Consider the following 57,671-nt stretch of genomic DNA (forward strand, 5'->3'; position numbering starts at 1 on the left):
CCCAGCTGCGCCATCGCACCCAAGTCTGACCCCTGCTCCCGTATGCCTTGATGCTGTTCTAACATCTGAATCTTTTGATCCAGCTCTGCCAGTTGCCGTTCATAATCCCGCTGACGTTCTTGCAGCCGTTCTAAAAAATTGCGTCGTTCTGACCCTTTCTCACGAACTTTTTGTTGATAAAGGCGGCGTTGTTCTAAATACTCGACTTGTTGGGCAATGTCTAAGACGGCTTGCTGAAGTTTGGGTTGTCGTTGCTGTTGGGTTTCTAACTGCGCCGAGAGCGATCGCAACTCATCCAACCGGGCACTAAGTCGGGTTTGCACCCGATCTAACCCAGCCTGCAATTGTTGTTTGCGATGGAGCAGAGGCGTTGCTTGCACCTGGAGGTGATCTAATGCCGTTAACCGGGCACGCGATTGCTGAAGATGATGCAGCGCCGTTTCCAGCGTTTCTGCTTTGTTTAAAGTTTGCTGGAGTTCTTGCTCTTGCTGGTGCAGGGTGTCTAATTGCGTTTCTACCTGTTGAATACGCTGGGTTACGTCGGCGATCGCCTGTTGCCGTTGCTGATGCAGGTGTTGCCGCTGGGCAATTGCTGCTTGATGGGCATGAAACTTAGCAGTTTGCTGCTCTTCTTCAAGTTGCAGCTGTTGAAACTGGGCATAACCATTGGCGATCGCCCCGGCTTCTCTCAAACGATCTGCCAGGGTGTGCTGTTGGTGTTGGGTGGCAGTGAATTCCTGCTGCAACCGTTGAATGTCTTGACTCAGGTGTTGATATTGTTGCCGTTGCAAGCTCAACTGCTGGTTCCAGGTTTGCCGTTGCTGTTGTCTGGCTTGAAGCTGTTTGAGCTGAGCAGACGCCTCATCTTGCTGCCGTTGCAATTCGGCAAGACGCGTATTGAGATGGGCTTGTTCGCTCAGTAAGGCATCTTCTTGTTGAAGTTGGCTGGCGATCGCCTCTTGATTGCGTTCTAGTAAGGTTAACTCGGCTTTGAGCTGGCGCGATCGCTCTCTGGCTCGTTCTGCCAGGTTGTCATATTGATCGAGCTTGAGCAAATCTGCCAAAATTTGTTTGCGATCGCCCGGACGCTTGAGCATAAACTCATCGGCTCGCCCCTGGCGTAAGTAAGCAGAGTTGATGAATGTTTCATAATCGAGCCGCAAATGTTGCAAAATCAAGTGCTGCGTTGCCCGCATTCCGCGTTCTGTCAGCGATCGAAAGCCTTGAGGCGTTTTGGCTTGAAACTCTAACGAACTGGTTTGCCCCCGATAGCGGGTGCGAATGACGCGATAGGTATGGTGATGATAGTCAAAACAAAAATCGACCCGTGCTTCGGTTTCACCTTGATGAATGACATCATCTTCTGCAACTGCCCGACTTTCACCCCAAATCACCCAGGCGATCGCCTCTAATAGAGAGGATTTCCCTGCCCCATTGGCACCGGAAATACAAGCTACATGCAAGCCACTAAAATCTAACGTGACATCGCGGTAGCTCAAGAAGTTTTTTAAAGTCAGTTGCAGTGGAATCATGCAAAACCAGGCGCAAGCACTTGATCCTACATTATCAGTACAATCGCACTTTAATACACCTGCACTTGAAATTATTTTGGGTTTATCGCCATTTTCAAGGGGGTAACGTACGCAAGGTTGAGAGAGAGCCGCGCGGTGCGCGGCTCTCTCTCAACCCCCGCCATCTATTCAGGTGCGAGGCACTATACCTTATGAGGTACATATGAAATTGCCTGTGAAACTGAAAGTTTCACAGGCAATTTCATACCCAAAATCAGCACCACTGATGGAAACCCGTGGGGTTAATCGGGTGTCGATTTTTGATTTTTTCGGCGAGAGGATGTTGTTTTTTTGACCACAGGAATCGTTACAGGGGTTTCCATGGGCAATAGGCGACTTGAAGGTAACGTTAGCCCTTTAATATATCCCCGAATTAACGTGGGCATGGGAAAGGGAGAATTGCCCACACGGGCGATCGCCTCGATTTGGTATACCTGATCGGCAGTTAAACCCAGGCTTGCCAACCCTTTTTCTAATCTCAACTTGGGAGAATAATTGAAAACATCTGCCATTGTTTTCAGGGTGACATCGCCCAATTGAATCTCTGGCTCGGGGCTATAAGGCTTGGCATAAAACGAGATCCAAATGTTCAGCCCCAATGGCATCAGCATATGAACAAAGTGGTCATTGGCATTATCGCTAAACGACAATTTGAGGCTTAACTCAACGGGGTCGGCGAACTCAACCTCTGCTTTCCATGGCTGGTCAATGGCGCAAATGGCTAAGTCAGAAACTTGACAGTTGAGTTGAGTGGTTACTATTTCAGAATGATTCATGACAGTATCCTCATCTCTGCTAAGGGTTGATGGTCTTGCTACGCAAACTGGCAGGCACTTGAGGGTACCTGCCAGTTGCGTGTCTTATCCTAAGTGCTCAGTCTCATACGTTGCACTTGCAGATCAGGGAGCCAGGGATTAAGGCATCCCTGATCTGTAAGATGCGGTTTACGGATTGTAGACTTGAACAGCCAACCCTTCAGTGAAACCATTCACCAGTGCAGGGAATGCGATCGCACCCACACGCAATACAGCTGCTAGTTTATAAACGCGCTCAGCATCAAGCGTTGCGGATTTTGCTGCTGGGATGTTTGCAATCAAGTCATACGACAAAACGGCACCAGAGGTGGAAGCGGTAGCGACACCCAATTCGATTTCATCGCCAGGACCATAGGACTCTGCAAAGTAGGTCACTTTGATCGGCAAATTCAGAGGCATCAACGCAGCGGCACCAGGACCCCCGAAGGTGACTTTCACACGCAGGCTGAATGGTTCGCCTGTGCGGATGATTTCATCGGGGTTAGGACCAGGAGCGGAAATGCTGATGTCACTGAGTGTGCAGCTTAAAGGGGCGATGTTTACTTGAGTTTGCATTGAAGTAGTCTCCTTTCATATAGTGTGTTGGGTTGATAAAGCGGTGAAGCGTTGAGGTATCGCTTGGTTGAGCTTGCTTGCCCTGGGCTTCATCGCTCTGGGCTTATCAACATGTCCTTATGATGGCAACACTACCCCCTGAGAAACATTCCCCTCGGCGGGTACTCTTTTTTCAATCAAAATTAGCTATCTTATACAGCGTCACTGATCCCTATAGCGATTTTCGATTGAGTGGAGTACAGATTATTGTTTGCAAGCCATGCAGAGCATGGCTTGCAAACAATAATCGGGTTCTAGCCGAGCGCGAAGCGCTATAGTTTTTCTACGATCACAGAGATCCATTGCTTTTTCTCAGGGTGGAGTTTTAAAGACTTGATTTCATAGCCTTCTTGATCTACTACTTGTTGAATGGCATCGAGGTTTTCGACTTTTACCCATTCTTCAACCCGTTCGGGTTGGGCATACCGCAGTAACCCTGCCAAACATCCAGTCGCCCAGCCGTCCATGAAGCGATCGCCTTTGCCAAATGCTTGAATGATATTGGGGTTGGTGCCGTCTGCCGTTTTTTCTGCCACAACCAAAATTTGCTCCGGGTCGGATGGATGCACCGTTATGCCCGTAATGCTGTAGTTGTATTTCTGCAAAACACCCCGAAAATCTTTGAGTTTGGCAAGAGTAATCCAGTCTTTGAACTGCCGGGGCGCTTCGTATTTCAGCCGACCGGTGAGTTCTCCGACAGCAAAACCATCGACAAAACGTTGTGACTGGGTGTCCTGAGGCATGGTTAACTTCTCCGTAAAGGGAACGCGACGATAAAACGGTAGTGACTTCATAGCGGTACGCATTAGGGTCAGGAGGGGGTGCAGGGGTGAAACCCCTGCGTGGGGGCACCGCCCCCACCCCCCCTGATGTCCTGACTGAATTGCGTAGAACTATAGAACGATTTTGGCTGGTGCGGACTTTGTCCGCACCAGCCAAAATCATTATTTTAAGGACGACCGATTAAGGAAATAGTATGCCCCTTTTGCCATGCAGAATAAAGCAACGGTCGCTAATTTTCTTAACAGTTAATGGGCGGATCTGAGTCCGGAGCCGTTGAAACGTAGTAGCACAGCCATCATTTGGATCGAGAGGATCGAGTTTGTGGCTGACTTGAGAGTGGCGCGTCGTGCTGCTCCACCCATTTTTGACCCACAGGGATTGCGATCGCTGAGGATCGTGAATTTAATACAACCGAAGATTTGTGTTGGGCAGCGTGGCGTTGCCGATCTGCCCAACATAGACGTCCGGGTTTGAGTTAAGTTGCGATCGCCTGGAACCCATCTAACCAAGGCTTAGATCATGTTTGCCAGGATCCTGAGTCTTGCAGCTATTCTACGAAACGCCCATTCCAGAAAAGACCTTCCAGTTCTTCAACTGGTCAGTCTAGGACTTGAGAATTGGGCTGTCGTAACTCTCATGTGCCGAAATTTACGGATCAATCATTGTAGTGGCATAGAGCTAGTGGCTGTTATCGTTTCTGTGACTTTCGATAGAGTCAAGCTTCTACCAATGAAATAACTGAGTAACGGATCAACCTGTGTTGCCAACCCCAAATTGTGCAACAGCCGAGTTGGGAGGCAAAGCCTCCCAGAGGAATCTCACCCTCTCTCTGTCTTTCAAACGGTGTGATCGTGTTACTCGTCAATTTAGTGGACTGTCAATTTTGATCGGTAGGATGCAGGGATCAAATTCTTGTAGGGGAGTAAAACCTCCTTTTCCTGCCTTCATTGATGGGACAGACCATTAGTTTTAGCCATTGACAAGAAGTCATGTAGAGTTCATTCAAAGCCCCCAATAATGAACACTGTAATTGACACACCCAACCAATCAACTAAACTCTCTGAACCGATTCAGAGTTCTCGATCTGAACCTGCCGTTACACTCGGTGATCAACCGTCTGTTTTTGTAAAGGAGGTGATAGAAAGTCAAATTGATGGCGTTTTAATTCTGACAGAGCAAGGAAAGGTGATTTATGCCAACGCCCTGGCTCATCACTTATGCCATCAACTCATTCACACCGATCAAGATTTAGACACTGTTCCTCAACAGGTCTGGCATATTTGTGAGGCATTGATCGAAAGTCGCCATCTGTTTCCAGACTATCTCTGGATTATTGACGACAAAATTGAGACAGACCGTACTACATTACGAATTCGCGCTCGCTGGATGAAGGTTTCCGGTAGTCCGTCTCCGTGCCTGTTGGTCACGTTGGAAGACCGTAAACAAGCTCTGAAAAATTTAGCGATGGCGGAGGCTCATCGCTATCGGTTGACCAGCCGTGAGGCAGAAGTTTGGCTTTTGCGTCGCTCTAATCTGACGTACAAGGCGATCGCTGCCGAATTGCACATTGCGTTAGATACGGTCAAAAAGCACCTGAAAAGCGTTCATGCCAAGCGGGATGCCTTTGAATGGGCAAATGAATAACGCGATCGCTGTACAGATTGATTCAGTCTGATGGTGTGGGGCGCTCCGCGCCCCACAACACCGTTTCTTTACTTAACAAACTTGCATACCGCCATAATCGCGTCAGCCTATCGTTTTGGCAGTATTTTGGCAGCGTAACGTCACCAATACACATCAATGTCTTGCTATTTGAGAGAGCGACGGCAGAGCCGTCGCTCTCTCAAATAGCAAGATAGATTAATTTACATGTGCTCCTGAGCACTTGCTCATCCCACGTTGAAGGAGATATAGAATTCATGCAAGATGGACTTGAAATGCAATAAGTAAAATAAGGGTGTGATACTGTTTCTACCAGATGTGTTTGATGAGCAGTTTTGCATGTAGTTTCCCAGCCTGTCTTACATGACTCCATCCCCACCCTCTCCTCAACCCCCTAATCCCACCAAAACCCTGCTGAACAGCATCACTCAGGCGGTTCAAACGGTTGCCAAAGTCAATTTTTCTAAACTCAGACTCAAGCCAGATGCCAGAGTGCCAGAGTTATGGGTGCAAGATGCCGAGGAAGAAAAAGCGCAGGTTTATCCGCTTTTAGGCGATCGCTATCTCCTGGGTCGCAGTTCTCGGTCATGCGATATTGTGGTGCGCAATACCGTTGTGAGTCAGGTTCATCTTTCGATTAATCGAGAAAGTGGCAAAGACAATCCTCATTTTTTCCTTCAGGATGAAAATTCTACAAACGGCATTTATAAAGGCAAACGCCGCATTACTTACATTTCCCTGCGAAACAAAGATGTTTTAACCCTGGGTCCCCCGGAGTTAGCGGCGGCTGTCAGACTGCAATACGTCGATCCACCCCCGTGGTATATCAAAGCACTGCAATACGGATTCTATGGGGTCAGTGGGATAACGGCTCTGGTGATATTGGGAATCGTTGTCCAGTGGCAGCGCTTTAGTGTCTATCCCCTGCCCACCTCCATCCAGGGGCCTGTGATTGTTTATGCTCGCGATCAGGAGACTCCGCTGCGGGTGCCGCGCAATCAGACCCATGCGGAGATGAAACAGTTATCCGAGTTTTCTCCGTACCTACCGGATGCCTTATTGGCATCGGAAGACTCGCGCTTTTATTGGCATATGGGCATCGACCCGATCGGCATTTTGCGCGCCCTGTTGACCAACCTGCGAGGCGGTGAAATTCGAGAAGGGGGCAGTACGCTATCCCAACAGCTGGCGCGGAGTATTTTTCGAGATTATGTCGGCACCGAAGACTCTGCCTCGCGCAAAGTGCGTGAAGCGATTGTGGCGCTGAAGTTAGAAACCTATTACAGCAAAGATTTTGTGTTGCTGACCTATATGAATCGGGTCTACATGGGCAGCGGCACCTATGGGTTTGAAGATGCAGCGCAGTTTTACTTTGGTAAGTCGGCAAAAGATTTAGATGTTTCTGAAGCGGCAACGCTGGTGGGAATTTTGCCTGCTCCGAATATTTACAATCCTGTGCAAGATTATGGTACTGCCGTAGAATTGCGCGATCGCATTATCAATCGTATGGCAGCTCAAGGCAAAATCAGCCTGGAAGAAGCCCAACGGGCACGGCGATCGCGTATTGACATTAATCCAGCCGCGATTGAAGAATTGCGCAGTACGATCGGACCCTATTTCTACAGTCAAGTTTTTTTAGAACTCGAAGATCTGTTGGGGCAGCAACTGGCTCAAGAAGGCAACTTTATTGTTGAAAGCACCCTCGATCGGCGGATGCAGTCGTTTGCCGATAGCAGTTTGCCCAGCTTTATTGAATCCACCGGCGATGCTTCGGGCTATACCCAGGGAGCTCTGGTAACGCTTGATGCCAAAACTGGAGGAGTGTTGGCAATGGTGGGTGGGGTTGATTTTCAAGAAAGCCAGTTTAATCGTGCCACCCAAGCCATTCGGCAACCCGGTTCAACCTTCAAAGTGTTTGCCTACACGGCGGCTATTGAAAAGGGCATCTCTCCCCGAACCAGTTATTCATGTGCTGACTTCTCTTGGGGTGGGCAGGTGTTTTCGGGTTGCTCATCCGGCAGTTTAGATATGTATTCAGGCACCGCCCAGTCTGCCAACGTGATTGCGCTACGGGTGGCACAAGATGTGGGGCTGAACACGGTCGTCGATCTGGCGCATCGCATGGGCATTAAATCTGAACTCAACCCTGTACCCGGTTTGGTGCTGGGGCAAAGTGAAGTCACGCTGCTGGAGCTGACCGGAGCCTATGGCGTATTAGCTAATAGCGGAGTAAGAAATCGTCCCCATACCATTCAGCGAATTTTGGATAGTAGTGATTGCAGCGATCGCAATGACATTACCACCTGCCGCGTGATTTATGACTATGCTCAAGACGCTGAAGCCAACGTGACCATATTAGATGCCAATGTTGCCGAGACGATGACAGGTGTCCTTCAGGGCGTCGTTCGATCGGGGACGGGGCGCAATGCTTATTTGGGGTTGGGTGAAGCGGGTAAAACAGGGACGACCAATGACAATACCGATCTCTGGTTTGTCGGATATTTGCCCCAGCAAGATCTGGTGACGGGCATCTGGTTTGGCAACGACGACAACACCCCCACCGGGGGAGCCAGTTCTCAAGCTGCACTCTTGTGGGGTGAGTATATGAAGCAAGTGGTTCGGTAAAGGCAGACGCCTGAAACAACATATACAGGTTTTGCTGACATACTGCTGCCATTTAGATTTATATGGGCTATTATTACAGCGAGACACAGTTCAGCAACAGGTTACAAGGATTTGCGGCTAGCACTCCTTCACCGTTTTCTGAACTCACCCTCATTTGATTTGGATTGGAGAGGATCGTGACTATTTACATTGGCAACCTGTCTTTTCAGGCTACCGAAGAAGATCTGATTGAAGTATTTGCTGAGTACGGCAAAGTCAGCCGGGTCAGCTTACCCACAGATCGAGAAACTGGTAGGAAGCGAGGTTTCGCTTTCGTTGAAATGGAAGATGATGCAAAAGAGGATGCGGCGATCGCTGAGCTTGACGGAGCGGAATGGCTCGGTCGAGAAATCAGAGTCAACAAAGCCAAACCTCGCCAAGGTGGCAATGAGCGCGGTTCTAGAAGCGGTAGCATGTCTGCCTGACAAGCAGCTTTATTCAGCGCCAAAACCAAATAGCATTCGGGAGACGAGCATTCTTAATCAAGGCTTCTCTCCTGAATCAGGCTTTCTTCTCGTCCTTTAAGGATAGCACTGAGAAGTAGTTTCTGATTAATTCCCGGCAATGTTCAGTCGAGTTCTTGCCGGGAACAGAAACTTCGTTTTTTGAAAATATGGATGAAGTATGGGAGTGAGGTTGCCTGACTCCTAATTTTTTTGCGTCATTTTTTGACGCTATCGTTTGCCAATGGGTTGAGTCATGGCTTTTGTCTATCAACGAACGGTTCACTTTTCCGATACTGACGCCGCTGGGGTGGTCTATTTTGCCAACGTCTTGTCGATGTGTCATGAAGCCTATGAAGCAGCCTTAGCGGCTTCCGAGATAAATTTGCGCCATTTTTTTTCGGGTGTAGAGGGAGCCGTTCCCATTGTTCATGCCAGCGTAGATTTCTTTAAACCCATGCGATGTGGCGATCGCCTGCTGATCCATCTGACACCCCAAGCCCTATCTGAAGACACATTTGAAATTCGTTATCAGCTTTATTTTGTTGATCATCCCGATCAACCGATCAGCCAGGCTCTAACCCGACACATCTCGATCGATCCCGTGCAACGCATCAGATTGCCATTACCGATGCATCTGGTTGAGTGGATTGGGCGGTGGGGTAACGATGAAGGATGAAGGGAATCATTCCAAAAATAGTATTGATTGTGGCGCGGGCAAAGCCCGCGCCACGCCCCGGCGTCGCTGATTTGGTCTATAAAATTTAGAGTGAGTGCCGCCCGAAACGCGGTACTCACCCTAAATTTGGTTGCGGGATTAAGCAATGCCTCACGTCCCCTCATCGTTGGGTGCTTGAACCGGATTTGATATAAGATTTCGATCTAAGGGGTTATTGATATCCGCTAGCGTGTGAGATGCCGATGAAAGGTGATAGCAAATATCAATCGTTGCTGGACTATTTACGTCGGAGTAGCGATCGCGAAGTGATCCTACCGTTTGCCAAAATCGAAGAGATAATGGCGGAAAAATTGCCAGAGTCAGCCAGGGCAAAACGAGCCTGGTGGAGCAATCGCAGTAAAGGAGCCTTACAAGCCAAAGCCTGGATGGATGCTGGCTATTTAGTAGAAGATGTCGATTTTGAAGCGGGAATTGTTACATTTCTCAAACCCCAGGACGTATATACAGTCGAACGAGTGGGCGACACAATCAAATGGACAGGAGAATTGGTCAAGGGGCTGCGACGTCACATGGGCATGACTCAAACAGAGTTTGCCGAAACGCTCGGTGTTCGCCAGCAAACCGTCAGCGACTGGGAAACCAATGCCTACGATCCCCGACGAGCCATGTCTAAATATCTGACCATGGTGGCAGACCAGGCAGACTTTGCTTATAAAGAGGAACGTTGACAATCTAATCCTGAAAGATTCGACGCTACGGATTTGGGATATGAACTTTGGTGTGAGTGCGGCGCAGCACTCACACCAGAGTTCATAGCTGGGTGAAGCAAGGGCAACGATTCGATATCTGTTGTTGACATTTTACAGTTTAATTTGTATTCTGTCAGATATTGGTTGACAGAATACAAATTAATGTTATGAATCATGCTGCTGATCCAACCCTGAATGTTGACGTAAAGATCCCTCTGCTACACCGTCATTTTTCCCTGTGCCTCACCTCTGATTTGACAGCCTTAAACGCAGAAGGTGACGTAGAAGAGATCGCGACTGAGTCGCTTTCCGACCTGCCTGACCGAGAAGCCGTCAAAGTATTGGTCATTGGCTCGCGTCATGGTGTGACGAATATTCTGCAAACGCTCTATCGCTTGGGCTTCGCGGAGATGAGCGAATGGAGTCCGTTTTTGCCGGGACCTAATCCCGGAGAAGTCATGACCATTTTGACGCGCTATCTTCTGACGATGCTGTAGGTTAGAGCCAGTTGCCAATCAAAACAACCGGACTCCAGTAATAAGGTTGGTTATATTGCGGGTCTTGCAACAGTGAAAGTTGTGCCTGACGCAACGCTTCTGCCTTCGTTACATTTTCATGCACCAGCTCTTGATAAAACTTACCCATGAGCAATGCAGTTGCTGCGTCATTCACACTCCATAAGGTAGCAACCGTGCTACGAGCGCCAGCCCGAACGGCTACCCCGGCTAAACCTAACGCTGCCCGATCGTCTCCGGCTGCGGTTTGACACGCACTTAACACCAAGAGCTCAATGGGGCGACGACGGCTAATATCACTGGCTTGTAGCAAACTGCTTAAGTCGTTGACATTAATCCGGTCATCCCACGTCAAGATAAAGGTATCTTCGGCTTGAGAGCTGAAAACACCGTGGGTGGCTAAGTGGACGACTGGAAAGGGAACTGCATTGATGGCATCTTGAAGCGTTATGTGAGTAAATTGCTGATCCAACAATGTCCGACTGGTCACTTCCGGTTGAATCGTCGCAAATTCTAAGCTGACATTGGGTAAGGGAGGAAAATCTTGACGGGCTTCGGTTAGCCCTGCCATCAAAACGTTGATTTGCTGGGATTGCAGAGATTGTGATTCTAACAGTTGCAAACTGGGGGTCAGCGCCAAACTATACTTTTCAATCAGATAGCGATCGCCATCATGCAGAACGGCCATCGGGATATTGCGCAAGACCCCATCTAAAACAAACACCAAAGTTCTGACCTGGCTAGTTTCTAAGTCAGATTCAATCGGTCGAATTAGCCAATCATAAACTTGGGTGGCAACCGCTTTAACGCGATGGTTAGCAGGTTTTCTCTCAACAAATCCGCGAAGCTCTTTGACGACTTGTTCGATGTCTGATTTAGATCGAACCGTGGTGTAGTGCTTCAATATTTCTGGGTTAGATTCCGAGTCTACTTGCTTTTCTGTAGAAAGATTGGAGAGGTTGGCAATGGGGGTGTCTATGGGTTGAGGCAAGCTCACAATCACCTCCAAGCGATCGCTCAAAATGATCGGGTAAATGACCGCTGCTCGCCGATCGACGTCATCAATTTGGACTTCACGAGCATTCAAACAGGCTTCCCGAAAGAAGTTATCCAACTCTGCCAATTGCAACGACTCAATAGTTTTCCGTGCCTGTTCTAAATCTGCCTGAGTCGGTTCTATACCGGGATCCAGTAAGAGCGAAACCAATTCTCGATGAATCGGTTCGATGCTATCTCGGAATGAAAACTGCACGTCTTGATTGACGGCAACCAGGTCGCTGCGCAGCGATCGCAAGGTTGTAACCGCATCACTATACGCAGCGATCGCCATTTCTCGTTGGTTTTGAGCTTTGAAAATCCGTCCCAATTGCCATTGCCAAAGATAGGTAATATCAGCGGCATAGATCTGTTGCGACAAATCCAGAGCTTGTTCGGTCAAGGCTTGTGCATCTTGCCATTGCTGCATCTGTTCATACACCTTGCCCAAATTACCCAGCGCGAACGACTCTGCCCGTAAATCTTGCAGTGCATGGGCAGACTGAATGGCAGTCGTTAATAATTGAGCTGATTCTAGAATGGATGCATTGGCAGCTTCATTCGCGGCTGCATCAGTAGCATTGGGCATTGCTTGATGTAGTGCTAACAGGTTTTTAGCAAAATTGACTTGAGCATAGACCGCTGTGCGACCGGGGGGTAGTTGATTAATCCGAGTTGAGATTTGAGGAATCAGGGCGATCGCCTCTGCGGTTTGATTCGTGTCAGAATTTGATGGCTGGTCGATGAGCAGACTCAGGTGATTCAATAACGCATGAATTTGAGTCACTAACGAACCATCAATCACCGCTTGCCGATAAGCATTCAAAGCTTGAGCACGCCATGCAGCTGCTTCATCGGGGGTTGCAATCTCTTTTTTGATACTGCTTTGGGCATAGAATGTATTCCCCAAACTGAGCTGGGTCGCGGCGATTGCCTGGGTGTATTGCAATCGCTGGGCGATCGCCAAACTTTTTTGTAAAACTTTAGCAGATTGGGTAAATTCTCCCGTTACCCGCAAGGCATCTCCCAAACTCCGCAGTGCCACCACCTGGGCAAGGGAATCTGGCTGATCTTGAAGTAGGGTTTGGACATCGTTCAACAGAATAATAGCTCGACGATAAAGCCCTAAGGCTTGCAATGCTTCGGCTTGATTGATCTGAGTCCGAACGATGCCATCTTGATCGGCTAACACCTGGTAAATGGCAGTCGCTTGTTCCCACGAATGTAGTGCCGCTTCTGCTTGCCCCTGGGATAATTGCAGCCGTCCGGAGACATCAAACGCTTGTGCTAATACGGCTTGCTGGTCTAAATCAGGGATGCTGTGCAGACGATCGAGTGCTGTTGTAATTGCTGTTGTCGCCGCCTGCCACTGTCCCAATTGTTGATAGACCAGGGATAGGTTACTCAAGGCGATCGCTTCTCCTACCCCATCTGCCTGTGCCTGGTATTGCTGCACTGCCCGTTCTAACGGCTCTACGGCGGCGGCAAATTGTCCAGCGTCATATAGCGATCGCCCCTGGTCTAGCAACCGCTCTGGGGCAGGTGTTTGAGCCATGGTTGGGGTCATGGGTACGATGCTGTCACCCGCAGGATGAGTCGGCGTCGTAGATATCGAAGACCCAGGCGTTGCCCATACACACACGATGACCGTCGATACAACTACCCCTAAAAACCACTGCGATCGCTGCCATCGGGGTCGCTGCCATCGAAGACCTGAATAGAGATGAGCCTGGTATAAATCCCTTGTGAACCAGACAGAGGCGATCGCACGGCAACGATCCAAAATGTGGGTTAAAACAGTCCGTTGCCCGGTTTGTTTCGCTGGTTTTCTGCTCATATGCCACTTTTTCAACCCAGGGACTTGAGGATCGGAGACAGTCTATCCAGACGTCATCCTACTGACCTGAATTTTATCTCGGATGACTCGATTGGCAAGCATTTGCAGCAAACCGTTAAAAAAACTGATCAGGAGCAGAATACAGCTGCATCCTTGCATACGTTAATCTTTACTAGAGGTAAATTACGATAGCACTCGCCTATTTAGCCTTTTTGTAGGGAATTTCATCTTCAATACATCCACGTTTTTCAGTCATTCACCCACCCTTGGCACCGCCCATATGAAGACGTCTTGTTCCTCTAGTTCAACCATGGCGATCGCCCTGATTACCGCCATTTTGTCCATTCCAGCCCATGCCTTAGCCTTGACTCCGCCTTCCGCCCCCTTATTAGAATCCTCCGCTTCATCTAGACAAACCTTGCCTCTGACGGGCGATCGTCGGACTCCTGTGCTTTTCTACGCTCAGACAACTCCTACGACCGTGCTACAACAACAGGGTACTCTTGCGTCTGGCGATGCCGTGCTTGCATCCGATGGTAGTTTTTACGACGCTTATACGTTTCAGGGGCAGGCAGGGCAACAAGTGACGATCACCTTAGATAGCCAAGAGTTTGACACCTACTTGATTCTCAATGGCGCAGATGGTGGTGCGATCGCCCAAAATGATGATATTACTGCCCACAATCGCAACTCGTCTCTAACCCTAACGTTACCCAGCAACGGCACCTACACTGTCCTTGCCAACTCCTATGACAGTAGTGGGCGTGGTCGATATACACTCACCATCACGTCACTATCGGCAACCACTCATTCAACGTCCCCTTCCAATGCCGCAACAGGCACAAACCTGCCGGGTCCCGGTTCTTTGCCCGACAATACTCGGTTCGCCCAGCAAAACTTTAGCCAAACCCTATTTCAACAAATTCATCGAGATGCTCAAGTCTGCGCCGATAATGGATTAGACGAGTGGTGCTCTTACACCCAGCGATATATTTTTCGTGATGCAATCCTGTTACTGCAAAAAGAGGAAACAGCATCTGTAGGATACACGCTGGCATTGATTGAACCTGTATCTCAACAACAGGGCTTAGCCTATGCCAGGATTTTAGATGATCAGGATAGTTTCTCCTTTACAACGCCTGCGTCTCAATCAAATGCAGTTATTACCTATGAAGACTGCTATTTCGAGGATGACATTTTTCTCTGCACGTCTCAGTTGCATTTGGCAGCAGACGGCAGAGTGTCGAGCATAGACGTTTACTATTCAAGTCCCTAACGATCGTGAATGCACACCATCTAATTGTGGCTGAGTGCGCGACAGCTCTGCTGTCGCGCACTCAGCCACAATGATTAAGGGGTGGTAGATGGCTCCAACGCGGGTGCATTCGACGTGGAAGGTTGAACCACCGCAGGGGCACCGCTGGCAGAATTCGCCGGGGGTTGTTTGAGGTAGTCGTAGACCGTTCGACAGATTTGCCGGATTAACTCTTGTGCCCGACCATCATCAGAGGAGCGTTGCATCAAGACGGTAATGATAAAGCGCTTGCCGTTGGGCATATCTACAATGCCTGTATCGCCTACCATACTGTCGATGGTGCCCGTTTTGTGGGCAATGATCGCTTCACTATCAGACACGCCTTCGGGGATCAGAGTGCTGGTCACAGTGCCCTGCATAATTTCCATCAGGCGATCGCGCGATCGCAACGACAGCAAATCTCCCTGGCTAACCTTCACCAGCAGCTCCGACAAATCTTTGGGGCTGGTCGTGTTAGTGCCGCTTAAATCTGCCAGAGGATTACGAATCACCGTATTTTCCAGGCCCCAAGACTGAAACTGTTGGTTAAGCAATTGTGCCCCACCCAATCGCCGGATCAGCATATTAGTTGCCGTATTGTCGCTAATGACAATCATCATTTCCGCCGTTTCCAATACCGTGTATTGGGTTCCCACGGGTTGATATTGCATGTCGCCCGATCCTTCAGCGACATCCTGAGATTCCATCGTCAAGACTTCATTCAGCTCTATCTTGCCTTGATCGACTGCTTGCAGTAACGATACCAAAACAGGCACTTTAATGGTGCTAGCCGCCGGGAATGATGTAGACGCATTCACATCCACATAGGCATTGCTGTCTAGATCAACCAAAAAGACACCAGGGGTCATATCGGGATACTGAGTTGCCAAACTTTGTAACGATCCCTTCAGATCGGTCAACTCTCGCCCCAATTGTAAGAAAGCCGTACTTCCCGGTTGACTGGATCCCGCGATCGCCTGACTGGAGCTAGATGCACCCGTGCTAGGTGCTGCTTGAGAGACCCCATCGGACTGATGAATGGCAGGGCTGAATAAAGACAGAATGGTACCGGCGATCGCCCCGACCCCGACCCCAAGAATCAACAACCGCAGCGCATAGATCAGAGGTGATGGTTTGCGTCCCCGTCCCTGGCTCTGGCGCTTACGTTGGGCGGCAGCCGATGGTGCCGTTGAGGCACTCCCCAACACCCCATGCCCAGTACGGCTGCGGTTGGCTTCAGCTGGCGAAACGGGACGCGGCTTGATGCGAGTGACGGGTTGATTGGGTTTGGCAACGGGTTGCAGGGGAGCTTGCGAATGTTTGCGCCAGTCGGGAACGGCTTGAATACCAGAATTGGGCGATCGCGTTGCCCCACCGCGTTTGAACTGGGTGGATGGGTTTGGCTCGTTGGCTAGCAAATTCCGCAAGTTAAAGCTATCGTTCCGGTTGGTTGCATCTGCCCGACTGCGACGGGTTGGCTTCCCGGATTGCGCCAGACTACCCGAGCGATCGTTTTGTGGCGAATAGCGATCGACCGGGCGGATACGAGCATCGGTATCATTGACAGAATTAGGATTGCCCCACGGATTTGGACGACGGAGAGGGATCGGCTGCTGGGATGGGTACTGCTCTTGGGCAGAAACCTGCCGACGACGTGATCTTCTTGAGCGATTACGGGGCTCCAGCACTAGTTAAACCTCCACGACACCTGGGAAACGCAATTGGACTATCGCCTGGGAAACAGACTTTAGTCTACAGCACCGACTTAGAAAGTAGTTGCTTGAATGGTTGAATTTTAGCGCTAGATTTCTCGAAAACAATACATTTTTGTTTCAAAATATATAATTTCTCACGCTGACGCGATCGCGAAGGATTGGGGTTCTCATAAAACCTGACTCGTTTTGAGAGAGCGACGGCTCTGCCGTCGCTCTCTCAAAACGGTTTACGCCTCTGGGTAACTCTCTGTTGCATCGGCTTCAGCGGCTAGAGATTTGGGGTGGAATTGCCCCCGTTGCAACGCCCACTCGACTTGACTAATAATTCCCTGCACCATCCGCAGTTCCTTCTCTGACGGGTACGCCCGATTCAACAACCGCCTAAACTTTTTCATGCGACTGCTAGCCGTATGGGGAAACAGATATCCTACGTCTAACAACAACGCTTCTAACGTCTGATAAAACCGTTCCATTGCTTCGCGGGTTGCCAGATCCGTTGCCAGCGCCGACTGGGAATAGGCTACAGCATGAGTCACCAAAGGTTCGCCAGGATGATTTACCCCGTCAGCCGATGGTGGCACTGCCGACGGTGATGGACTGGTTTGTGAACCGCTGGCTTGAGTCAGGCAACTGGCGGCAAACAACTCATAACAGCAAATTGCCACAGCCTGCGCCAGGTTGAGCGACGGATAGACCTCACTCGACGGAATTCGCACATGCCGTTGGGCGTAGTTCAACTCAAGGTTGCTTAATCCCCGGTCTTCGCGCCCAAAAATCAATGCCGCATCCCCAAGAGGTTCGGGTGTCAATAACCAGGGCAGAGCCGTTCTGGGAGCCTCGACCTCAATTGCCAAATTCCCGCAATCTCGACCGACAGTGGCGATCGCCCGCTGACATCCCTGTAACGCATCCAGCAACGTGTCAACCTGCACCGCCGCATCCAGCACATCGGCAGCACGAACAGCCATTAACCGCGCCTCTTCGCCCCGCACATCGCATTGAGGATTGACCAACACCAACTGGCTCAATCCCATATTTTTCATCACCCGTGCGATCGAGCCGACATTCAACGCCCCCGCAGGCTCAACCAGGATAATTTTAATGCGATCGAGAGGAGACATGGAAAGACGAATAAAGGCTAACGGAAGACGAGCTAATAGCTAATAGCTAACAGCTAATAGCTAACAGCTAATAGCTAACAGCTAAGGATCGTGGATTGAATAAGATCGACTATTAAATCTTTTGAAGGGGCGAACGGCCGTTCGCCCGTACAGCAAATCATCGATGTTATTTAATTCCTATTCCTAAGGAGATTGCTGAAAAAGATGTTACCCCTGTGAGGCGAAGCATTCGTTAGATAGTCTTTGAGCTAACAGCTAACAGCTATTAGCCAACAGCTATTAGCTAACAACCTACCCCTTACTCATCAATCTGCCACAGTTCTTTGTTGTAATCTTCATCCAAAACCTTACGAGGACGCATGACTAGAACTACTTTGCCAAACAGAGGGCGATCAGGTTGCTCCTCAAACCAACGAATTTGTAACTCTTGCGCCTGCTCTACCAAAAAATAGCTGAGCACATCCCACTGCCGCTGTGCCCGATCGACCACGATCAAGACCTCCTCCTTAGACTCTTCCGCTTCCATGGGCAGTTGATGGTTGTCTGCCAACAAAACCACCGCATCTTCTGCGGCTAACACCACTTGCCAACCCGGAATCGTCACCCAGGCTCCAGTGCCAGAAAAACGCACAATGCTAAAGGGACCCTCTTCTTCCAGCAGCGGCACTGCCTGCAAATCGGCAACGGTCAGCGGCAATTTGCCCACCACCGGCAATATTTTAGGAACCTCTCCATCCGTTTCCAGACGGTACAGAGGCAAACGGGGTGCCGGGATCGACTTCGTAACCGTGAAATCTGTGAGTAATCGTTCAATTTGCTTGCGTGCCAGATCACTGCTGGCAAACCGTAGACCCAAGGCAATCAGCCGCGATCGCGCTTGCAGATCTGCTTGTTGCCGAGCCAATCGCCAATAGTAATGCGCAACCGCATCACCGGGGTAAGCCGAAAAATCTGCGGGCGGTTTAGACAGCCGGGAGAAATCCTTTAAAGCTTTGACCACCTCATGGCTACCTTCGGAGTCAATCCCCTTTTCCACAATCAACGTTGCCGCTGCTGCTCGCTCTTCTTGTTTCAACACCCGCAGTTCATATAACGTATCGCTGCCCGTGCGTTCAAACCGCGATCGCACCGCATCAGATATACCCACCGCCACGATCGAGGCATAAACCTGAGCTGCCACAATAATTTGATTTTGCTGAATCGGCTCAAACCCAGTGGCTTCAAAAATTTGCTGCGGACTGTAGCCTGCTTTTTGCAGCTGCTGACATGCCTGCCCCCACTCTGCCCAAATTCCTTCCTTGCGACGTAGCGATCGCAACAATTCTTCGGCATTAATTTCGGGCGATTGAGCAGAACCCTGAGAGTCTGGTTGATTGGGTGACATATTGACCATGTACGACAAAAGAAAGACAGATTAATGAGGTGACAGCAACAGCTCAGCGAGTTAGGACATGCAAACCCTGGTTCAGAACTGCGCCCTTTCCCCTGTCCTAAGCTTAATGGCGATCGCTCTCAACCCACTTGAAAAAATAGAGGTTTTCCGATGAACCTTTGCCATCTTAACAAGAGCACGAGCCGCAATGTACCGTCAAATGGGTCTTATAGTAATTTTCAATGGCGTGAATACAAGGTGTTGTGAGAGAGCCGCGCGGAGCGCGGCTCTCTCACAACACCCGTAACCTATCCAGGCGCAAAGCGCTCCATGGAAATAAAACGACCCAGAATTTATGTTGCACCAGCTTGACGAATCACCCTGCTTCAAGAGATGATGTAAAACGCATCCAGGGGCTATAGCGCAGTTGGTAGCGCACCTCAATGGCATTGAGGGGGTCAGCGGTTCGAATCCGCTTAGCTCCATTTGTTAGAAGTATTGATTTTCTCGGGTTTTGACCGTTCTAGGCGGGTTGTATTAGGATTTTCCTATTCTCAATAAAGAGTGTCTGGAAGCTTCAGAAAGCGTCTGGGTATGTCTAAAATTGGTTCGGAATTGGTATGACCCCCTCAGTAACTATCTGATAATCTCAACAATTTCAGCCAGATCTGTCAAGTTACAATCGCTAGGGTCGATGCTATGCTGGTTTGCGCGCTGCTTCATGCTCTAGTGTCATATCAAAAGCGATCGCGCCTCATCTGACTACTTCATTGAGGTGCTTCAGGCTTTATCCCCAATTCTTCGCAATCGTGATTGGGCTTGAGAGTACATCCCTCTGGTAGTCGGGTATTGCAGAGCTTTGCCGCACTCAATTGTTCTTCTGTCCAAAATTGGACATGGCTGAGGTCAGCATAGCTGAGGTTGGCGTTGTTGAGATTTGCATTCGTGAGATTGGCATAGCTGAGGTTAGCGTCGCTGAGGTTAGCGTCGCTGAGATTCGCATTCGCGAGCTTGGCATAGCTGAGATTGGCATAGCTGAGGTTGCTATTCCTCAAATCGACGCTGTTGAGTAGCGTATTGTTGAGATTTGCATTTCTCAAGTCGGCACTATTGAGGTTGACAGTATTGAGATTTGCATTTCTCAAGTCAGCACTACTCAGATCAGCATCTTTGAGTTTGGCACCTTCAAGAATGGCACCGCTAAGGTTAGCACGGCTTAAGTAAGAATTTCTGAGCCTAGCCCGCTTGAGATTCGCGTGACTGAGGTCAGCGTCACCTAGAGTAGCTTCATCGAGCCAAGCATCGCTGAGATCAGCCTTGTTGAGGTGGGAGTAGCTGAGTTGGGCACCTCTAAGAAGGGCACCTCTGAGTTCGGCATCTCTAAGATCGGCAGCAGCTAAAGGAATATCACGAATTGCCTCAGATTCAATCAAAAACCTGATCAATGATCCTTTTCGCGCTCCATCTAGTTCACAGAGAACTGCTAGAGTTTTAGCACGGGCAACCGCCTTAATTCTTGTCGTACTCCCAACTTCTTTTTCTCCATCTTCAGATGGATTTGGAGTTCGATCCCAAGCTGGATCAAGTAGTAGCTTTGTCATTTGATCCAAATAGTCTTTCAGAATAGCTTGGCGATTGCGATCGTCTGCAATTGCCTCTTCCTGACGGTTGCGATCGGCTGCGAGATCTTTCTCTTTCTTTTCACGGGTTGCTTCTTGCCTTTTTAAGACTCCTTGAATCACAAAGCTAGCTATTGCGAATAGAGTGGGTACAATTAACAACCCAATCCATTCCCATGCCGATTTTCCCCAGAAAAGGGCTGTTTCTAAATTGATCCATGTGGGTAGCCATGTCCAAGATAGAGCGATCCATATAGTTGCTATAAGTGCCACGAGGAATATGGCAGTGAGCTTCTTGTCAATTTGCCAGGGACGCTTGGGAAACGCTAGATTTTTGAGGAGATTAATCCACTTCTGCTTAGGCATCTTTTGAAAGATAAAAATTATCTCATTTGCATGATTATGGCAAAGGTTAATGAGATTGAGCGATTTAAGAAGACAGGGCAGGATATAGGATAGGGTCAGTAAACCCTTTATCTAATCGGTTTACAGCCTTGTCCTATGCAGGACAAGACACAGGACAGGACAATGAATGTAGAACTTGACCTGATTGCGGTAAGTCAGTTGAGCGATCGCTATGGGGTGGCTCGCTCGAATATTTATAACCGTCTCTCTGGTCTGCATATCGAACCGGAGAAACAGGGGAATAAGGCGTATATCAATGCGGATCAACTGGCGCTGATGGATGCGTTGGATCTACATCTCAAGGGCGGGGGTGCGATCGCTGATTTTCGCTCAGATACTCAATTGTCTTATCGTCCTACAGGACACCTAGAATCGTCTTATAGGACACAGGACAACACTCGCCATGAAAGCTTAGCAGTTAGCCATCAAGCCTCTGCGATCGCCCTGGCAGGGTTAGGATCGTGAAGTAAATAAGATCGAATATTGGATCGTTTGGAGGGGCGAACGGCCGTTCGCCCGTACAACAAATCATCGGAGTTATTTAATTCCCATTCCTTAGTGGATGCGATCGCCAGTAAGTTGCAAGACTTGAAGCTGATGGGATAAAGGGATGGTGGGAAAGATGAGGGATATGGGGGTGGGATGAAGGTGTCTATATAGTGGGCGATCGCGCTACTCAAAATTTATGGGCAGTGAGGTGTGGTATTTCTAATTTTGTTTTAAGGATGGTGTTAATAGATAACGTGAAGGTTTAACAACAGGTAAGTATCAAAACATCACTCTAAGCCTATAAAAGAATTAGAGCTGCTTTTTGTGGGGTTCTCCGCTTCACATTCCAAATAGAACTTAAGGCAGATGAAATAGGTTGAGAACGGCACTTCAACCAGAGATGGAAATCCCTGCATCTGCGTCTACAACCCGTCAAAAAGCCAGTATCAGTAGCCCCTCTACAAGTGGAGGCATTATGGTTATTCAATTGAATCCTTTGCCTTTCCCAACGGGTCAACAGGTGTGGCTAAGTTTATTGGGTACAGGCGACTTTAATGAGGATGGCATTCTTGATTTAGTCTCTAACTACAGTTCAAGTAGTAGCAGTGCAGCGGATAGTTCAGGCATCACTCTTGCTTTGGGTAATGGCACAGGCGAATTTACGCTCGCAGGATCAACGGAAGTTGTGAAAAAGAATATCCTGTCGGCGATCGCGGTAGATGATGTCAACGCCGATAGTCACTTAGATATCATTGCTGGACATTACTTTCCTTTAGGGCAAGAGACTATATTTTCAATATCATTTGGGGATGGAGCTGGAAACTTTAGCCCATCTATTGCAACAACTGTATTCAATCAGAGAAGTGATATTGAGGCAATTGTCCCGGCAGATTTTAACAATGATGGATCGCTCGATCTCTTTGTTAGTACATGGCAAAGTGAGAACAGAAGTGCGTTGATGTTGGGGGACGGAACAGGGCAATTTACCCTCTCAACACCTCTTCAGAGGTCATTTGCTCCTATGCAGGGTGCAGACTTTAACGGCGACGGCAATCTGGATATTGCAACACGAGATGGATTGTTACTAAGCGATGGTGCAGGAGCATTTCAATCAGTGCCCTATTCTTCTGGGTCGTATATGAAAGATCTAGCCACTGGCGATATTGATGAAGATGGCGATACTGATCTCGTTATCTTAAGTTCCTGGCAAACGGGGTGGTATAGCTTTGAAAATCGTCTTGCGGTGTTGCTGAATCAAGGAACAGGACACTTTAAGAGTGTGACTGGAATGTTGACTGGAAGCAGCTCTGCGGAATTTGAGTTTAATCAGAAAGTCGAATTGGCTGATCTCAACAATGATGGGCATCTGGATCTGATCACCCAGACTTTCTTTGAAGATAACGCTAACAAACTTGAAACGATGGCTTTGTTGGGGAATGGTAAAGGAGGTTTTAGTAATCCGATCACATTGCCATTTCAACTCAGTCATGCCGTTTTGACTCAAGACTTTAACGGAGATGGCAAAACAGATGTAGCAGTAGGGGCTTCTGAAGAAGGAACGCTTTGGCTCAACGCTTCTTTTGGCACAGACTCCATTACGCAATCGGGTCAATGGGTGGATGCCTCAAGCGAGCAGGATGGGTTTCTGAATGTGAATCTTCTCAAACATTGGCTCGTTTTTAATGGAACGTCCAGAGTTCAAAAAGATATCCCTGGTGCTCGCCATGTAGTGGGTACAATTCAATCCGATCGCCTGCGGGGTAATCGCTTTGCCAACAGGTTCTATGGATTGGGTGGGAGCGATCGCCTGATTGGTAATCGTGGCGATGATATGCTGGTTGGTGGGCAAGGTAACGATAGTCTCACAGGCGGTGGGGGTAGAGACAGCTTTGTGTTTTCTAACCAGCTCATCTACCCGTCAGGCTTAGAAATTGCTCTATCCGTCCGTCTGGGCGTCGATCAAATCACCGACTTCACACCAGGGCAAGACACTTTAATCCTGAAACATAGTGGCATTTTTTGGGAATTGCCCACGGGAACACCTGATAGTTTTCAAGTAGTGAGGTCTAGAGCTGAGGCGAAAATCAGCAAAGCAATCATTACCTATCTCGAACGCACAGGAACGTTGTTCTATAACCCCAACAAGCGGAGTGAAGGCTTTGGTAAGACTGGAGGAGCATTTGCAGATCTACAAGATGGATTGGTGATCAGTGCAAGTGATATTCAAGTTATCTTGTAAGTGTTTCACCCAATATTTGAGCAATGATTTGGTTGCGATCGCCTGTCACAGTTTGGTGAGGGGTTAAGGAATTGGGTGAAGTGGGGGACGGATCGTTCATGACGGGGGCGACTGACGGTGCGGGGGCTAGTCGAATTCAGGTGCCCAGATGCTGGACACTTCCATTTCCCATCCGGGTAGAAGGTCGGGGACGGTGAAGCGATCGCCATTTTGCAACATCACGGATTCGGCTTGATCGTGATAAACCTCGATGGTCTGGGTGCGGTAGTCTACCAGTGCGCCGACGGTGGTGCCGAGGTCGAGAAACTGCCGAATTTTGGCTCTCAGGGCATCCAGGTCGTCGGTTTTGGAGCGAACCTCAAAGATCAGGTCGGGAACGAGGTTGGCATAGTCTTCGGTGGTGCGTTTTAGCCGTTCGGCTTTAACAAAGGAGGCATCGGGGGCGCGGATATCGCCATCGGCATTGGGCAGCTTGAAGCCTGCACTAGAAGCGGTGACGCGCCCTAGCTTGCGCGGTCTGACCCAGTTTCGCAATTGGGCAACAATCTCGGCGGCGATTTCATCGGATTCAAACCCAGATGGACTCATAACAATGATGGCTCCATCGACGAGTTCGAGGCGGTAGTCGGGGTGTTGGTGCTGGAAGCGTTTGAGGTCTTCGGCGGTGAGAGTCATGGTGTCCTCCGATCGGCTAGCCTAGTTGCCCAAATGACGCACGTTACCAACAATAGAACCCAATACAATACCGCCGCTCACTTGCTCAATCACTTGATTCTGGTTGCCTGTTACGTTTGTCCTTATGCCAGGGGCAACGTTGGGAGCATCGGTTTGGAGAATTTGGGCGATCGCTTCTGCCAGGGCAGCATCACTTTCTAATAGTTTTTTCAACTGCACGCGTAGGACAGTTTGCAGGTCTTCATCGTCTGGAGTGGTTGCCAGGTCGGTAGCCGCTTCTTTGGCAGCCGCTTTGGCTTCTACTTTGGGATGCAATTTTTCCCAAACGGCTTTAGCTTTCGTCCAGGCATCTTCGCCAAACTTTCCGGCAGCAGTTTCAGCCGCTTTTTCGGCAGTAATATTGCCCAATTTCAGGAGAAAGGGCAGGAAGGGGGTGAGGAATGCCGTGAGGGTAACTGGATCCATAAGACAATGTCAGGGGACTACATATGTATAAGCTATTCCATATCTGACCCACAGCGTAACTGATCCTTCGTTTCCGATGCCAGGTTTGACGAAAAATACAGACCATCTCAACGTGCGGCTGAGATGCAGCTTTTGCGGCGCTATTGAGAACAAACGCAGCGATCGCAGTCGGCAGGCAGTTCGTCAAGATAGATGCGATACAGGCGGGTGCTGTTGTCGAAGTCCTGGTAGTGGTTGGGTAAGCCAGGATCGAAGCGGCGTTTGGTAAAGATCAGGACAGCTCGCCAATCATTATTAGGACGGTAGTCATTGAGGTAGAGAAAGATTTCGCTAAAGAAGCTGGGGTAGAGGTCACCTTTTGGGTCGCCCAGCAACGCCCTACGCCCACACTCATAAGGGTTGCCGTGTCTGTGATTTGGTTAACTGGGCGATCGCTTTTGCCAGATCGGATGGGTCAACAGGTTTAGATAAAAACAGTTGGAAGCCAGCTGCTAACGCTCGAATCTCGTCTTCTTGTTTGGCATAGGCAGTCAGGGCGATCGCCGGAATGGTCACACCTTTTTCCTGCTCAAATGCTCGAATGCGCCGCAGTAGACTATAGCCATCTTCACCAGGCATGGCAATATCGCTGATCAATACATCAGGTTGTTGCTGCTGGAGATATGCCATCACTTCATCTCCAGTAGTGACAGCTTGAACGTCCGCACCCATTTGCTCTAGCACGGTTTTGATGAACTCACGATTGTCGGCATTATCATCTACTACAAGTACCGTAATGGCATTCAAAGACAGCGCATTTGTATGATGCTCTGAGTCAAACTCTGGATGAGTGCTAAAGGCAGCGTCAGACACCCGCATCATGGGCAGATGAATGGTAAAGGTGGTGCCCATGCCACTGCCTTCACTAGCGGCGTAGATGTTGCCACCATGCAAGTCTACCAATTGTCGTACGATCGCCAGCCCCAGCCCCAGTCCGTTATGGGAACGGGTAGATGAAGAATCTGCTTGACGAAAGTACTCAAAGATATGGGGCAAAAACTTAGAGTCGATGCCTACTCCCGTATCTCTGACTGTGATTTGAACGATCTGCTCAATCGGATCTTGTTCCGGATCGGGGCTGAGTAAGGCAGCTGTATTGGGATTGGGCTGATTGGCAATCACCGTTAGGGCAACGTCAACTTCTCCGCCTTCGGGCGTAAATTTGATGGCATTGGAGAGCAAGTTACGGATCACTTGTTGCAACCGCTCTGAATCGCCCAAAACAAGGCATGGAGAAGACGAGAGTTGTCTATTGAGATGAATCTTTTTAACATCTGCAATAGGGCGCATCGATTCTAGCTCAGCCCCAATCAAGTTGAGCAAATTGACGGGTCTGCGGTTAATCACCATTTTGCCGCGCATCAGGCGCGCGACATCTAAAATATCATCAATCAGCTGTGCTTGTGATTGGGCATTGCGGCTAATGACGTTGAGGGCATGACGTGTAGCTTCAGCATCTAGATTTTTGCTTTCTAGTAGCTTTGACCAGCCCAATATGGAGTTGAGGGGGGTGCGTAACTCATGGGAAACGATCGCCAAGAACTCATCTTTCATGCGGCTGGCGGCTTCTGCTTGCTGGCGAGCCAGTTGTTCGCGGATGATGGCGACTTTTTGGCTTGCCAGTTCGGCAGCTTGTTGCTGAATCTCTGCGGTCTTTCTAAACAAGTCCACAAAGACGGTGACTTTGGACACCAGAATGGTTGAATCAATCGGCTTCATCAAATAATCCACCGCACCCAGAGAGTATCCCTTCATCCGCCACATGTCGTTGCTGCTAAACCCCGTCACAAAAATGATGGGGGTATGCTGCGATCGCGGTCGTTGCCGAATCAGACTGGCGGTTTCAAAGCCATCCATCCCTGGCATTTGTACGTCTAGTAAAATCACGGCGAAATCTTGGTTAAGTAAACAGCGCAGTGCTTCTTCACCCGAATACGCCTTGACGATATTTTGCTCCATCCTGGACAGAACCGCTTCTAGGGCAACCAAATTTTCATTGCGGTCGTCCACCAACAAAATGTTGACTTTGGAATCAGAGTGCATGGGGATAAACGGCTAGGGGGTAAGACGGTCGCGGAAATGAAAGCGAGAAGCACCACATAGGTTTCTTACATAGTTTTCCTATAACGTTCGCTCTTCTGACTGACATAGCCATATCCTTAGCATGGAAAGTAGTTGCTCGATGGCAACAGGTTTTGTAATGTAATCGCTGGCACCTGCATCCAGGCACTTTTCGCAATCCCCTTTCATCGCCTTTGCTGTGAGTGCAATCATCGGCAGGGTGGCAAATGGATGCATCTGCCGAATTGACCGCATCGTTTCGTATCCATCCATTTCTGGCATCATAATATCCATCAACACCAGGTCGATCCCTGGATTGGTTTGCAGCATGGTAATTCCATCTCTGCCATTCTCCGCATAAATGACCTGCATTTGGAATTGCTCTAACACACTGGTAAGGGCAAAAATATTGCGTACGTCGTCATCCACGATCAACACCTTTTTGCCCGTGAGGATCGGGTCATTCCGCCGGATTTGTTCGAGAATGTGCCGCTGGGGTTCTGGCAAATTCGCATGGACTCGATGTAAGAAGAGGGTTGTTTCATCGAGCAGGCGTTCGGGCGATCGCACACCTTTAATGATCAGTGTATCGGAAAGGCGGCGTAGTTCAGCCTCCTCTTGGGTGGTCAACTCTTTGCCCGTATAAATAATGATGGGCAGGCGTTCCAGGTTTGGCTCTCGCTTAATTTGTTCAATCAGCTCAAACCCATCCATATCCGGCAATAGCAGATCGATGACGAGGCAATCAAACCGATGAGAACGAATCGCTGAGAGGGCTTCAGCACCCGTCCCTACGCCAACGATGGTGACATCGCCGTTGCCAATCAGATCCATAATGCTTTGCCGCTGACCGGAATCGTCTTCTACAATCAGCAAGGTTTTGACCGACCGTTCTACAAAGTCTCGAATACTGACCAGGGCATTCATCAAGAATTCACTGCTAATCGGTTTTTGCAGATAGGCGATCGCACCCTGCCGTAGACTCCGATCTCTGCCATCCTCAATGGTCATAATATGTACCGGGATATGGCGCGTATTGGAATCGTGCTTGAGATAGTTGAGCACCGTCCAACCATCGAGAATGGGCAGGCGGATATCTAGCATGATGGCAGCGGGCTGAAATTGTCGCGCCATATCCATGCCAATGTCGCCACGGGTGGCAACCAGCCCTTTAAACCCGTGTTGCCGGGTTAGATCCAGCAAAATTCGGGCAAAGTTGATGTCATCTTCAATAATCAGTAAAGCCCGATCGTCTGACGCAATGGATGTGCGATCGTCTTCAATAATGGAATCGGCATTCAATGGGGTGAACGCGGAGGTGGTTAATGGCGGTTCTGGATTGACAAGAGGCGCAATCGTGCCACTGGCACGCACCAGTGTGGAATCCTGCAAGGGGGTCGTCAGGGTTCTCCGCGAATCTTCTTCCAACCGTTTGCGAAACAAGCCATCGACTCGACGCTTGGTGTCTTCCTGCCCCCCGGAATAAATCAGGGGTAAGTAGAGTGTAAATGTGCTGCCGCTGCCCAACTGACTGACTAGACGAATTTCGCCACCCAGCAGGTGAGCAATTTCTCGGCTAATCGATAGCCCCAATCCCGTACCGCCATACCGACGGCTGGTGGTGCCATCTTCTTGTTGGAATGCTTCAAAAATAATCTGATGTTTTTCAGATGCAATGCCAATTCCGGTATCGGTGACGGAGAAGGCAATCACCTGTTCTGCCTGGTTGAGGGTGTGATTTTCTGGACTCCAGCCGCTGGTGGCAACGCTGACATCCAGCAAAACATGCCCTCGCTCTGTAAATTTGAAGGCGTTTGCCAGTAAATTTTTCAACACTTGCTGGAGCCGCTTGGCATCGGTGTAAATGCTGCGCGGCAGATACTCATTAAAGCGCAGGTAGAAGTCGAGCTTGCGATCGATCGCCACTTGATGGAAGGTACGCTCTAAATGAACCTGGAGATCGGTAAACAGCATTTGTTCGGCTTCCACCGAGATGGTGCCAGATTCGATCTTGGCTAAATCTAAGATGTCATTAATCAGCCCCAACAGGTCATTGCCTGCCGAGTGGATGGTTTGGGAGTATTCCACCTGTCGCTGAGTGAGGTTGCCGTCGCTATTGTCTGCCAGGAGTCGCGCCAGAATCAGCAAGCTATTAAGCGGTGTGCGCAGCTCGTGAGACATATTTGCCAGAAACTCAGACTTGTACTTGGAGGTGAGTGCCAACTGCTCGGCTTTTTCTTCGAGCGATCGCCGTGCCTGTTCGATCTCGTTGTTCTTCCGTTCCACTTCGCGGTTCTGGAGAGCCAGCAGTTCGGCTTTTTCTTGCAACTCTTCGTTGGTTTGTTGCAGTTGCTCTTGCTGGTTCTTCAGCAATTCTTCTGACGCTTTTAGAGATTGGGCTTGTTGCTCCAGTCGCTTGTTGGTTTCGGTTAACTCTGACTGCTGGCTCTGAAGTTCTTCGGCTAGAGATTGCGATTGCTTCAGTAACTCCTCCGTTCGCATACTGGCGGCGATCGTATTGAGGACAATGGCAATACTTTCCGTCAGTTGATCGAAGAAGGTCAGATGAATTTCGTTGAACCGATTGAACGATGCCAGCTCAATCACCGCTGTCACCTGCCCCTCAAACAGAACGGGCAGGACGACCACATTCATCGGTGGCGCTTCCCCCAGACCTGAACTGATCTTGATGTAGTCGTGGGGCACCTCTGTGATCAAAATCCGCTCTTTCTCCAGGGCGCACTGTCCCACCAGTCCTTCACCCAGATAAAAGCGGTTGGCTAAATGCTTGCGTTCGCGATAAGCATAGGTGCTGAGTAGCTTCAAATGGGGCAGATGGGTTTCGCTGGTTTCCAGCAAGTAGAAGACGCCATGCTGGGCTGAAACCAGGGGAGCCAGTTCCGACAAGATCAGCTTCGATACCGTTTCCAGGTCGCGCTGCCCTTGCAACATGCGGGTGAACTTCGCTAGGTTGGTTTTCAGCCAGTCTTGCTCGGTGTTTTTCTGAGTCGTTTCGCGCAGGTTGGCAATCATCAGGTTGACGTTGTCTTTGAGGATTGCCACCTCGCCCTGGGCTTCGACCGAAATCGATCGCGTCAGGTCGCCCTTGGTTACAGCCGTTGCCACCTCTGCGATCGCACGTACCTGGGTCGTCAGATTGGCTGCCAGTTCGTTGACGTTGTCGGTCAAGGCTCGCCAGGTGCCTGATGCACCGGGTACCTTCGCCTGACCCCCCAGTTTTCCTTCAATTCCCACTTCACGGGCGACTGTCGTCACCTGATCGGCGAAGGTTGCCAGCGTATCAATCATCTCGTTGATCGTATCTGCCAGGGTTTCAATTTCACCCTTAGCATCGAGCATCAGCTTCCGCTTCAGGTCGCCATTCGCCACCGCTGTGACCACTTTGGCGATACCGCGCACCTGGGCAGTGAGGTTGCCTGCCATCGAGTTAACGTTATCGGTCAGATCTTTCCAAATTCCGGCAACGCCTGTGACCTGAGCTTGACCGCCCAGCTTGCCTTCCGTGCCGACTTCCCGCGCCACCCGCGTAACTTCCGAGGCAAAGGAGCTGAGCTGATCGACCATGATGTTGATCGTGTTCTTTAGCTCGTAAATCTCACCCCGCACGTCCACCGTGATTTTCTTGGAGAGATCCCCGTTGGCGATCGCCGTTGCCACCTCGGCAATATTCCGCACCTGGGCGGTGAGGTTGCCTGCCATCGAGTTCACCGAGTCAGTCAGGTCTTTCCAGGTACCAGCCACTCCCGGTACCTGCGCTTGTACCCCCAATTTACCCTCTGTTCCCACTTCCCGCGCCACCCGCGTCACTTCCGAGGCAAAGGAGTTGAGCTGATCCACCATGATGTTGATGGTGTTCTTTAGCTCTAAAATCTCACCTTTGACATCCACGGTAATTTTCTTGGACAGGTCGCCATTCGCTACCGCCGTCGTCACTTCCGCAATGTTTCGTACCTGGGCGGTAAGGGAGCCTGCCATGAAGTTCACCGAGTCGGTTAAATCTTTCCAGGTTCCGGCAACGCCGCGCACCTCCGCCTGTACCCCCAGCTTGCCCTCGGCACCGACCTCCCGCGCTACCCGCGTCACCTCCGAGGCGAAGGAGTTGAGCTGATCCACCATCGTATTGACGGTGTTTTTCAGCTCTAGAATTTCACCTTTGACATCGACGGTAATTTTCTTAGATAGGTCACCATTCGCCACCGCTGTCGTTACGGCGGCAATGTTCCGTACCTGGGCGGTGAGTGAACCTGCCATGAAGTTGACGGAGTCCGTTAAATCTTTCCAGGTGCCAGCAACCCCCCGAACATCGGCTTGCACCCCCAGTTTTCCTTCCGCGCCCACTTCCCGCGCTACCCGCGTTACTTCAGAAGCAAAGGAACTGAGCTGATCCACCATGATGTTGATGGTATTTTTTAGCTCAAAGATTTCGCCTTTGACCTGCACCGTAATTTTTTTAGACAGGTCACCATTGGCGATCGCCGTTGCTACCTCAGCAATATTTCGCACCTGGGCGGTGAGGTTACCTGCCATCGAGTTGACATTATCGGTCAGGTCTTTCCAGGTTCCGGCAACCCCCCGGACTTCTGCCTGCACCCCCAGTTTGCCTTCCGTCCCCACCTCGCGCGCCACCCGTGTCACTTCCGAGGCAAAGGAACTGAGTTGATCCACCATCGTATTGATCGTGTTTTTCAGCTCCAGAATTTCGCCTTTGACATCCACGGTAATTTTCTTAGACAGATCGCCGTTCGCCACCGCTGTGGTGACTTCGGCAATGTTCCGCACCTGCGCCGTCAGGTTACCTGCCATCGAGTTCACCGAGTCAGTCAGGTCTTTCCAGGTACCCGCAACTCCGCGGACTTCCGCCTGTACGCCCAATTTGCCTTCCGTGCCGACCTCGCGCGCCACCCGTGTCACTTCCGAGGCAAACGAATTAAGCTGATCCACCATGACGTTGATGGTGTTTTTTAGCTCTAAAATTTCGCCTTTAACATCCACCGTAATTTTCTTAGACAAATCGCCATTGGCTACCGCTGTGGTGACTTCGGCAATGTTCCGCACCTGTGCCGTCAGCGAACCTGCCATAAAGTTCACCGAGTCGGTCAAGTCTTTCCAGGTACCCGCTACCCCTCGGACTTCTGCCTGGCCGCCCAGCTTACCTTCTGCCCCGACTTCTCGCGCCACCCGTGTCACTTCCGAAGCAAAGGAGTTGAGCTGATCCACCATGATGTTGATGGTGTTTTTCAGTTCAAAGATTTCACCCCGGACATCGACGGTAATTTTCTTAGACAGGTCACCATTGGCGATCGCCGTTGCTACTTCAGCAATATTGCGCACCTGCCCCGTGAGATTGCCTGCCATCAGATTGACGTTGTCGGTCAAATCTTTCCAGGTACCGGCTACGCCGGGGACTTCTGCCTGCACCCCCAACTTGCCTTCGGTGCCCACTTCCCGTGCCACCCGCGTTACTTCCGAGGCAAAGGAGTTGAGCTGATCCACCATGGTATTGATCGTGTTTTTCAGCTCTAAAATTTCGCCCTTAACATCAACCGTAATTTTCTTAGACAGATCGCCATTGGCTACCGCTGTCGTCACTTCGGCAATATTCCGCACCTGTGCCGTCAGCGAACCTGCCATAAAGTTCACCGAATCCGTTAAATCTTTCCAGGTACCCGCTACCCCTCGGACATCGGCTTGACCGCCCAGTTTGCCATCTGCCCCCACTTCCCGCGCCACCCGCGTTACCTCAGACGCAAAGGAGTTGAGCTGATCCACCATGATGTTGACGGTGTTTTTTAGCTCTAAAATTTCGCCTTTAACATTGACCGTAATTTTCTTGGACAAGTCACCGTTTGCTACCGCTGTTGTCACTTCGGCAATATTCCGCACCTGTGCCGTCAGGTTGCCTGCCATTAGATTCACAGAATCGGTCAGATCTTTCCAGGTACCGGCTACACCGGGAACTTGTGCCTGCACCCCCAATTTTCCTTCGGTGCCCACCTCCCGTGCGACCCGCGTTACTTCCGAGGCAAAGGAGTTGAGCTGATCCACCATGGTATTGATCGTGTTTTTCAGCTCTAAAATTTCGCCCTTAACATCCACCGTGATTTTCTTGGACAAATCGCCGTTCGCCACCGCTGTCGTCACTTCGGCAATATTCCGCACCTGTGCCGTCAGGTTGCCTGCCATGGAATTCACAGAATCGGTCAAGTCTTTCCAGGTGCCCGCTACCCCGCGCACTTCCGCCTGAACTCCCAGCTTCCCTTCCGTTCCCACCTCGCGAGCTACCCGTGTGACTTCCGACGCAAAGGAGCTGAGCTGACCCACCATCGTGTTGACGATTTGCGCCGTCTGTAGAAACTCCCCTTGAAGCGATCGCCCATCAATTTCAGTGGCGATCGATTGCGACAAATTACCATTGGCGACCGCCCGAATAACGCGGGTAATTTCTGCCATAGGCTGTACCAGATCGCCAATCAACGAATTGATCGAACCCTCACAGGCTTTCCATGATCCCCGTGCCGACCCAATAGACGCCCGTTCATTGATCTTTCCTTCCTTACCGACCACCGTACTGATGCGTTCTAGCTCAGTCGTCATCTGCTCATTTTTTTCAATGATGTCGTTGAGCGTATCGGCAATTTTTCCGGCAATGCCAGTTTGATCCGCTGGCATTCGAATAGAAAAATTACCTTTCTTGACTTCCATCAAAACATTGAGAAGCTGTTTCAGGTCAAGGCTATTAGATTCGGGTGAGGCGGGTGAAGCTTGGGCAGTTGGCATACCATTACCTGGAGTGGAACGCTAAAATAACGGTCTGAGGCACGAATAGTGGTTACACAAATTTTGAGGCGATCTGGATAGATTGCCCTAGTTGATCATCTATCCAAGCACTGATAATTGGCGTCTTACCAGGGATAGAGCTTCGTAGAAAACGACAAAAATTGTTCAGGTCTACCTAAAGATAGGTGCTAAATTTTCTAATTTTGGTTAATGGTAGATTAAACGATTTTGAAATTAGGTCTTATTGCGCTTGAATTTGCCAAAGGAAAACTTTGACACCTTGATTGAGGTGATCTTTAAAGCGGTGATCCGAGTGGGCAGTACTCAGAACATGGAAGAAGGGCTGCTCATTCGTGACGAAATCCGTCGCCTTCCCGATCAGCTCGTCACAGAAATCTTGAATCAGATAATTTTACGTCTCGTGCTGATCGACCCAAACTTGTGTCGCTGGTTTGTGATCGATGTATTTCTGTATGATTCTGATCCCGAAGCAAAGGCAGACGTGGCGGAGCGGATTAACGTTCTGGTTGCAGATCTCCCGTAAGACAATTCTGCACAATCCGCTATGAACTTTAGGAATGGGAATTAAATAACTCCGGTGATGTGTTGTACGGGCGAACGGCCGTTCGCCCCTCCAAACGACTCAATATTCGATCTTATTTAATCCACGATCCTTAGTATGGGTGACCCGCTTCGCGGGTCACCCATACTAAAGTTCAGACATCATTCGGATATAGGGTAACGGGAGACGTTAGACCTCGGAGATTTTCAAAACCTCCGGGGTCTCAGGGGGTCAGAACACAGGGAAACAGAAACATATCACGGGTTCTCAACGCTCTTTTCCCTGCGGTTAGTCTGTTTAGAGGAAGCCAGCAGTGGCGCTGCCAGCGGCAGGTGAATCGTAAACATTGCCCCCTTGCCCACAGTGCTTTCGACCATGATGGTGCCATGATGGGCTTCAATGATGCGTTTTGCGATCGCCAATCCTAATCCTGTACCCCTGCCTTTGCGCGATACATCGGCAGTATAAAACTGCTCAAAGATTCGAGGCAGGTCACTTTCGCGAATGCCATCCCCCTGATCACAAATTTGTAAGACGGCGCATTGTTCAAACGAGTATCCGATCATTTTAATAACAGAGCTGGGGCGAGAATGCTTGATGGCATTATCTAAAATATTCAACAGTGCTTGCAGCAACCGCTCGGAATCACCCATGACTTGCATGGCTGCAACCTCTTGCTGGACGCTGATGTCAGCGCCTCTTAATCGCAGTTCTACAGCTCTTAAGGCACGGTCAACAAGATGCTGAATGGATACGGGGTCATGTTCGAGGGCAGTCACCCCTGCATCCAATCGTCCTAAATCGAGTAAGTCATGAATCAATCTTGCCAATCGATTCATTTCATCTTCAACGATTTTCAAAAAGCGATCGCGCAATTTTTCATCGGCGGCAGCGCCACTGCGAAGCGCTTCAACCGTCACCTGCACGTTACTGATGGGTGTCCGCAATTCATGGGAGACATTGGCTAAAAAGGCTCTGCGTTCCTGGTCAAGTGAGGCAAGCCGTTCGCTCATGCGGTTGAGTTCAGTGACCAGTTGATCGAGTTCGTTGTGTTGCTGGAGCTGGAGCCGTCCACCAAAATGTCCACTGCCCAGCCGAATGGCAAAGAGCTGCATAATTTTGATTGGGTTGGATAAACTGCGGGCAAGGCGATCGCTCAAAAAAGCACAAAGTGCGATCGTTAGCATCAACGAAATGACAATGATAGAAATGACGTTTCTAAATTGATGCTGAAACTGTTCCAGCGTCATGGAAATGCGAAGAATGCCCAGCAGTTGACCGTTTCGAATAATCGGTTTGGCAACATAAAAGCGATCGTCGCGCAATAACACACCTTTGGTGACGCCCTGGGTTGCTTGTTGTTGTATCGCCTCTTTCATGCCGACTACTTCAAGCCAATTGGGCACCAGACGATCTAAGTCAGGATTAGAGGTGGCTAATAACGTGCCGTGTGGATCAAAGATTCTTAACGTCACAGTTTCAGATGCACCAAAGCGACGAACAAGCACCTCAAGTTGCTGAGTATCATTCACCTCAAGCGCATCTGCTGCACTTTCACTTAAGGCATTTGCAGATATCTCTAAATCTGTTTGACGCGATCGCATGAAGTAGTCATGAAACGACCACAAAATAAACCCTGCCATGAACGAGGTGGCTGCTGCGGTTAACAGCAGATAGGTAATCAATAGCTTGGCATAAATCGAGTTCCATCTAAACTGTGACAGCCAAAGCATATAGTATTTGCTTGTACAGGACAGACGCTACTTCCCATGACGACGTAATGCAACTTTAATCCGTGCCAACAACTCCCGCGTGTTAAAGGGCTTGGTCACGTAATCATCTGCACCCGCTTCCAGTCCGCGGACTTTATCCATTTCCTGATCTTTTGCCGTTAGCATGACAATCGGCACATCAGAAAATGCTCGAATTCGCCAGCATACTTCCATGCCATCGACTTCTGGCAGCATTAAATCAAGCAAAATAATATCGGGTACATGTTTATGAAACTGCTTGATGGCAGTTTGCCCATCTTCTGCGGTTGAGACAGTGTAGCCTTCTCGTTGCAAGGTGTAAGTGAGGCTTTCACGTAAAGCCATTTCATCATCAACCAGCAAAATGTGTGACATTTGACGATACGTTCAAATTTATAAACTCCTAAACCAGAGTTACAACAATCTAACCCAATTACATCTATCTAAAGCAAGATTTATACCCATTTAAAAAATAATGGCTGAGGGCAGATGATCTGTGGCAAGGCTATAGTCCGTCCTGGTTTGCAAGCATCACAATGCCAGTGCCGAGCGGGTAGCACGATATTTACAGCGCTTTGTGCTTGAGTAAGCCATAGTTATTTTTGTGAGAGCCGCGCCCCGCGAGGCTCTCACAAAAATAACCTGGTTTTAAGCGATTGAAAATCGCTGTAATAGATGGTCGAGGGGAGTACAGATGATGTTTTGAAAGCCATGCTTTGCAGCTTTCGAAACATCATCTGCTTCTAGCCGAGCGCGAAGCGCGATATGCGCTCATTCTGGTGACTCTTTTCCTTGCTCAACCTCTTAGTTGAGAGAATTAGGCAATAATCCGCGAGGTTTATGTATTCATTGCCAGCTGTTTCAAGCCTATGATGCACCTATGCCGATTAAACAGTGATGGGCACACGGCAATTAGCCAAACACGGCAACCATTTTGAGAATAAAGGGTTGGCGCTGAAGGCTGGGCAGCAAACCTGTTATTTATTACCTTGTAGGGAAACCAACGATGCCTCAAAAAACATGGCTGATTACAGGTGCTTCACGCGGCTTTGGTGCTGAAATTGCAAAAGCCGTTTTGGCAGCAGGGGATCGATTAATTGCGACCGCCCGCCGTCAGAGCGATTTGCAACAGTTTGAGTCAAATACAGATAGTTTGACCCTCAGCATGGACGTAACCGATGAAGCCCAGGTCAAAACAGCGATCGCCACGGCACTAGACAAATTTGGACAGATTGATGTCCTGATCAACAATGCTGGATTTGGCTTGTTAGGAGCGATCGAAGAGTGCAGTGCCGAAGAAGTGGAGAGTGTTTATCGCACCAACGTCTTTGGCTTGCTGAACGTGACCCGTGCTGTGCTACCCAGTATGCGTCAGCAGCACTCTGGACACATCATTAATATTTCATCGATTGGAGGCTATCGTTCCTATCCGGGTTGGGGAATTTATGGTTCGACCAAGTTTGCAGTTGAAGGCATTACCGAAGCCCTATATTACGAATTAATGCCCTTAGGAATTCATGCAACTGTGATTGAACCAGGATTTTTCCGTACCAATTTTTTGGATAGCAGTTCGTTACATCGCAGTGCTTTGCAGGTGCCTGATTATGCCCAAACCGTTGGCAAAACAAGTGATATGGCAACTGAACGAAACTATCAACAGCCCGGAGATCCGACCAAACTCGCTCAAGCCATCCTTCAGGTTGTCAATGCCAGCGAACCACCCCTGCGATTGCCTCTTGGAACAGATACACTGAAAGCGATCGCTGAGAAAAATGCGTACGTCGAGCAAGAGATCGCTCAATGGCGAACTCTGGCAGCATCCACGGATTACCAATAGGGTATGCAACCGGGTGCCAACAGCGATCGCAAATAAATCAGTTTAAGTCCTTGGTGGTAAATCTCCTCCGAGGGCTTGATCTGTATAGCGTTCCATCTTGGTCGTTGCTAGCAGCTTTTGTCACGTCACCGTCTAACTTTGGCTGTCTACTCCCATCGGATGATACGGCACTCCTACGAATTCTTACCTTTCATAATTCTTTCATTTTCCCTCAATTCGTGTTAGGTTTTAGAAAATGAAAGGATTATGAAAATCCGCTATGAAGTCCCAACCGTTCTGGAGCCAGCATTTTCGAGTCGTTAGGTTTCATTCAATCGGGCTGATCGGTCTACTCGTCGGTGTTTGGCTCGGTGGATGTACACCCACACCTCCAACTCAGCAGCGTGAAGCGTCTAGCTCTGCCACTGTCACTACTCCTGCCCGAGAAGACAAAAAAGTGATTCTCACCACGTTTACCGTTCTGGCTGACATGGTGCGAAATGTCGCGGGAGACAAGGCGATCGTTGAATCTATCACCAAACCAGGTACTGAAATTCATGGATATCAAGTCACACCCAGTGACCTGGAACGGGGGCAAAACGCTGACCTGATTCTGGAAAATGGCTTGAACCTGGAGCGCTGGGCAGATCGCTTTTATAACAGTCTACCTGATGTTCCTCATGTCACTTTGAGTGATGGACTTCAGCCTGTCAATATTACCGAAGATGCCTACCAGGGTAAACCTAATCCCCATGCCTGGATGTCGCCTAAAAATGCCTTGATTTATGTTGAAAATATTCGCCAGGTGCTAGGCAACCTCGACCCAGCCAACGCCACAACCTATGACGCCAATGCCAAGACTTACAGCGCACAAATTCGGGCAATTGATGAAAAACTGAAGCAAGCGATCGCGGCAATTCCGGCGGATAAACGCTACATCGTCAGTTGTGAAGGTGCCTTCTCTTACATTGCCCGCGACTATGGCTTAAAAGAAGTTTACCTCTGGCCAGTCAATGCCGAACAGCAATCTACACCCAGGCAAGTAGAGCACGTCATTAATACTGTCAAAGCAAATCAGATTCCTGCTGTATTTTGCGAAAGTACGGTCAGCAATGACGTACAGCTTCAGGTTGCCCGAGAAACAGGCGCAAAATTTGCCGGTGTGTTTTATGTCGATTCTTTGTCGTCTGCCGATGGTCCTGCAGCCACCTATCTCAAACTACTAGAATATAACGTCAACACTTTAATCAAAGGCTTGCAGGATCAGTAAAGGAGAGTAGAGCATGGATTCAATCAGCATTGACATCGAAAATGTAACCGTTGCCTATCATGGCAAAGTGGCATTACACCAGGCCTCGCTCCAGCTGAAACCTGGGACGATTTGTGGATTGGTGGGGATGAATGGGGCAGGAAAATCGACCTTGTTCAAAGCCATCATGGGATTTGTTAAGCCCGTCAGTGGGCACGTCTTGATTAATGGATTACCCATCCGTCGGGTGCAAAAAAGTAGCCTGGTGGCTTATATACCCCAATCTGAGGACGTGGACTGGAATTTTCCGGTTAGTGTCTACGATGTCGTCATGATGGGGCGCTATGGCTATATGAATCTACTGCGAGTGCCGAGTTCAGGCGATAAAAAAGCTGTGAGAGACAGTTTAGAACGGGTAGAAATGTGGCAGATGCGCGATCGCCAGATCGGTGAGCTATCCGGTGGGCAGAAAAAACGTACCTTTTTTGCGCGAGCATTGGCACAACAGGGCACAGTCTTGCTTTTAGATGAACCCTTTGCTGGGGTCGATATCAAAACTGAGAAAATGATGATTAATCTGTTGGTGGAGCTTAGTCAAACAGGACACACGATTCTGATCTCAACCCACGATTTAGCGTCAATTACGACATTTTGCGATCAGGTTGTTTTGATTAATCGCAGCATTTTGGCTTATGGCACAACCTCCGAAGTGTTTACCGAAGAAAATTTATCGCGTACTTTTGGTGGATCGGTCGGCGATTTCTCGTCTGCTAAGCGTCAAGTTCATCAAATCAATCCGGAGAAGTGTTAATGGATTTAATTCAATGGTTTGCTGCGCCATTACAGCATGAATTTATGATCAAAGCAATTTTGGTCAGTGCGTTGGTGGGGGTTGTTTGTTCTGCTCTGTCCTGCTACATGACTTTGAAAGGTTGGGCATTGATGGGTGATGCTGTTTCCCATGCCGTTATGCCGGGGGTGGTGATCGCTTATGTGTTGAATATTCCGTTTGCAATTGGTGCATTTGTGTTCGGAGTCGGTTCTGTAATAGCGATCGGATTTATTAAATCAAAAACGCGGATTAAAGAAGATACGGTGATTGGCTTAGTATTTACTGGATTGTTTGCACTGGGATTAGTATTAGTATCGAAAATTAAAAGCTCAGTTGATCTGACTCATATCTTGTTTGGTAATATCTTAGGAATTTCAGATGCAGATATTATTCAAACAGTCATCATTAGTGTCATCACTTTAGTGACCTTAACAATTTTACAAAAGGACTTGATTCTGTTTTGCTTTGACTCGACTCATGCCCGGTCGATTGGTCTAAACATTACTTTTCTCTACTATGTTCTGCTGTCTCTACTATCGCTCGCGGCTGTGGCTGGACTTCAGACAGTAGGCATTATTTTAGTGGTAGCAATGTTGGTTACTCCAGGTGCAACTGCTTATTTATTGAGCGATCGCTTTGATCACATGCTCTTGATTGCAATGGCGTCCGGCGTATTTTCCAGCGTTATGGGGACTTATATTAGCTATCACATTGATGGCTCAACTGGGGGCTGTATTGTTGTGCTACAAACCCTATTGTTTCTAGCTACGATGATTTTTGCACCTAAATATGGTTTATTGGTCAGTTCCAGGAAGTCTCAGACTGTCAGTGAATCAGACACCAATCAATAATCTTTCAGCATGCCTACACCGATAACTGAAGCCATATAATATTGTTTTTATATAAAACTGTGCCGAACTAAAAGAGAGGGTGAAGGGGGTGTTGCCCCGTCACCCTCTCTTACAACGTTGTAGCTTCATAGTAGTTGGTATAGCAGCCGAGAGGCTGGTTGAACGGGGTACAGGGGTGGAATCCCTGGCTGGGGGCGTAGCCCGCACACCTCCACTGTCCGAACCATCTACTCAATTGCTATATGGCAATCCCAAATGGATTTTGTAGAGGCGCACCCCGTCGGGGTGCGCCTCTCAAAATTGGCTTAAGTAGCCGAGAGGCTTCTTGTAGTTCCTGATAATGATCTCGGAAAGCGCATGATTGTAGGGTACATCCCCGTGCACCGGGGATAGCGTCCCATCCATCGGGGACGGGAATATCGGGTTGCTTTGTCATCGGGTAGCAATAGACGACAACACAACTTGCGATCGCTGATAAATCTATAGATCTACCTTGAGTTGAAGATAACGGGATTGATGGTAAAAACTTGCCTGCCAAATGATCGCAAGCACCATCATCTGTTGGGATTGGTAAATCTTTTGGTAACTCTGTCAGCTTTTCCATGCTATTTCCTGTGCCGTCAATTCACTTGATACTAACAGACGGACTTTCAACCCCTGCCTTTTATCGAAAATTTGCTACTAATACTCTATTGTTATAGCAGTCCTAAATCAGTTGTAAAATAGGCGGGTTGTAAGAGGCGCACCCCGAAGGGGTGCGCCTCTTACAACCCATTTGGGATTGCTATAGACCATCCACCTGATCAAAATCAATATCATCAGTCTTCAATAGCTCCCTATAGCACTCCTAAATCAGTGTGAAAGCGCCCACCTTCGGGTGGGCGCTTTCACACTGATCAGGGTCACGCATCAACTAGGATCGCTATCTCACTACTCGTTCAAATCTACCTGCCAGCATTCTGGACATTGCTGGTTGTGGAAATGAATCTGAACATCAAACCAAAAGTTTTACGTTCAAATTCATCCCGCCATTAAGCAAGCCTGCGTTAACGATTTAAGACATCATTGCGATGACTGGCAGAACCTACAATGTGTACTACTTCGTCAATCAAGTCTTGAGGAACTTCCAACTCAACCAGGGTAGCAATTAAATCCTCAGCGATCGCATCGAAGTGACTGTCAGTCAAGCCCATTTTAGATACTAATTCGTGATGCGCATCTCTCATAGGACGACCATCCCAGTGGTCAGCACCTCCGAACGCGTAGGTCATAAAGTCCTTTTGATGTCGCTTCTGTTTCTGCATATCCGTGTGAGCGAAAAAGTGCTGAACCCGCTCATCTGCCAACACCTTTTCATAAAACTTTTCTACAGCCAGATCAACAGCTGCAGCACCACCAAGCTTGTCATATAGTGTGTTACTCATTGAAAATTACTCCTCAATTAGCATTGACTTAAAATGTGACACGAGGCAGATAGGAAAATTGAAATATTCAATAATCTAAAAGTTTATAGTATGACTAAACTAAAATCTATTCAAGTTAACAGTTTGTCTCGATAGAAGAAGTCTGTTGCCATGCAGATCAACCTAAGGTGAAATGTCGCATACAAGCGAGTCCCCACCAAAAAAATCCTAATATCAGCCCCCACCTCAACCCAGGAATGTGAATCATGGATTTTACGTAGTCAGAGTAATAGTTTTTATCTTCTACCCTCTCTACCTCCGGTCAAATTCACAAATAGAGCTTGAACTGTACGAATCGGGCCCCAAGGAAGTCCCCACCAACCCAGTAAGAGAGTTAGTAATGAGTAAAATTCAGCAAAAAGAAAGCGGGTTACACCGTTAACTTCATAAGGATTAGAACATCCATGATATAGAAGCATTCTAATGATGTAAATTTCTTGTTTTCTATAGTGCGGATGTCTTGCCTGAGGGAAAGATGTCCGCACTATAAATGCAAAACTGGAATGCTTCCTAAACAATTAGGTAGTGCGCTATTAAAAAACGTTTTGTCCGATGACATTTCCAGGCGGATTGTAGTGACAAACGAGGATATCATTGCCATTGCCACTTGCCAAACCGCAACCAACTTCTGTGGTATTTCTCCAAATCATTTGAGTATAGTGACCGACATCACTCCAGCTACCACTATTAGAGACTTCGGGAAAAATGCCGTAGACGAAGTACTGCTTTTCACTACCCCACATATTGACTAGATTAGTGATAGAAAAAGCTCCGCTACTGCCTTGTGCCAGGTTTTCTCCAGCACTACTATGTTCAAATGTTCCTGTTGCCGCTAGTTGATTTGCCCACTGTTGGGCGCTTGCTGCCAAACTGTCTGACCATTGTAAGGGTGGAACTCCTACTTGCGATCGGTACGAGTTATGAGCATCCAGGATCTCTTGTGCCAAGCTACCGCCTGACGAACTAGATGAAGTACCTTCTTCAACTGGTTTAAAGGATGAGATTAAATCATTCCATTCATTGGTGACCCAAGCATATTCACCAGGTGTCAGCCGAAAACTTCTTCCTTGAAAGTTTGCATGCTCAAAAAATTCCCAACTACCAGAGTAAACTTTAATCGAGGAGATTTGGTCGTTCCAAAAATCTCCAATATAAGAATAGCCTTGAGCTAGAACCCCTGATGTGGCTCCAGAGAAATTAGCATCTACAAAAATTTCGACTGACATAATTAACACTCCAAAATTTGAACAGTGGTGAGTTGTAGCGTAGGTTTGACTTAGTTAAAGTCAATCTAGTTTTAGAACTTACCTAAAGCACTCATCATGTACCTCAATTTGATATAGACCCGTGGTTTCAACTAATGCAGTGAGTGAGTTTGTAAGTTCAGCGGGTTAACAAAAGTTTTGAGCTAGATTGCTCTATCTACCTTCAGCTTGCAGAAAGATAGCGCCCATTACAACTAAAGTAATGCCAGCCATTTTCATACTGTTATATGCTTCTTTAAACAGAAAGGCTCCCAATAGTACGGTACAAAGTGCATCAAGCCCCAAAACTAGAATTCCAGTCGTACCCAAACTAGAATTGCGGGTTAACAGGTAAATCTGTAGATGAACACCAAGAGCAAATAGCACGTAAGAAAGAATGCTAGGTAGTGGACTGATATAGCCGTTCGATAACTTCATAAACATACCGCCTACTGCATATAAAAGTGCAGTAGCAGTTGCAATTAGAAGAGAAATCATAACAAACGCCTCATGAGCTTCGATATAGTCTTTGTAGATTTGGGTGAGATCTTTGACTTCTTCAAGCCGTCGAAGAATCTAGGCAGCAGGTCGCGATCGCCCCTAAGACAGCTTCTCGTTGCAATCTAGGTGCCACAGGTGGTTTAGATGTCGAATGCGCCACTGCATAACTCTAGCTCGATACTTTCGATAACCTACAATTGCGCAAATTGCAATTAAGGGAAGGGCGATCGCCAGTGAGTTAATAATGGTATTTGATAGCGCAACATCAGATTGTGGAGTTAAATCGGGTTGCGTAGTAGTGTTTGGTTTCGGAGTAGTTACGATACTTTGCATCTAACTCTCCGCCCAAATTTGATAGCACCAATTAATTGCCCAAGGTTTTTGGTAGGGGTTGCCTGCTTAAATCTGACGTTCGTCAATATTGCCTTTGTCCGTTAGGCTTACCGTTGGCACACCTACTTCAACCGTTTTAGTAACTACCATAGAACGTGGCGTGAAGTGGGTTCTGTGACCTCGATAAATGAGGTGAACCTTAGATTGATTGGTGAGTTGGGTAGGAGCAGGCGCTCTTACAAAGTTCCTGCAAAAGGTAAGTTTCATAATTGAGTAGTTTTGGAGGCTGAACTGTTTATTAGTCAGGATTAGGTTTAGGTCTAAACCTGATATATTTATCAAACCTCATAGCTAACTGAGTTCAAGCCTAAGAACGACTAATTTATTTCTGACTTGTACTGATTTTCGTTATGACTTTGACTAACGTGAATTTGAGGAATAGATTTCAGCCACGCGATGTGCAGCTCCCGATTTGATCTCTCATGCGAATTTGAAAGTAATATTTGCGTCTTTAGATGCATCTCTGACTTCAATTTTTAAGTAATATCATGTCGTCTTAAATGCACATAACATCTATATCTGCACAATGCTTATTTAGTAGGCATTTTGCTATTTTACTCTGTGCGTATATTGTGGTTATTTAACCCTACTTGATATAACATACCAACTGTTAAAACGGTTGAAATAGACAGGGTTAATTTGCTGCCAAAAAAACATCTTGAACTCCTCATTCTCCAACTTGCCATTCAAAGAGGTTAAATCAAAGAAACAGATAAAATCCCCGAAAACCTTGAAATTCCGGGGATCTACAGTATAGAGGCGATCGCTGCTATAAAAGTTGCACTCGTTCTTTCATCTCCTCTGGCAAAAGTACTTCATACATCAAAACCAATTGCTCAACCATTTCACCGATTGATCAAGCAGCCTTACATCAGCAAACAATCATTACGAATGCTAACAATGTGTAGAAAATCATCATCATGAGTAACAACAACTCGATTTTTGCGTTGGATAAGGGCTAGTTGCTCTGCATCACTTCGTCCGGTCAAGCCTGCTATTGAAGTAGTCGAAACATCAATTTCTGCCCTTTGTTTATCTATTGTGATTGCGGAATGAGCATAGCTTTAGTTTAATGCTTGACAAGGGCGATCGCTCTCATTCTTTGCGGACTCGGAACCGGAGGAGCGATCGCCTCGATATTCAAGTGCGATCGCCCTTACACCCCTTTACTGAAAGGATGAGATGGGCGAGACGTAATGGTTCACCCTCAAATCTTCCAATCGGTAGTTGAGTCATAGCTTGCTTTATCTGACTTGACCGAAATATGCATATGTTTGGTATGAGGATTACTACCGTTGTAAACTCTCCATGCCCATGCAGGTTGCCCATCCAATGCTTGATGGTTAGCAATCTTTTTGTTCCAAATCATGTACTTGACGCGGCTATCTTTACTGGTACGAATAGCTTCTGCAATTTGACCCGCATCACATCCATTAGCTGGATCATGCGTAATATCAAGAGCAGTAACAACGCCCTTGGTCCCATCTTTAACCCAGGGGTTGTGATCAGAATTTCTGCTAGCGTGGGCAGCATCACCAATCGTTCCGTCGCTCTTTTTACTACGGTTAGGTGCTTTATCATTGACTTGGCTTTGAAGTTTCTTCAGGCTTTCTGCCACTCGCCACTCAACAATACCGCGTGTATCTAGATCACGCTCATCCAAACCTTCTTCAAAAGCAGGATCTGTATGAACATCTTCATCGTCAAATACTGCGATCGCTTCGTCTCTCAAATCATCTTGAATACTCATAATGACCTCGTTAATTTCTCTAAATTGGAGCAGATCTTGAACTTTTAATTGACATCAAGCAGAGCAAAACAGTTATTCCATCAGGAATATTTTTGGTGCGATCGCCACTGTTTCTGGTTGTTTATTGGGAGTGGCGATCGCCCTTTCAGTTCTCCTCATTTGAGAGAGCGATCGGATCAGACAAAACTAAATCTGTTCAGTTCTTTAGGGAACAGGCTCAAAGTCAAATCCTGTCCCCGATCGAGACCTACCATCGCGTGGACGTATGACCTGAACCAGGTCACTTGGCTGATCTCGATCGCCTGAGTTTGCCTGAAACTTGACAGGATTGGTTACACCTTCAACCTCAAAGTCATTAGCCCGTAAAGCCTCTGCTAATCCCTCGCGGGTCGGGTTGCGGCGCAGCCCCTCTGCCAGTGCCATAACAGCATCATAAGCCGTCACCGATCGCCAGTTCACATCTGCATTCCAAAGAGTGCGGGAGTTTTGGACAAAGGGAGCATTGGGTTCACGATTGATATGCCAGGGCACAGCGACAACCAAACCTATAGCCGCCTCTTTCGCATCTTTTAAGACTGTTGGAGAATAAACATCGTCTCCGCCTAACATCAAAAACGGCTGACGGGATGCACTCTGTGACTGAGTGGAGTTCTCCTGCATGACTTCGATCGCTTTGGGAAGGACACCGGAGTTGGGGAACAGAACGATTGTAGTATCTGTTACGTCGTGCTGTTTAATTATTTTTTCCATCTCCTGTGCAGCATCAAAGTCTGACTGGGAGAGGTCAATCCGATTAATCTCACTGCCTCCTTGCTCTTTGAGTGCATCTGCAAACGCCTGAGCAATCGAATTACTGTAGGTGCTGGTGCTGTTATAAAATACCACTGCCTGTGTCTTTCCTTGCTGCACCATGTAGTCTGCTAGCCGTTGCGCTGCCATCTGGTCACTAGGCACAGTACGGAACGCATAGGGACTACCTGACTCAAACAAATTTACGGCGCTGCTGACAGGCGAGATAGACACTAGCTTACCTTCTTCGTAGATTTCGTTGGCGGCCTTTGTGGTGCCACTGGCGTAATGCCCTACAACTCCCTCAATTTCCGGATCATCGACCAGCCATTGGGCAATCTGCTGAGCGATTTCCGGATCATCGTTGTCATTGGCAATCATGACACGCAGCAATTTACCATTAATGCCTCGCTGTCTATTTTTATCTTGCGGTTCATTAATTTCTTGTTGTGCCTGTGCTACACCTCGCAAAATTTCCTGCGCTGCGTCTACATTTGGACCAATTGGCACAGGAACGGCGATTGTGTAAAACGATTGATTACCAATTTGAGCATTGTTTAGATAAATTCGGGCCTCTGGATCGTTGGGTCTGCTATTTAAAGAACCTTCCAGATGTTGAATAGCGGTAGAAAAGTCACCAGAAGCCATCGCCTGAATACCAGCTATTTTTTCAGCACTGAAATTGGACGGTATTAATAGCTTCTCACCGACACTAGTGCTTTGCACTAAAGGTGCATTTACTCCTTCACACAGATCTTTCTGAATATCAGGATCAATATAGCTCCAGACCAATTGACAAACCTCTTCCCGTAGCTTCTGGTCGCTCATGTGCCACAGGCTCAACTGACCCGTTTGACTCAAAGTTGCCAAATGCTCATCAGAAGTAAACATGGCATTTGTAATCGCTCCCTGTTGAGTGTTTTGCGGGTTGATAGGTTCATGTAAATTATTATCTACATCAAACACCATAAACATCTTTTGATTGTTACTACTTGCTTGAGTAAGGTCTTCAATCGATTCTTCAATGGGCGCTTCAGTCGATTCTTCGACAGGAGTATTGGAATTTTCTTGAGGAAGTTGTCTGCTAGCAACGATCGCCAGATGTCTTGCATCTTGGCTAAAAATGATGCTCTTGATATCTTCACCTAACTCTCCAAACTGCTGGATCTGCTTGCCTTTGATATCCCATACTCTGACAGTACCTGCTGTTTCCGCATCTTCTGCTGCACCTGTTGCGAGGCGTTTTCCATCTGGGCTGAATGCAATAATATGCGGGTTCTCCTGATCAGTTTTAAACAAAGTTTGCATTAATTTACCCTCAGCATCCCAGAGCTTCACAGTTCCATCTTGACTGAGCGTTGCCAGATCAATTCTGACGGTTCCCGAAGTTTTCAGGTCCAAAGAACTTTGATTGAATGACGTACTAACAATGTCTTGCTCATCGCCAAGGCTATTCGGGTCTGTATTCGGTTGCCACTGTTCATCCTTTAGTGTCCAAACCTCAATCCTACCTGCTTTAACCTCATTCCCATCCGTTCGACGAATGGCGATCAAGCGATCTTCCCCCGGAGCAAATTCAATGCTTTTAACCGGGTCTTGTTCTGCGGGAATAAAACCAGTGTACTGATTGTTTTCGATATCCCATAGTAAGGCATTACCAGCTGCACTAATAATTGCGAGATGATCGCCTGTCGGACTCAGCATCAAGGTTTCAGCATCTCCTAACAAGTTCTGACGTTGGTTGAGTTGTTCTGCTGAGAAAGAGCTTGCTCTGAATGTACCGTCCTCCATGTTCCACAAATTGAGAACATCTTTTTCACTCAATGTCGCTAAGCGATCGCCATTTGCACTAGTAGCTACAGCTTTGAGTTCACCTTCGTTCAGCAGTGGAATTTGCGTCGGTTGATTCCTGGATAAGTCCCAAAATCTGACTGTACCATCTTCTCCACCTGTCACTAATTGATTACTGTTGAGGGGGTTAAAGGTGAGGCTAGTAATGCCACCTTGTTGAGTATCAAATTCAATTTTTGGGTTAGGTTCCAACTCTGGCTGATTCTGGATATCCCAGAGTCTCACAATTCCATCTTCTCCTGTAGTTGCAACTTGTTGATTGTCAGGGCTGATGGCAACACTATTAACAATGCTATCGGTTGGGGGCGGTGGAATAGGTGAGCCAGCTCCCTTTACCTCGACTGTGTCGTTATTGTCGTTATTGTCGTTATTGGCGGTATTTCGGACAATCACAGCATAACGTCCATCAGCACTAAATACTAAGTTCTTAATCTTAGTATCAACCTCAAGTCCATAAGGCTGTAAGCCAGATTCCTTTGCATCAAAAGTCTCAACGTTTGTGAAGTGGATTTTATCTCCATCTCTTTTAATTGTTAGGAGGGAGACTGAACCATCCTCATTAATTGCTGCAAGCTGCTCCTCTTCAACACCATTTCTGTTTCTAGGTAAGAATATCAGGCTTTTGATATCTTGTTTTGTAGAGACCTCATGATAACCGATGAACTCACCCGACGAGGGATCGAATAACGTAATATTCCTTTCACCATCCAATATACCTGCTGTTGCCAGTAGTTTTCCATCACGGCTAAACGCAATAGTGTCTGTTTCCTTATCATTTGTGGAAAATCGAAAAAGTCTTTTGCCAAAGCTATCCCAAAGCCTGACCGTATTGTCACTTCCAAGCGTTGCTAATTGCTTACCATCAGGGCTGAACGCCACGCTGCGAGTTTGACTATCTGATAAGCTACCTCCCAGTGCCTCAATAGGTTTGCGAGCTGTACCGTTGCCATCCTGTAACTGTACAACTTCGTTATCTCCGACAATTGCCAGTAGACCATCTTGTCGCACTGCAATACTGTAGATGTTCTTTGTCTGATCAGCGGTAATCTCTTCAGAATCGCTTGGGATAATCCTTAACGTATCACTTTGAGTTCCAATCTCCCACCGCTTCACAGTACCGTCCGCTCCACCCGTCATCAGAATACCATCATCACTAAACGCAACGCTGTAGACATTGCCTTGTTGCGTATTAATTTCGTCAAGTTTTTTTCCAGAGTTAGCATCCCAAAGTCTGATTACATCTTCCTCTCCAACGGTTGCCAAAACAGTTAGATTATTTTTGACCTTCAACGTTTGAGGACTAAACGTCATGTCGCCGTAAACATTTTCACTACCTAGATCCGTTGACGAAATCTCTTTTGATACGTACTGTCCGTTTTTCAGTTCCCATAACTTAACGCGACTCTCTCCAAGATTGAGATCCTGCTCAACGATCGCCAATAATTTACCATTATCACCAAACTCTACATCATCAATGATCGTGTCAGAGTTTGACGTTTTAATGGATTTAATCGAACAGGAAGTGTTTGAACTACCGTTAATTGGGCTTGATGAATTTGTATTCGGTGAAGCAGTCGGCTCACAGGACGTGCTCGAACCATCCTTCTGAATCTGCCAAAACTCAACTGTGCCATCGATCCCACCTGTTGCTAATAGCGTACTTTCAGGCTTTTTAGGATCATTTCTAAACGCTACGCTGTAAACATCTTCCTGCTCTGTGATCAGTGGTGCAAGCTCGTCACCTTTACTGTTCCAGAGCCTAACGGTGTCACCTTGCCCAATCGTTGCCAGTAGATCCACATCAGGGTTGGGATTGAAGACCACTTCGTACAGGCTACCGCGATCGAGTTGCAGACGATTGCGTTCTTGAGTGCCGTATAGAAGCTTGAAAAACGTGCCACGGACAGAGGAATTGAGCGACTCTACTTTCTCTGCTTGAAATGGAGCGATAATAAAGCCAAGTGTTTTTTGTGCCCCTAAGATATCGAGTGCTGCTTCTAATTCCCGTCCAGATTTTAAGTTTGCTTCTGCGGATTCCCTTAACGCCTCAACCGTTCTAATCTGAGCTTTTTCCTCTTCATGTAAAGCCTTTACCCAAAAGCCTAAAATTACTACTGCTCCAAGTAACCCAAGTCCAAAAAACGCGGCACTCAATACTCCTTTCCGGATAATACTTTGCCGCACGAACTCGGTTTCGTTGTTATTCAGCCAGCTGTTCTTGACATACAGAAGTTGTCTGAGTTGCTCTAATCGCGGGTCATTGTGCCAGAGATGCTCCCCTGTGCTTTGGGGCACACTTGCTTGTTCGGCAGTAGTTTGAGAAACAGGCGATCGCTTCAGTCGGCTCAGCAATGCTCTCGGGTTTAGCGATCGAGCGAAGCGCATTTGTTGTTCGATGCCAAAGCCAATTGCACCGCATGGGAGTTTTGAAATCGTTGCATACCAAGCGCTCTGCTTGGAGTCTTCTCTCTCCTGCCATTTCTGAGTGTCAAGGATGAGGCGATCGCGCAGAACCAAATCCACCTCTTCAAGCCATCCCTTTTCTTCTTTGGGCTGCTCTTGGACTTGATTTCCCTGTTTCTGATTCTTTTTATTGAGTTTATCCCAATATAGAATAAGCGCATCATGAGCAGGTTCTACATACTCTGTTGTGACTGTTTTACCATCCTTCTCATACTCAGAGGAATTAGAAACAATCAAGCGGTAATCATCTAGTTTCTTGATAACCTCTTGCATACGGGCTGTAGCATCTTTGTAGCGGCAACCCCAATTTGGATACAGCAACTCTGATTTTGGCACCGGTCGCTTGGCTAATCTCCCGCCCTGAGTTGCAACCATGCGGAGTATCAAATGCTTCATCATTGCTTGGCGTACAGCACCGGGGAACGGAGTCTTACCTACTGGCTTCTCGTCGGGTAGAAGTTGACCTAATTCATCGTAGGCTTCTGTTGCTCTCTTCGTTAATGCACCAGAAACACCCCCTAACGTCTCATAATCTTCCTCCATCATAATTACTTTAGGCTCTTCTCTATCAGAAGCCGTTTTATAAAGCTCGTCTAGTGTAAATGACAGTAATGCCAAGCCTCCCGGCATTCCCCGAACGTCATCAATCATTTTTGAAACCAACGCTTCTGATTCAAATCCCAAAACACGTCTTTTTTTGTCGAGAAAGCGTCTGGTCGGAATCATGATCACTTGTCTGAACTGATTGCTATTCATCTCTTCAACGACTAAGCGTGTGGCTGCGTTCCAATATTGGCTGATAGTGGACTGAGCAGCATTGCTTGAAGAATTACTATTTTTTGCAGAACCACGGAAATAAATCTCAAAATCCGAGCGTACTGTTAGCACAACATGCAAATTCTCGGACTTCTCTACCGTTTGCACAAGCAAGTTCAGAAATAAATCCCTTTCATGCGGTTGAGATAGAGTAATTAACTCTTCAAATTGGTCAATGAAGAGTAGGACGTGAGTATTCTGATGATTCTGCTCTTTACTCCAGGTATTGATTACTTCAAGCAATTTGTTATTTTGTTGTGTAGCCTGCTTTAAATCTTGAATGAGTGAGTTGAGTTTACTATTCTCACTATCAATCAAACTCTTGTCGTAAAGCGGCAGAATAACCTTTGCCAATTCTGTTAATGGAAATTCTCCAGGGCGCATCGCCTCAAGAATATGCCATTGTTTGGACTGATCAGATTTGTCCGATTGGGTTGAAGCAGCACTCTCTCTTAAGCAAGGAATCAGTCCTGCTTTAACAACGCTTGACTTGCCAGAACCAGATGCTCCGCTGACAATAGTAAACTTTTGGTGAACTTGATTGACATGTTGATATAGTTTCTGGATCAGCGCATCCCGACCACAAAATATAGGCTTATCTTCTTCTTCATAGGCAAATAGACCCTTGTATGGATTCTCAATATTTCCGATCTTCTTCAAATCATCAGGATTAAACTCAGGACTTAGAAAAAAGTACTGCCCCGATATCGTCTCTTGTCGAGCCGGATAGTTTATCTCTGGATGTTGCTTCTGTTTAACACGGGTATCTCCTACGATATAGTTATAAATCTCCTCAGCCGTAAGAATACCGTCTTTATTTGAGTCAACTTCTCGGCCATAATCTCCACCTTTTAGAGCCTCGAACAGAGCTTCTGCAAAAGGGGAATGATCAGGTATTAATTTCCCACCATCGGGTACGGGTCGATAGCCCCCTGAAGAAATCAACGTAAAAGTAGGTTGTTTCCACAAGCAGTCATAATCTTCCCTGTAGCTTTTTTGTCCACTTGAACTCGCAATTCTAGAAGTGATTTCTGCCTGTTTCGATGCTTCCCTGGCTGCGCCTGAATAGCAACAATCTAGCATAAGCAGTTTGTGTTCGCAGGGTAGTCCTTGCAGGGTATCGATCAAGGTTGCTGCTGGAAAATGTTTTCCCTCCTGGGTCACCAATTGTAATTTCCTAACACCATCTCGCTTGTTTTCCTGAGTCTCTTGATAATCTTCTGCAAGAAGACCATGACCTGCAAAGTAGAACAAAAAGCGATGCTTCTTCTGGAGAACGATGGGTCCGCTCCGAGATACCTGGATTTCTTTACCGTTAAATTCGACAACTTGTCCAGGGAAATTAATTTTATTATCCTTCAAATTGCCTACTAACGTCGTGAGAGTTTCATGCGTCGCATCTTTGTCAGTCAACAGTAAAACTTGATACCACTCATCCCCACCCCGATGCTTCTTCCGTTCATCATCACCCAGCATCACAGCCAAACGTTTGGCATCATTGACCGCCGCTTTGAGTGGGGTTTCAGTTTCGTACTCATTAATGCCAACAATGATGGCAAAATTTTGAGTAAAATCATGCCGTTTCCCACCTGGATTCGATAAATTCATAAGTCGTCTCCTTCAAAAGAAGTTCGGTGAATGGATTAAATTGGCAATGTTTGTTGATGCGTTGAGAATTGTCAGTTGGGTCAAGCCAAGCAAAATTCAACTGACGAAATCAGTTTCAGATGTACAGTAAAATATTGCTGAGTGAATAGTTTAGAGTGCAGTCGTAAAGATAATTTGTTGGGTATACCAATCGTCGTAGGTTACCTCTTTCTTGGGTTGAGCAAGCCGAGATTGAGCACGATCCATTAAACGATTGAGGGTCGTTTGTTTGAAGATCCCTCGGTGTGAGGAGTGAGGTTGATCTAGGGCATCTTGAGCGCTCAATTGTGCATCAAATTCTACCGAACTGACTATTACCTTCAATATGTCATTCGTTTCTCTTAGTCCCAACTGACGTAATTCTGGCTCGATTGAGAAGTCAATATAATCTCCATCACTTGCCCATGCACATTGTCTTGGTTCAAGTCGGACATATCCTGCTGCAAAGAAGGGAGCCACGATCGCAAATCGATCAGTCAGGTCTAGGATGGTGCAGTAGAGAGGTTTTTGGCTTTTATTCGTCAGTTTGATTGTACATTTGGGAGGCTGCCACTCTCCATCTTTCAACTGATACTGGCGGCGAATCTTCTTGTCTGTGACAGCACTATTCTCACCTTCAAACAAAAATTCTATCTCAATATCTTCAGGTTGAATGCGGCTGGCAGGAGGGCTGGAGAGGTCACGGATAGTCAACCAGCGAGCGATATGTTCCAGACGGGCGATCGATTGTTTTGCATTATCTGCTGTGAATCCTGATAGTGGAGCAACTAAAGAACGGTTGTCATCCTTCAACCGAATTCTATATTCCTCATTCTGGCACTGCAACCACAATTGAGCTGTCTCACGAGCTTGGACTGGACGAATGTAGATTGACGCATGATTTCCCATCGTCGCGGACTGAATTGCCTGCTCAGCCAACACAACACCTTTTGCATCTCCTTCAATGTAAACACCGTAAGCGGGTAATGGCAGACTAATGACAATCGCCTTGTAAACACCATCCGTAGATAGTGTGCCACGGGTAATCTCCAACTGGCTCAATTGAGGCAATACTTTTGTCACTTTAGCGTCGCCAATCGATTGATCAGGATTTTGCAGATCCCGCACATTACAGCCGAACTGAAATAAAGCCAGCAAAGTTGTTTCCTCTCCGGCAGGCGGTTGAACACCGTGAACGACACCGCCATCAATCACCCAGCCCAGGCTCTTATCGTGGCGGACAGTGAAGTAGGATGCTCGCTCTGCGATCGCCCCATCTAAAAACAGTAAATTACCTTGCTCGGCAGGAGTAACTTCGAGCTGAGGAAATTGAGTTCTTGAGAGTTTTGCCAGCTCTAGGGAAACCTTGTGTTTAGTTTGCTGCCACAGTTCTCGATAGGTTCGTTTACCAGGTTGCTTCAACGTCTCTAACAAGCAATAGGAAAAGATGCCACGCTTCTTGCCGTCAATCACCACTTCCTTAGCCGTATCCCGATCCTCACACGCTGCCATGAGAATGTGCTGCCCTCGAGGAAACTCGTACCCTGTAGCACTTTGATGGGCACTAGAGTCAGAACAAAGTTGTTCTAACTCCTCCCGCTTGAAGAGGTAGCTTTCTAGCGGACGAGAACGCTCATCACCAGGAGTCAACCGCTCTACAACCTCCGAAGACGGATCTTTGGTGCCAGAGCCGGAATGGCAACAATCAAGAATCACACAAATGTGAGGCTTGTTGAGGGCGACTTCGGTAATCAATTTAGCAAGCTCTTTGTCTGCCAGATGCCACTTACCTGGAAGTCCACTATCGTAGCAATATAACGTTTCATTTTTTTGATCTGGCTCAAACTGCCAAAATGCTTTGGGAATGTTGTTTTCTTGCGAACCATGCCCACTGTAATAGAAGAGGACGACATCATTACTATGTGCCTGGGATAGATGCGTTCGGAACCCTTGAATGATCCCTTCACGAGTTGCTTTTTGATCAAGAAGTGTTTGGATATGAAGCTGATAGTTGTCGCTAGCAGACCATTGCGCCAAATACTCCTTAACCGCGTTGATATCATTTACACAACCCTGTAGCCGCTGATTAGGGTTGGGATATTCATCAATGCCAACTAACAGTGCATAGAGATTACGTTTCATTGTTGTCACTCCCTGACTGAACAAATCTTTCTATTCAACTAATGTGGTCTTCCAAATGCTGCAAATAGCATCTGAAGTCGCAGAGGAAACTGTAGACGTTGTTGAAACCAGTGCTTTAACAACTAACACCGCAACAATCATGGCAATCGAAGAAGCCAGCCCTAAATGACTCGCTAAAATTGGGGCTAAAAGTGCGGCTGCTTGATCAGAACCTTTTTTGAAAGCGTCTAAAACTTTCGCTTTTAAATCCGCATCATCCAAAAAATCACCACACATCAAATCATAAGATTTGACATTTAATTGTTCGAACAGGCGATCGCCAAATTCAATATCAGCAATCCTTAAACTGATTCCTCTCTCAGTCGTGGAGAGATCTTCGTCAAGACTTTCCAAAGAAGCGGATCGTGACGTTGCATCTTCAGAAATTTGTTGAGTCCGTATTCCAAGTTGAGCCTTGAGTGCATCTTCGTTCAACTCTAAGAGTTTTTCGGCTAATTCATAAATTTCTGGCATAAGACGTATTAACCTTGAGACATTTATAAATCTATCAAATGTAGGAGAGAGGATTGTTAGGGTGCGCTAGCGATCGCGTTAACGCACCACCTATAGGCTATTACCGTCTCAAAATAGCTGCCAATCTTCACCTATTAAGAGCTATGCACTGACAACATCATGCTCAGGTTTCATCAGATCATCACCAGCAATGACCGTGGTGTAAAACACGTATTTACTATTTGCTACATAGCGTTTATCTTGCGTGACAAACTCCATGAATTCCTTGTGACCTGCTGTTGTTCGCCCCACTAAACAACCTGCACTGGCTGTTTTAATGTCATTTTTAGGAAAGTCAAATCCCCAATGCTGATTAATGCCAAAGTTTCCCGTATCTAGATTGTCATTAGTACGTTTGAAATCCTTATTGCGATCGCGATGGACTGTCACGGGTCCTCCCGTCTGGACGAGTGCTTTATGAGCAGATGGTTTCCCTTCTTTGTGAGTTCCCACCTGCCAACAACGTTGTTGTCCAAATTGAATCCGGGCAGCTCCCTTCGAGCTTAGCGGGTCGATAGTGTATTTTTTCCCAGGTTCAGTGGTGCCTTCCCACTTGCCAACAATAACTGGCTTGCCTTCCTGAACCTCTAGCACCAAACGCAGATCATTAAATTCATTTGGCACATCATTGTTGAGTGTGAAGTTGGAATTCATTCCCTCGATGTAAACAATGTTGTATTGTTTGCGTTCAAGAAAGACTTTATAGCCCTTCTTCACCATGTAATTGTAGATACGGCTTGCCATATCGCCCGTTTGCGATGTTCCATTACTTTTAGAACTTGACAACGGGGTAAAACTTCTGGTGGTAGGTTGTGCTCCGATCAGTGCGTCTGCGGTTTCTGTGCCAAAGTAACCATATTGTCTTTCCAGACTCGTATCAGGTAAAGAATTTGTTTGAAAAGACAGTAACGCATCGGTGGTTGCTTGGTCGAATCCTCGATCTGCCCAAGATTCTTCAGACGATTCTTTTAGAGAATCAATTGCAACCAATGCTTCTTGAATTTCCAGTATCAACATGGGATCTTCGGCGATCGCCTCAAGTGAGTATTTCTCATCTGTACCAACAAAGCCTTTGAGATTCATTTTTACCGTCCTGTCTTTCAGACTTACATTAGAAAGATTGATAGTAGGTTTAAACCTGTTATGTTTATCAAACTCGATTACTAACTAAGTTCCGGACTGAGAATGACCAACTTGTTTCTGATTTGCACCTGCTTTTGCTATGACTTTTTATTCCTGACTGACTGACAAATTCTTTCCCCACTCTTCAAGAAAGGCAAAGCTCTACATCCTTTGACCTTTCCTTGCGAGAGAATAACTTTTAAGCGATCGCTCTTTATTAAAGGGCCTAACTCAGGACAACTTTTAATCATTAAAAGAG

At 47.6% G+C, this 57,671-nt stretch carries 42 protein-coding genes and 1 tRNA gene; 17 read left to right on the top strand and 26 right to left on the bottom strand.

All coding sequences use genetic code 11. The features are described from left to right. The 4 genes from ACR6Z4_RS20605 to ACR6Z4_RS20620 form a co-directional block, all read right to left on the bottom strand. The coding region (locus tag ACR6Z4_RS20605; protein WP_479719200.1) for an AAA family ATPase at positions 1-1,532 on the bottom strand (1,532 nt) is incomplete at its 3' end. Between the two features lie 281 nt (positions 1,533-1,813). Further along, entirely contained in the window at positions 1,814-2,347 is a 534-nt protein-coding gene (locus ACR6Z4_RS20610; RefSeq protein WP_479719201.1) for a hypothetical protein, read from the bottom strand. A 168-nt stretch (positions 2,348-2,515) separates the two neighbouring features. Beyond that, positions 2,516-2,941, bottom strand: a complete 426-nt coding sequence (locus ACR6Z4_RS20615) for a hypothetical protein (RefSeq protein WP_479719202.1) — start codon at positions 2,939-2,941, stop codon at positions 2,516-2,518. Positions 2,942-3,252: 311 nt separating this feature from the next. Further along, the gene (locus ACR6Z4_RS20620) at positions 3,253-3,774 is read right to left on the bottom strand and encodes a hypothetical protein (RefSeq protein WP_479719203.1); all 522 of its coding nucleotides are present in this window, start codon (positions 3,772-3,774) and stop codon (positions 3,253-3,255) included. A 310-nt stretch (positions 3,775-4,084) separates the two neighbouring features. Between ACR6Z4_RS20620 and ACR6Z4_RS20625 the strand changes: the two genes are divergently transcribed. From ACR6Z4_RS20625 to ACR6Z4_RS20655, 7 genes are all read left to right on the top strand, one after another. Continuing rightward, a complete protein-coding gene (locus tag ACR6Z4_RS20625) occupies positions 4,085-4,237 on the top strand; it encodes a hypothetical protein (protein ID WP_479719204.1) in 153 nt (50 codons plus the stop codon). Between the two features lie 543 nt (positions 4,238-4,780). Continuing rightward, entirely contained in the window at positions 4,781-5,407 is a 627-nt protein-coding gene (locus ACR6Z4_RS20630) for a helix-turn-helix transcriptional regulator (RefSeq protein WP_479719205.1), read from the top strand. 381 nt (positions 5,408-5,788) lie between these two features. Further along, a complete protein-coding gene (locus tag ACR6Z4_RS20635; RefSeq protein WP_479719206.1) occupies positions 5,789-8,050 on the top strand; it encodes a transglycosylase domain-containing protein in 2,262 nt (753 codons plus the stop codon). A gap of 176 nt (positions 8,051-8,226) precedes the next feature. Continuing rightward, positions 8,227-8,514 (top strand): RNA recognition motif domain-containing protein, encoded by a 288-nt coding sequence (locus ACR6Z4_RS20640; RefSeq protein ID WP_479719207.1) that lies wholly within the window; start codon positions 8,227-8,229, stop codon positions 8,512-8,514. A gap of 274 nt (positions 8,515-8,788) precedes the next feature. Beyond that, positions 8,789-9,211, top strand: a complete 423-nt coding sequence (locus ACR6Z4_RS20645; RefSeq protein ID WP_479719208.1) for an acyl-CoA thioesterase — start codon at positions 8,789-8,791, stop codon at positions 9,209-9,211. A gap of 242 nt (positions 9,212-9,453) precedes the next feature. Continuing rightward, positions 9,454-9,939: a helix-turn-helix domain-containing protein gene (locus tag ACR6Z4_RS20650; RefSeq protein ID WP_479719209.1), complete on the top strand. Its 486-nt coding sequence runs from the start codon at positions 9,454-9,456 to the stop codon at positions 9,937-9,939. Positions 9,940-10,127: 188 nt separating this feature from the next. Then, entirely contained in the window at positions 10,128-10,457 is a 330-nt protein-coding gene (locus tag ACR6Z4_RS20655) for a hypothetical protein (RefSeq protein ID WP_479719210.1), read from the top strand. A gap of 1 nt (position 10,458) precedes the next feature. Here ACR6Z4_RS20655 and ACR6Z4_RS20660 read toward each other — a convergent pair whose 3' ends face one another. Next, positions 10,459-13,347 (bottom strand): CHAT domain-containing protein, encoded by a 2,889-nt coding sequence (locus ACR6Z4_RS20660; RefSeq protein ID WP_479719211.1) that lies wholly within the window; start codon positions 13,345-13,347, stop codon positions 10,459-10,461. 280 nt (positions 13,348-13,627) lie between these two features. On the opposite strand from ACR6Z4_RS20660, the gene ACR6Z4_RS20665 reads away from it, so the two are divergent. Then, the gene (locus ACR6Z4_RS20665) at positions 13,628-14,623 is read left to right on the top strand and encodes a PPC domain-containing protein (RefSeq protein ID WP_479719212.1); all 996 of its coding nucleotides are present in this window, start codon (positions 13,628-13,630) and stop codon (positions 14,621-14,623) included. A 74-nt stretch (positions 14,624-14,697) separates the two neighbouring features. Here ACR6Z4_RS20665 and ACR6Z4_RS20670 read toward each other — a convergent pair whose 3' ends face one another. From ACR6Z4_RS20670 to ACR6Z4_RS20680, 3 genes are all read right to left on the bottom strand, one after another. Then, positions 14,698-16,329, bottom strand: a complete 1,632-nt coding sequence (locus ACR6Z4_RS20670; RefSeq protein ID WP_479719213.1) for a serine hydrolase — start codon at positions 16,327-16,329, stop codon at positions 14,698-14,700. A gap of 254 nt (positions 16,330-16,583) precedes the next feature. Further along, a complete protein-coding gene (locus ACR6Z4_RS20675; protein WP_479719214.1) occupies positions 16,584-17,477 on the bottom strand; it encodes an RNA methyltransferase in 894 nt (297 codons plus the stop codon). Positions 17,478-17,775: 298 nt separating this feature from the next. Continuing rightward, on the bottom strand, positions 17,776-18,870 hold the full coding sequence (locus ACR6Z4_RS20680) for a RuBisCO accumulation factor 1 (protein WP_479719215.1): 1,095 nt from the start codon (positions 18,868-18,870) through the stop codon (positions 17,776-17,778). Between the two features lie 391 nt (positions 18,871-19,261). Here ACR6Z4_RS20680 and ACR6Z4_RS20685 point away from each other — a divergent pair. Then, positions 19,262-19,334 (top strand) — tRNA-Ala (locus ACR6Z4_RS20685). 282 nt (positions 19,335-19,616) lie between these two features. Here ACR6Z4_RS20685 and ACR6Z4_RS20690 read toward each other — a convergent pair. Next, a complete protein-coding gene (locus ACR6Z4_RS20690) occupies positions 19,617-20,834 on the bottom strand; it encodes a pentapeptide repeat-containing protein (protein ID WP_479719216.1) in 1,218 nt (405 codons plus the stop codon). A gap of 162 nt (positions 20,835-20,996) precedes the next feature. On the opposite strand from ACR6Z4_RS20690, the gene ACR6Z4_RS20695 reads away from it, so the two are divergent. From ACR6Z4_RS20695 to ACR6Z4_RS20705, 3 genes are all read left to right on the top strand, one after another. After that, on the top strand, positions 20,997-21,338 hold the full coding sequence (locus ACR6Z4_RS20695; RefSeq protein ID WP_479719217.1) for a hypothetical protein: 342 nt from the start codon (positions 20,997-20,999) through the stop codon (positions 21,336-21,338). Positions 21,339-21,356: 18 nt separating this feature from the next. Next, positions 21,357-21,479 carry a hypothetical protein gene (locus ACR6Z4_RS20700; RefSeq protein ID WP_479719218.1) on the top strand — a complete coding sequence of 41 codons (123 nt, stop codon included), beginning with the start codon at positions 21,357-21,359 and terminating at the stop codon, positions 21,477-21,479. 358 nt (positions 21,480-21,837) lie between these two features. Continuing rightward, positions 21,838-23,601 (top strand): FG-GAP repeat domain-containing protein, encoded by a 1,764-nt coding sequence (locus ACR6Z4_RS20705; RefSeq protein ID WP_479719219.1) that lies wholly within the window; start codon positions 21,838-21,840, stop codon positions 23,599-23,601. 126 nt (positions 23,602-23,727) lie between these two features. Here ACR6Z4_RS20705 and ACR6Z4_RS20710 read toward each other — a convergent pair whose 3' ends face one another. The 5 genes from ACR6Z4_RS20710 to ACR6Z4_RS20730 all read right to left on the bottom strand — a co-directional run bounded on the left by ACR6Z4_RS20710 (position 23,728) and on the right by ACR6Z4_RS20730 (position 33,639). Then, positions 23,728-24,276: a Uma2 family endonuclease gene (locus ACR6Z4_RS20710; RefSeq protein WP_479719220.1), complete on the bottom strand. Its 549-nt coding sequence runs from the start codon at positions 24,274-24,276 to the stop codon at positions 23,728-23,730. A 21-nt stretch (positions 24,277-24,297) separates the two neighbouring features. After that, entirely contained in the window at positions 24,298-24,741 is a 444-nt protein-coding gene (locus ACR6Z4_RS20715) for a hypothetical protein (protein WP_479719221.1), read from the bottom strand. Positions 24,742-24,881: 140 nt separating this feature from the next. Next, positions 24,882-25,115: a DUF2887 domain-containing protein gene (locus tag ACR6Z4_RS20720; protein ID WP_479719222.1), complete on the bottom strand. Its 234-nt coding sequence runs from the start codon at positions 25,113-25,115 to the stop codon at positions 24,882-24,884. Between the two features lie 16 nt (positions 25,116-25,131). Continuing rightward, positions 25,132-26,823 (bottom strand): response regulator, encoded by a 1,692-nt coding sequence (locus ACR6Z4_RS20725; protein ID WP_479719223.1) that lies wholly within the window; start codon positions 26,821-26,823, stop codon positions 25,132-25,134. Between the two features lie 78 nt (positions 26,824-26,901). Then, positions 26,902-33,639: a hybrid sensor histidine kinase/response regulator gene (locus tag ACR6Z4_RS20730; RefSeq protein WP_479719224.1), complete on the bottom strand. Its 6,738-nt coding sequence runs from the start codon at positions 33,637-33,639 to the stop codon at positions 26,902-26,904. Positions 33,640-33,889: 250 nt separating this feature from the next. Here ACR6Z4_RS20730 and ACR6Z4_RS20735 point away from each other — a divergent pair, with 250 nt between their 5' ends. Continuing rightward, positions 33,890-34,183, top strand: coding sequence for a hypothetical protein (locus tag ACR6Z4_RS20735; protein WP_479719225.1), 294 nt, complete (start codon positions 33,890-33,892; stop codon positions 34,181-34,183). Positions 34,184-34,458: 275 nt separating this feature from the next. Here ACR6Z4_RS20735 and ACR6Z4_RS20740 read toward each other — a convergent pair whose 3' ends face one another. Next, a complete protein-coding gene (locus tag ACR6Z4_RS20740; RefSeq protein WP_479719226.1) occupies positions 34,459-35,934 on the bottom strand; it encodes a sensor histidine kinase in 1,476 nt (491 codons plus the stop codon). 27 nt (positions 35,935-35,961) lie between these two features. Further along, a complete protein-coding gene (locus ACR6Z4_RS20745; protein WP_479719227.1) occupies positions 35,962-36,327 on the bottom strand; it encodes a response regulator transcription factor in 366 nt (121 codons plus the stop codon). Positions 36,328-36,958: 631 nt separating this feature from the next. Here ACR6Z4_RS20745 and ACR6Z4_RS20750 point away from each other — a divergent pair. The 4 genes from ACR6Z4_RS20750 (at position 36,959) to ACR6Z4_RS20765 (ending at position 40,700) form a co-directional block, all read left to right on the top strand. Beyond that, on the top strand, positions 36,959-37,789 hold the full coding sequence (locus ACR6Z4_RS20750) for an oxidoreductase (RefSeq protein ID WP_479719228.1): 831 nt from the start codon (positions 36,959-36,961) through the stop codon (positions 37,787-37,789). Between the two features lie 259 nt (positions 37,790-38,048). Next, a complete protein-coding gene (locus ACR6Z4_RS20755) occupies positions 38,049-39,038 on the top strand; it encodes a metal ABC transporter substrate-binding protein (protein WP_479719229.1) in 990 nt (329 codons plus the stop codon). A gap of 13 nt (positions 39,039-39,051) precedes the next feature. Beyond that, entirely contained in the window at positions 39,052-39,828 is a 777-nt protein-coding gene (locus ACR6Z4_RS20760) for a metal ABC transporter ATP-binding protein (protein WP_479719230.1), read from the top strand. After that, the gene (locus tag ACR6Z4_RS20765; protein WP_479719231.1) at positions 39,828-40,700 is read left to right on the top strand and encodes a metal ABC transporter permease; all 873 of its coding nucleotides are present in this window, start codon (positions 39,828-39,830) and stop codon (positions 40,698-40,700) included. The genes ACR6Z4_RS20760 and ACR6Z4_RS20765 overlap by 1 nt, the downstream gene beginning before the upstream one ends. 238 nt (positions 40,701-40,938) lie before the next feature. Here the strand turns inward: ACR6Z4_RS20765 and ACR6Z4_RS20770 are convergent, their stop codons facing one another. The 10 genes from ACR6Z4_RS20770 to ACR6Z4_RS20815 form a co-directional block, all read right to left on the bottom strand. Beyond that, complete coding sequence (locus ACR6Z4_RS20770) at positions 40,939-41,304, bottom strand: thioredoxin domain-containing protein (protein WP_479719232.1); 366 nt, start codon at positions 41,302-41,304, stop codon at positions 40,939-40,941. A gap of 442 nt (positions 41,305-41,746) precedes the next feature. Then, positions 41,747-42,124, bottom strand: coding sequence for a group I truncated hemoglobin (locus tag ACR6Z4_RS20775; protein ID WP_479719233.1), 378 nt, complete (start codon positions 42,122-42,124; stop codon positions 41,747-41,749). Between the two features lie 572 nt (positions 42,125-42,696). Further along, positions 42,697-43,389 carry a CAP domain-containing protein gene (locus ACR6Z4_RS20780; RefSeq protein ID WP_479719234.1) on the bottom strand — a complete coding sequence of 231 codons (693 nt, stop codon included), beginning with the start codon at positions 43,387-43,389 and terminating at the stop codon, positions 42,697-42,699. Positions 43,390-43,581: 192 nt separating this feature from the next. Next, positions 43,582-43,905: a DMT family transporter gene (locus tag ACR6Z4_RS20785; protein ID WP_479719235.1), complete on the bottom strand. Its 324-nt coding sequence runs from the start codon at positions 43,903-43,905 to the stop codon at positions 43,582-43,584. A gap of 1,262 nt (positions 43,906-45,167) precedes the next feature. Beyond that, positions 45,168-45,347 (bottom strand): DUF5615 family PIN-like protein, encoded by a 180-nt coding sequence (locus tag ACR6Z4_RS20790; protein WP_479719270.1) that lies wholly within the window; start codon positions 45,345-45,347, stop codon positions 45,168-45,170. A 161-nt stretch (positions 45,348-45,508) separates the two neighbouring features. Further along, complete coding sequence (locus ACR6Z4_RS20795) at positions 45,509-46,051, bottom strand: hypothetical protein (protein ID WP_479719236.1); 543 nt, start codon at positions 46,049-46,051, stop codon at positions 45,509-45,511. A 204-nt stretch (positions 46,052-46,255) separates the two neighbouring features. Further along, positions 46,256-53,578 (bottom strand): nSTAND1 domain-containing NTPase, encoded by a 7,323-nt coding sequence (locus tag ACR6Z4_RS20800; protein ID WP_479719237.1) that lies wholly within the window; start codon positions 53,576-53,578, stop codon positions 46,256-46,258. Between the two features lie 150 nt (positions 53,579-53,728). Further along, positions 53,729-55,738, bottom strand: a complete 2,010-nt coding sequence (locus tag ACR6Z4_RS20805; protein WP_479719238.1) for a caspase family protein — start codon at positions 55,736-55,738, stop codon at positions 53,729-53,731. Between the two features lie 30 nt (positions 55,739-55,768). Then, complete coding sequence (locus tag ACR6Z4_RS20810) at positions 55,769-56,251, bottom strand: hypothetical protein (RefSeq protein WP_479719239.1); 483 nt, start codon at positions 56,249-56,251, stop codon at positions 55,769-55,771. Between the two features lie 141 nt (positions 56,252-56,392). Next, positions 56,393-57,373, bottom strand: coding sequence for a peptidoglycan-binding protein (locus tag ACR6Z4_RS20815; RefSeq protein WP_479719240.1), 981 nt, complete (start codon positions 57,371-57,373; stop codon positions 56,393-56,395). Positions 57,374-57,671 lie beyond the last annotated feature (298 nt).

This window comes from Calyptranema fuscum S582, from assembly GCF_055793305.1.

What these genes read in the sequence shown, in the direction of transcription:
- ACR6Z4_RS20610 (WP_479719201.1), bottom strand. Translation starts at nt 2,347, where the DNA reads ATGAATCATTCTGAAATAGTAACCACTCAACTCAACTGTCAAGTTTCT.
- ACR6Z4_RS20615 (WP_479719202.1), bottom strand. Translation starts at nt 2,941, where the DNA reads ATGCAAACTCAAGTAAACATCGCCCCTTTAAGCTGCACACTCAGTGAC.
- ACR6Z4_RS20620 (WP_479719203.1), bottom strand. Translation starts at nt 3,774, where the DNA reads ATGAAGTCACTACCGTTTTATCGTCGCGTTCCCTTTACGGAGAAGTTA.
- ACR6Z4_RS20630 (WP_479719205.1), top strand. Translation starts at nt 4,781, where the DNA reads ATGAACACTGTAATTGACACACCCAACCAATCAACTAAACTCTCTGAA.
- ACR6Z4_RS20635 (WP_479719206.1), top strand. Translation starts at nt 5,789, where the DNA reads ATGACTCCATCCCCACCCTCTCCTCAACCCCCTAATCCCACCAAAACC.
- ACR6Z4_RS20645 (WP_479719208.1), top strand. Translation starts at nt 8,789, where the DNA reads ATGGCTTTTGTCTATCAACGAACGGTTCACTTTTCCGATACTGACGCC.
- ACR6Z4_RS20650 (WP_479719209.1), top strand. Translation starts at nt 9,454, where the DNA reads ATGAAAGGTGATAGCAAATATCAATCGTTGCTGGACTATTTACGTCGG.
- ACR6Z4_RS20655 (WP_479719210.1), top strand. Translation starts at nt 10,128, where the DNA reads ATGAATCATGCTGCTGATCCAACCCTGAATGTTGACGTAAAGATCCCT.
- ACR6Z4_RS20660 (WP_479719211.1), bottom strand. Translation starts at nt 13,347, where the DNA reads ATGAGCAGAAAACCAGCGAAACAAACCGGGCAACGGACTGTTTTAACC.
- ACR6Z4_RS20665 (WP_479719212.1), top strand. Translation starts at nt 13,628, where the DNA reads ATGAAGACGTCTTGTTCCTCTAGTTCAACCATGGCGATCGCCCTGATT.
- ACR6Z4_RS20675 (WP_479719214.1), bottom strand. Translation starts at nt 17,477, where the DNA reads ATGTCTCCTCTCGATCGCATTAAAATTATCCTGGTTGAGCCTGCGGGG.
- ACR6Z4_RS20680 (WP_479719215.1), bottom strand. Translation starts at nt 18,870, where the DNA reads ATGGTCAATATGTCACCCAATCAACCAGACTCTCAGGGTTCTGCTCAA.
- ACR6Z4_RS20690 (WP_479719216.1), bottom strand. Translation starts at nt 20,834, where the DNA reads ATGCCTAAGCAGAAGTGGATTAATCTCCTCAAAAATCTAGCGTTTCCC.
- ACR6Z4_RS20695 (WP_479719217.1), top strand. Translation starts at nt 20,997, where the DNA reads ATGAATGTAGAACTTGACCTGATTGCGGTAAGTCAGTTGAGCGATCGC.
- ACR6Z4_RS20705 (WP_479719219.1), top strand. Translation starts at nt 21,838, where the DNA reads ATGGTTATTCAATTGAATCCTTTGCCTTTCCCAACGGGTCAACAGGTG.
- ACR6Z4_RS20710 (WP_479719220.1), bottom strand. Translation starts at nt 24,276, where the DNA reads ATGACTCTCACCGCCGAAGACCTCAAACGCTTCCAGCACCAACACCCC.
- ACR6Z4_RS20715 (WP_479719221.1), bottom strand. Translation starts at nt 24,741, where the DNA reads ATGGATCCAGTTACCCTCACGGCATTCCTCACCCCCTTCCTGCCCTTT.
- ACR6Z4_RS20725 (WP_479719223.1), bottom strand. Translation starts at nt 26,823, where the DNA reads ATGCACTCTGATTCCAAAGTCAACATTTTGTTGGTGGACGACCGCAAT.
- ACR6Z4_RS20730 (WP_479719224.1), bottom strand. Translation starts at nt 33,639, where the DNA reads ATGCCAACTGCCCAAGCTTCACCCGCCTCACCCGAATCTAATAGCCTT.
- ACR6Z4_RS20740 (WP_479719226.1), bottom strand. Translation starts at nt 35,934, where the DNA reads ATGCTTTGGCTGTCACAGTTTAGATGGAACTCGATTTATGCCAAGCTA.
- ACR6Z4_RS20745 (WP_479719227.1), bottom strand. Translation starts at nt 36,327, where the DNA reads ATGTCACACATTTTGCTGGTTGATGATGAAATGGCTTTACGTGAAAGC.
- ACR6Z4_RS20750 (WP_479719228.1), top strand. Translation starts at nt 36,959, where the DNA reads ATGCCTCAAAAAACATGGCTGATTACAGGTGCTTCACGCGGCTTTGGT.
- ACR6Z4_RS20755 (WP_479719229.1), top strand. Translation starts at nt 38,049, where the DNA reads ATGAAGTCCCAACCGTTCTGGAGCCAGCATTTTCGAGTCGTTAGGTTT.
- ACR6Z4_RS20760 (WP_479719230.1), top strand. Translation starts at nt 39,052, where the DNA reads ATGGATTCAATCAGCATTGACATCGAAAATGTAACCGTTGCCTATCAT.
- ACR6Z4_RS20765 (WP_479719231.1), top strand. Translation starts at nt 39,828, where the DNA reads ATGGATTTAATTCAATGGTTTGCTGCGCCATTACAGCATGAATTTATG.
- ACR6Z4_RS20770 (WP_479719232.1), bottom strand. Translation starts at nt 41,304, where the DNA reads ATGGAAAAGCTGACAGAGTTACCAAAAGATTTACCAATCCCAACAGAT.
- ACR6Z4_RS20775 (WP_479719233.1), bottom strand. Translation starts at nt 42,124, where the DNA reads ATGAGTAACACACTATATGACAAGCTTGGTGGTGCTGCAGCTGTTGAT.
- ACR6Z4_RS20780 (WP_479719234.1), bottom strand. Translation starts at nt 43,389, where the DNA reads ATGTCAGTCGAAATTTTTGTAGATGCTAATTTCTCTGGAGCCACATCA.
- ACR6Z4_RS20785 (WP_479719235.1), bottom strand. Translation starts at nt 43,905, where the DNA reads ATGATTTCTCTTCTAATTGCAACTGCTACTGCACTTTTATATGCAGTA.
- ACR6Z4_RS20795 (WP_479719236.1), bottom strand. Translation starts at nt 46,051, where the DNA reads ATGAGTATTCAAGATGATTTGAGAGACGAAGCGATCGCAGTATTTGAC.
- ACR6Z4_RS20800 (WP_479719237.1), bottom strand. Translation starts at nt 53,578, where the DNA reads ATGAATTTATCGAATCCAGGTGGGAAACGGCATGATTTTACTCAAAAT.
- ACR6Z4_RS20805 (WP_479719238.1), bottom strand. Translation starts at nt 55,738, where the DNA reads ATGAAACGTAATCTCTATGCACTGTTAGTTGGCATTGATGAATATCCC.
- ACR6Z4_RS20810 (WP_479719239.1), bottom strand. Translation starts at nt 56,251, where the DNA reads ATGCCAGAAATTTATGAATTAGCCGAAAAACTCTTAGAGTTGAACGAA.
- ACR6Z4_RS20815 (WP_479719240.1), bottom strand. Translation starts at nt 57,373, where the DNA reads ATGAATCTCAAAGGCTTTGTTGGTACAGATGAGAAATACTCACTTGAG.